The sequence below is a fragment of the Gluconacetobacter johannae genome (genome assembly GCF_014174305.1).
Lineage (GTDB): Bacteria > Pseudomonadota > Alphaproteobacteria > Acetobacterales > Acetobacteraceae > Gluconacetobacter > Gluconacetobacter johannae.
Map to the genome: position 1 here is coordinate 1 of NZ_JABEQH010000014.1, position 57,671 is coordinate 57,671.

Here is a 57,671-nt window from a genome sequence, read left to right on the forward strand (position 1 = left end):
GGCGGGCGCCGGAAGGCGGCGGCCCTGCCGCCCGACCCCCGTGGGGCGGTGGCGCGCGTGCGCGCGCTGGCCGATGGCGGGGCGGTCGAGGCCGCCCTGGCGCTCTGCCGTGCCGAAATCCAGGATCGCCCGCTGGACGCCGACCTGCATTTCATGTCGGGCGTGCTGTCCGCCGGGCTGAACGACCGGGTCGGGGCGGAGGAGGGATTTCGTCGCGCGGTGTATCTCTGCCGCGACCATGTGATGGCGCATGTCCATCTGGCCCATCTGCTGCACGACGGCGGGCGCGCGGACGAGGCGTGCCGGGTCATGCGCCAGGCGCGCGTGCTGGCCGGCCGCCTGCCGCCCGACCTGCTGCTGCCCGAGGGCGGGGGGCTGACCGCGGGCGGGCTGCTGCGCCTGATCGGCGACGAGGGAACGGACGATATTTCCGACCTGCCGCCCGCAGGCGAGTCGGACCGCGCGTGCCCTGACGATCGCGGCCCGCTGCTGCGGGGTGTGTCCTGAGCCCGGAAGACGGCCCCGCGACCCGCGCCGGCGATTTTGCGCGGCGGGTGCTGGAGGAACGGGCCCGCCTGCTGGCGCGGCGCGGCCAGGCGGGGGGCAGCCAGGCGCAGGGACAGCGCGACGCCGGCCCGGCCAGCCGGCCGGCGGTGACGCTGGAGGTCGGCGGACAGGGCTATGCCGTCGATCTGCGGCATGTGCTGCGGATCACCGATCCGCTTTGGAGCGCCATTCCGCGTCGCCCCGACTGCCCTGCCGCGGTGCGGGGCGTCTATGGCTATGTCGGCAACCTGTATACAGTGTTCGACCTGTCGATCCTGCTGGGCGGGGTGGCCCAGGCGGATGCCCGGGCCATGCTGCTGCTGCGTCCCGTGCCGGGCCTGCCGGTCGCGCGCGTGGCGCTGCTGGCGGGCATGACGACGGGGGTGATGGATGTCGTGGACATCGATTCGTCCGGCCCGCCCGCCGCCCATCCGCTGGCGGGCCTGCCGGACGGGCGCGTGGTCGCGGCGCTGGATCCCGTTCGCCTGTTTTCCGCGCATCATTTCGGAGTCTGAACCGTCGTGACAATCGCCAATCGTCTTCTGTTCGGGTTCATGGTCGGCGTCATGCTGATGGTGTCGATCGGCGTCTACGCGCTGGGCCAGATCCGCAACGTCCGTGACGAGATGACGGTGATCGTGACGCGGGACCTGTCGGTCTACCGGCAACTGAACCATCTGCGGGCGATCGAGAGCGACCTGGTCGCGCAGCGGCTGTCGATCCTGTCGCACTATTATGCCCACGACTACGACAAGGACGCCGCCGGGCTGGATGCCGCGATCTCGGACTGGGGCAGCGAGGCGCGGCAGGCGGAGGAGACGCTGGCGCAGGCGCTGTCGGCCGCGAGCCAGGCGAATGACGAGGCCTCGGGCGCTGCGCGGCGGACCATGTTCGCCTCGATTGCCTCGCTGCTGCACGACACGCTGGACCAGGTGCGGCAGAACGGCCGGGCGACGTCCGACCTGTTCGGCGCGATCCGGCGCGGGGACGAGGCGGCGGTGCGGTTGCAGTCGGCGCAGCTCGATACCCGCGACCAGGCGATCGACCGCCTGGTGACCGAGGCGACGACGACGCTGGACGGCGGGGTGCAGGCCGGCGAGAGCCAGAGCGGGGCGCTGTACGAATTCAGCCGCCGCTCGCTGACGATGGGCCTGGCGGTGGCGGTCATCGTCGCCCTGATCGTGACGTTCTGGACCCGGCGGTCGATCCTGGCCCCGCTGGCCTCGCTGATGCGGGTGATGGAGCTGATCGGCCAGGGCGACCTGTCGACCCGCGCCGCCGTCGGCGGGTCCGGCGTGGGGCGCGACGAGTTCGAGCGCCTGGCGACCGGGCTGAACCGCATGATCGACGGCCTGCGCGAGATCGCGCAGCAGAGCCGCGAGGCGACCCGCAACCTCGATGCCGCCGTCGCCGACATCCGGGCCTCGGCCCAGCAGCAGGCGGCCAGCGTCGAGGAACAGTTCGCCGCCGTGCAGGAAACGGCGGCCACCGTGGACCAGATCACCCATTCGGGCGCGCAGATCAGCAAGCGCGCGCGTGAGGTCATTTCGTCGGCCGAGGTGATTGTCCACAGTTCGGCCAGCGGGCTGGAGGCGGTCGAGGAAACCGCCCGCGCCATGGACCGCACGCAGGAGGGCGCCGAGGCCGTGGCCTCCAACATCGTGGCGCTGTCCGAACGCACCGACGCCATCAGCGAAATCATCACGGCGGTCAACGACCTGTCCGAACGGTCGCACCTGCTGGCGCTGAACGCGGCGATCGAGGCCGCCGCCGCCGGCGAGCACGGCCGGTCGTTCGCCGTGGTGGCGGCCGAGATGAAGATCCTGGCCGACCAGTCGCGCGACGCCACGCAGCATGTGCGCTCGATCCTGGGCGACATCCAGCGCGGCATCAACACGTCGGTGATGCTGACCGAGGAGTCGGTCAAGCGCGTGTCGGCCGGCAAGGAACGGACCGACATCGCCTACCGCACCATCGAGCGGATGACCGGCGGCATCGAGGAGGGCGTGCACGCCTTCCAGCAGATCGTGGCCTCGACCAACCAGCAGCAGATCGGGATCGAGCAGGTGATGACCGCCTTGCAGAGCATCCGCCAGGCCAGCCAGCAGACGGCGGCGGGCACCCGCAACCTGGAGGCCTCGGCCAGCAACCTGGGCAGCCTGTCGCATCAGCTTCTGGCCATTTCCGCCCGCTACCGCACCTGACGCCGCCCGCCGTGGACACGCTGCGACAGGAATTGCTGGCGGTCTTCGAGGCCGAATATCGCGATCATCTTCGCGTCATCCGCGACATCCTGGCCGCCGGGCCGATGGACGGCCGCGCGCTGGGCGAGGTGTTCCGGCGCGTCCATTCCCTGAAGGGGGCGGCGCGCGTCGTCGAACTGTCCGACGTCGAGGGCGTGGCCCATGTGCTGGAAGGCCGGCTGTTCCGCCTGCTGGACGGCCACCAGCCGGTCGGCGCGGACGATGTCGCGGCCATCGGCCAGGCCATGGACCGGATCGACGCCTACATGCAGGACATGCCCGGCCCCGAGGGACCGGGGCCGGACGCGGCGCCCGAGCCGGGCGCCGCCCCGCCGCGCGACGAGGGCGGCGGGTCCTATGTCCAGGTGCCGGTCGCGCGCCTCGACGCGCTGGTGGGCGTGATGCACGACCTGCTGGGCGCGGCCGAGCGGCAGGAGCGCCTGTGGGCCGACCTGGAGGACCTGGTGGCGGCGGCCCGGTCGGCCAGTGCGACCGCCGACCCCGCGGCGGCGCTGGCGCGCCTGACGCGCGGCCTGACGGCCCTGGGGCGCGAGCGCGGACGCATCGCCGGCCAGTTCGATCGCGGCATGCTGCGCCTGGGCGAGGAAATGCGGGCGGTGACCCTGGTGCCCGCGGGCACGGTCTTCGGGTCGCTGGCCGGCATGGTGCGCCAGATCGCGCGCGAACATGGCGGCGGCGAGGTCACGGTCCGTCTGGTGGGCATGGATGTGCGGGCGGATCGCCGCGTCATCCAGGCCTTGCGCGACCCGGTGATCCATCTGCTGCGGAACGCCATCGTCCATGGGCAGGAAAGTGCCCAGCGGCGGCAGGAGGCCGGCAAGCCGCCGGTGCCGGTCCTGACGCTGTCGGTGCGGATGGTGGGCGTGCGGCTGCTGGTGTCGGTCGCCGACGACGGGCGCGGCCCGGACCTGGAGGCCATTGCCGCCCGGGCGGTGCAGCAGGGGCTGGTGCAGCGGGATGATTCCCCGGCGCCCGAGACGCTGCTGGCCCGGGTGTTCGACCCCGGGTTCTCCACCCGGGGCGAGGCCGACCGCCTGGCGGGGCGGGGGATGGGCCTGTCGGTGGTGGCCGAGGCCGCGCGGACCCTGCAGGGGTCGGTCCGGATGGAGGCCGGCAACCCGTGGGGTACCGTCGTGACGATGACCGTCCCGGTGTCGCAGCGCCAGCGCACCGTCCTGGTGACCCAGGTGGGGGAACTGACGATCGGCCTGCCGGGGCGGGCCATCGAACGTCTGGTCCGGGTGCCGCAGGCCGATATCCGCGTGGTGGACGGCCGGAGCTATTTCCCGCTGGAGGATCGGCGCGATCCGGCGGCGGGCGACCGGGCCGAGGCGTCGCTGGTGCCGCTGGCGGCCCTTGCGACCTTCCTGGGCGCGCCGGATGCGGGCCTGCCGGTCCATGACGGGGCGGTGTCGGTGGTGCTGGTCGCCGCCGAGGGCGTGCATTGCGGCTTTGCCGTCGACCGGATGCACGAGGTCCGGATCCTGCAGATTTCGGATGCCGAGGCCGTGGGGCTGGACAGCGAGCTGGTGCCGGGGGTCGGCTGGCCGCGCGGCGACCGGCCGGTCTTCGTCATCAGCCCCGACACTCTGCTGGCCCGCTGGCAGACGGGGGGCGGCGCGGGTGGGTCTTTTGCCGGCGCGGCGGCGTCCGCCGGCCCCGTGGCGGCGCAGCCGCGGTCGCCGACCATCCTGGTCGTTGACGATTCGATTACCACACGGACTCTCCAGAAGACGATCCTTCAGGCCCACGGCTATGATGTTCTGCTGGCGACCGACGGGATGGAGGCGCTGTCGATGCTCCGTCGCTCGTCGCGGCGGGTCGATGTGATCGTGACCGATGTGGAGATGCCCCGGATGGATGGTTTCGGTCTTCTCGATGCGGTCAGGTCCGACCCGCGCCTGTCGTCGATCCCGGTCGTGCTGATGACCTCGCGCAACGAGGAGGCCGATATCCGGCGCGGGCTGGACGGGGGCGCGCGCGCCTACATAACCAAGCAGGGGTTCGAGCAGGGCGACCTGCTGGACACGATCCGGGGCGTGCTGTGAGCGGATCGTTTCCGCCGCCCCGCCGGGCCAGGGTGCTGGTGGTCGAGGATTCGGCCGTCGTCCGGCAGGTGCTGGTCCGCCTGGTCCGCGACGATCCGCGCCTGGAACTGGCCGAGGCGGTGGAAACCGCCGAGGAAGCCCTGCGCCTGGTGCCCCTGTTGCGGCCGGATGTGATTTCGATGGATGTGCGCCTGCCCGGCATGGACGGGCTGGAGGCGACGCGGCGGATCATGTCGGCGTGCCCGACGCCCATCGTCATCGTCAGCGACGCCTCGACCGATCCGGCGTTGCAGGTGTCCATGAACGCGCTGCGGTCGGGCGCGCTGTCGGTGGTGGAAAAGCCGGCGGGCTGGCTGTCCGGCCCGCAGGGCGGGGCCGCGATCGCGACCCAGCTTTATATCATGAGCCAGGTTCCGGTGATCCGCCGGCGGCTGTCGGCCGAATGGTCCGTCACCCCGGCCCCCGTCCCGGTGCCGCGGGGCCTGCGGCCCAGGGTGCTGGCGATGGCGGCCTCGACCGGCGGGCCGCCGGCCTTTTCGCACATCCTGGGGGCGCTGCCGGCCACCTTTCCCTGGCCGATCGTGCTGGTCCAGCACATGGGGGCGGCGTTCATGGAGGGGTTCGCGGCCTGGCTGGGCGCCCAGACCAGCCTGTCCGTCGCGCTGGCCCGGCAGGGGGAACGCCTGCGCCCGGGCCATGTCCATGTCGCCCCCGGCGACACGCACCTGCTGGTCGGGCCGGGGGACGAGATCCGGCTGTCGCACGCGCCGGCGATGGGCGGCCAGCGTCCCTCGGCCAGCATGCTGTTCTCGTCGCTGGCGCGCGAGGCGGGGGCCGACGCAGTCGGCGTGCTGCTGACCGGCATGGGGGAAGACGGGGCGTCGGGCCTGGCCGACCTGCGTGGCGCGGGGGGATACACCATCGCCGAGGATCGCAGCACGTCGGTGGTCCATGGCATGCCCGGCGCCGCCGAACGGATGGGCGCCGTGTGCGTCAGCCTGCCGCAGGGCGCGATCGCCTCGCACCTGCTGGGGATCGCGGGGGCCTTGCACCCCACGACCGAATGGGCCGGCATGCTGGAAGGGCCGATGTCGTGACCGGGGAGGCCCCGGCGACCCTTCTGCTGGTCGAGGATTCCGATACCCAGGCCCTGAGAATCCGCCGGATGCTGGAAAGCCACGGCTTTGTCGTCATGCGGGTGGCCAGCGGCGAGGCCGCGCTGGACAGCCTGGACGGCCGCATTCCCGACCTGGTGGTGGCCGATTATCACCTGCCGGGCATGAACGGCGGGCAGATGGCCCGCCAGCTGCGTATGAGCGCCGTGACGCGGATGATCCCGGTGCTGATGCTGACCGAAGGCGGCGAGCCGGGGCTGGAGCGTGAGGGGCTGGAAAGCGGCGCCGACGCCTATGTGCCGAAATCCGCCGACCCGGACCTGATCGTCTTTCGCATCCGCGCGCTGCTGCGCGAGGGCGCCAGCGCGCGGCAGCGGGACAGCACCAGCGCGCGGCAAGGCGACGGCAGCCGCCTGTTCCGCCGGGCCCGTATCCTGATCGTCGGCGGCGGGGGGCCGCATGACCGCGACGTGGCGTCGCTGGCCGGCCTGATGCGGCGCGACGGGCACGAGGTGACGGTGGCGCGGCAACCCGGGGTGGTGGACCGGCAGGACTGGTTCGACCCGGCGCGGGAGCCCGATTGCGTCGTGGTGGATCTGGCGTCCGGCGCCTTCGACGGCATCGCCTTCTGCCGCGAACTGGACGATCTGCGCCAGCAGGTGGTGGTCGCGGGCGGGGTGCCCCCGCGCATCATGGGCCTGGGCGGCGGGCAGGCGTCGCAGGGCGCGTTTTCGGCCCGGGTGTTCGAGGCCGGGGTGGACGATCTGGTGTCGGACGCGGTCGAACCCGACGTGCTGGCGCTGCGTATCCGCGCCCTGGTCCGCCGCAAGCTGTTGCAGGACGAGGCGCGGCGCGTCGACCTGGAGCGCCAGGCGCGCGAGATCGCGGTCGAAAGCGCGCGGGCCGAAGCCGCGGCCATCGCGTCCAAGGCCTCGCTGGCCGAGGCGCTGGAACAGGCGAACGCCGAACTGGCCGACGCCAACCGCAAGCTGATCGAGACGCAGGGCAAGCTGGTCCAGACGGCCAAGATGGCGTCGCTGGGCGAACTGGTGGCCGGCATCGCGCACGAGATCAACAATCCGCTGGCCTTCATCCTGGCGCACAAGGACACGGTCGCGCGGGCGCTGGCGCGCGTGATCGACCTGGAGGATGCCGGGGACGCGGCCGGGATCGCGCAGCGCCACGCGGCGCTGATGAAATGCCGCGACCGGGTCGAGTCGATGAACCTGGGCCTGCGGCGGATCCAGAACCTGGTGCTGAACCTGCGTAAATTCTCGCGCCTGGACGAAGGACAGTTCCAGGTGATCGACGTGCCCGAGGCGCTGGAGACGGTACTGGCCCTGCTGACGCAGAAATTCGGCGGCGGTATCGTCGTGGAACGCAACTATCGCGCGCCCGACCGGCTCTATTGCCAGTCCGCCCTTCTGAACCAGGTCATCATGAACATCATCAGCAATGCCGCTGACGCCATCCAGTCTTCCGCCCAGACGTCCGTCCTCGGGACGGACAATGACGCCCCCGGCCGTGGCGTGATCCGCATCGGGACCGAACTGCGCCCGATGGATGCCGATGGCGGGCAGGCCTATGTCTTCACCATCGCGGACAACGGGCCGGGCATCCCCGCCGCGCTGAAGGAGCGCATCTTCGAGCCCTTCTTCACCACCAAGCCGGTCGGGGCGGGCACGGGGCTGGGCCTTGCGATCGCCTACGGGGTGGTGCAGGCCCACCATGGCACGATCACCGCCGCCGATGCGCCCGGCGGCGGCGCGGTCTTCACCATATCGGTGCCGTGGCAGCCCCACATGGTGACGATGAACGACCTGGCGGCCGATGCGGCCGCCGTCCCGGCACGAGGCGCCGCATGACCGATCGTCCCGTCGTTCTGCTGGTCGATGACGAGCCCGAGATCCTGGTCGCGCTGACCGACCTGCTGGAAGAGTCGTTCACCATCCTCTCCACCACCTCGCCGGTCGAGGCGCTGGATATCCTGGCCCGGCGACGGGATGTGGATGTCATCGTCTCGGACCAGCGGATGCCGGAGATGGGCGGCGACGTCATGCTGGCGCGGGCCCGCGCCTTCTGCGACGCGCAGGCCATCCTGCTGACCGGCTATGCCGATATCGGGGCGGTGGCGGCGGCGCTGAACCAGGGCCGGATCTCGTTCTATTCGCACAAGCCCTGGGATGCCGACGCGCTGCGCGCCATGATCGTGCAGGCGGCGCAGCATCACCGGCTGGAAGCCGAGCTGGGAACGGAACGCATGCTGCTGCGCGGGTTGTTGCAGAACCTGCGTTCGGGCCTGGGCTTCAAGGACCCCGAGGGGCGGTTTATCCGCATCAACCGCCGGGCCGCCGCCTTCTTCGGCCGGGACGAGGCCGCCTGCCTTGGCCGGCGGGAGGAGGAGTTGTGCGACCCCGCCCAACTGCCCGGCCTGCGCGCGGCCGAGGCCCGGCTGGCGGCCGAGGGGCGGGACGAGGAGGTCATCGCCTTTCCCGACCCCGGCGGCGCGGGCGTGACCTGGCGCGAATTCACCCGCGCGCAACTGGGCGGCGGCGACCCGCGCCAGGGTGGCTATTCCGTCGTCATCAATCGCGACATCACGCGGCAGCGGGAAATGGAAGCCCGGCTGCGGCAGGCGGAAAAGATGCAGGCGCTGGGCACCATGGCCGGGGGCATCGCCCATGATTTCAACAACCTGCTGACGGCGGTGATGGGTTCGCTGGAGCTGGCCAGCGACATGGGGCCGGAACTGGACCCCGGAACGGCGCGGTTGCTGGACAACGCCATGGCGGCGGCGCGGCGGGGCGCGGACCTGACACGGCGGCTGCTGAATTTCAGCCGCCCGCGCGACCTGAGCCTGCAGCCGGTCGATGTGAACGCGCTGCTGCGCGGCCTGCGCGACCTGCTGATGCAGGGCGTGACGTCGCGCCGGGGCCACGACGGCGGGCGCGTGCCCTTCGACATCCGGATGGACGGGCTGGCCCCGGACGGCGACCTGCCGCCGGTGCGGACCGATGCGGGGCAACTGGAACTGGCGTTGCTCAACCTGTGCATCAACGCCAGCGACGCGATGCCCGAAGGGGGAGTCATCATGCTGTCGACGGCGCGGGTCCATATGGACGACGCGGCCGCCGGCGGTGATCTGGCGCCGGGCGATTATGTCGTGGTGTCGGTGGCCGACCAGGGGACGGGCATGACGCCCGAAACGCTGGCCCGGATCTTCGAACCGTTTTTCACCACCAAGGACGTGGGGCGCGGCACCGGGCTGGGCCTGTCGATGATCTACGGTTTCGTGCGCCATGCGGGGGGCGACGTGCGCGTGACCAGCGCGCCGGGGCAGGGCACGCGGGTGGATCTGTACCTGCCCGTCCACCATTGTCCGGTCGCCGGCCTGGCGGTGGAGGAGCGGACGGCCCCCGTGACGCCGTCGCACGCCATGCGGGTGCTGGTGGTGGATGACGAGGCGAGCGTGCGCGCGGTCACCGCGGGTTTCCTGCGGACCATGGGGCATGAGGTGACCGAGGCCCAGGGCGGAGCCGAGGCCCTGGCCCGGATGGAGGCGTCGGCGGAAGGGCCGGACCTGGCCGTGATGGACGTCATGATGCCGGAGATGGGCGGCGAGGAAGCCGCGCGCCGGCTCCGGGCGATCCGGCCCGATCTGCGCGTGCTGTTCCTGACCGGCTATGCCGATGACGGCAGCCTGCCGGGCGACGCGCTGGTGCTGCGCAAGCCCTTCACCCAGGCCGAACTGGCCGAACACGTCAATCGCGCCATGGCGGGCTGACGCGCGGGCGCGTCGGCTCTTGTCCTGCGCCGCGAACAGCCTATCTGTTTCAGTCATGCAGAATATTCACGCGACCCCCCAAGACCCCATCGGCTGGCACGGAACGACCATCCTGTGCGTACGCCGGGGCGCGCAGGTGGCGATGGCCGGCGACGGCCAGGTCACGCTGGGCGCCACCGTCATCAAGGGCAATGCCCGCAAGGTCCGGCGCATCGGCCCGGCCGGTTCGATCCTGGCGGGCTTCGCCGGCGCCACCGCCGATGCCTTTACCCTGCTGGAGCGGCTGGAAGCCAAGCTGGAGCGCTATCCGAACCAGTTGGAGCGCGCCTGCGTCGAACTGGCCAAGGACTGGCGGACCGACCGCTATCTGCGGCGGCTGGAGGCGATGATGGCGGTGGCTGACGCCGAACGCTCGTTCACGCTGACCGGCAACGGCGACGTGCTGGAGCCCGAGGACGGCATCATCGCCATCGGGTCGGGCGGCAATTACGCCCTGTCGGCCGCGCGGGCGCTGGCGGACATCGACGGGCTGTCGGCCGCCGAGATCGCGCGGCGCGCCATGCGTATCGCCGGTGATATCTGTGTTTACACCAATTATTCCGTCATCCTGGAAACCCTGGGCCAGGAGACGGACGAGGCCGCATCGTGATGGACGCCCCCAACCATTCCCCCCGCGAGATCGTCTCCGAACTCGACCGCTTCATCATCGGCCAGGCCGATGCGAAGCGCGCGGTCGCCATCGCGCTGCGTAATCGCTGGCGCCGTGCCCAGCTGGCCGAGGGCCTGCGCGACGAGGTCGTGCCCAAGAATATCCTGATGATCGGGCCGACCGGCTGCGGCAAGACCGAGATCGCGCGCCGGCTGGCGCGGCTGGCGCAGGCGCCGTTCCTGAAGGTCGAGGCTACCAAGTTCACCGAAGTCGGCTATGTCGGCCGCGATGTCGAAAGCATCGTGCGCGATCTGGTCGAGGTGTCGCTGAACATGCTGCGCGAGCTGCGCCGGCGCGACGTGCAGGCCCGCGCCGAACTGGCGGCCGAAAACCGGCTGGTCGACGCCCTGGTGGGCGAGGGCGCGTCCGCCGACACCAAGGGCAAGTTCCGCCGCATGCTTCGCAATGGCGAGCTGGAGGAAAAGGACGTCGAAATTTCGGTCGCCGACGCCCAGGGGGGCGGCGGCATGGGCGAGATGCCGAACATGGCGCCGGGCACCGTCATCAATTTCTCGGACATGATGAAGGGGCTGATGAACCGGGTGCCGCAGCGCCGCCGCATGAGCGTCGCCGCCGCGCGCGAGGCCCTGACGCGCGAGGAAGCCGACAAGATGCTGGACAATGACGCCCTGACCAGCGAGGCGGTGGCCCACGCGCAGGATCACGGCATCGTCTTCCTCGACGAGATCGACAAGGTCTGCGCCCGCTCGTCCGAAAGCGGCTTCAGGGGCGGCGACGTCTCGCGCGAGGGCGTGCAGCGCGACCTGCTGCCGCTGATCGAAGGCACGACGGTCTCGACCAAGTACGGCCCGGTCAAGACCGATCATATCCTGTTCATCGCCTCGGGCGCGTTCCATATCGCCAAGCCGTCCGACCTGCTGCCCGAATTGCAGGGACGCCTGCCGATCCGCGTGGAACTGTCGCCGCTGACGCGCGACGATCTGCGGCGCATCCTGACGGAACCCGAGCATTCGCTGCTGAAGCAGTACACCGCCCTGATGGGCACCGAGGGTGTGGAGCTGGAATTCTCGGACGATGCGGTGGATGCGCTGGCGGAACTGGCGGCCGACATCAACGAGCGGATCGAGAATATCGGCGCCCGCCGTCTGGCGACGGTGCTGGAACGGATGCTGGAGGAGGTGTCGTTCACCGCGTCCGACCGGTCGGGCCAGTCGGTGCGGATCACTGCGGCCGACGTGCAGGAACGGGTGGCGCCGCTGGCCCGCAAGGGTGACCTCAGCCGGTTCATTCTCTGAGATCGAGCGGCCAGGGTCGGGCGTTGCCCGACCCCGACCATGGATAACGACTGGTTTCCAAAGGCGACTGCCTTTGGCGGGTTTCAGGGCGGCGCCCCGAGGCCTGATGCAGGAAATATGATGACCGATCCGTTTGTCAGGCCCGAGGATGACACGGCCTCCGGGGCCGTAGCCGCCATTGGCGAAGAACTGGAACTGTTCGACGACTGGATGCAGCGCTACCAGTACATCATTGAATTGGGCCGCAAGCTGCCGCCGTTTCCGAAGGAATGGATGGACGACGCCCATCGTGTCCCTGGCTGCCAGAGCCAGGTGTGGCTGGAGGTGCGCGAACAGGACGGCGCCCTGTTCTTCGCCGGGGCATCGGACGCGGCGATCGTCTCGGGCCTGGTGGCGTTGCTGCTGCGGGTCTATTCGGGGCGCGGCGCCGCCGAGATTTTGGCGACCGATCCCGGATTCCTGCGCGACCTGGGGCTGGTGCAGGCGCTGTCGACCAACCGGGGCAACGGGGTCGAGGCCATGGCGCGGGCGATCCGCCAGGCGGCGTCGGCCTACGCCTGACGGGGGCGGGAACGGCCTAGAAGCCGGCCTCGCCCATCAGGACGGACACCGCCCTGCGATAGACCCGCAGCATGATGCTGGTGGGCGGGCAGTCGATGGCGACACTGCCGCGCAGGCGCGCCGTCACCGGCCTGTCCGGCGCATCCACGCGCAGGGTGACGCGATAGAACGCGCCGTCGGGGACCATATGCCCGGCCGCGTCCTTGTGCACCTGCACCGCGCCGCCGTAGAGCGAGGCCTGCTCGGGCACGTCCAGTTCCTTCAGCGAGGTCGGCGCCACCGAAATGACGTGCGCCGCAAGGGTCCGGCGGCCGTGGATATCCGACCGGAAGCGCGCCCGGGCCCCCGGCTGCACGCGCGCGATGTCGGCTTCATCGACATAGGCCTCGATCACCATGTCATCGGGGGTGATGAGGGTGCCGATCTGTTCATGACGATGCAGCATGTCGCCGATCCGGATGTCCGGCGTCATATCGACCAGCCGGCCGGCGAACGGGGCCCGCAGGGTCAGCAGTTGCAGCGCCGCCTGCACATGCGTGCGTTCGGCGGTTTCCTTTGCGATCTGCCCGATCGTGTCGTCCAGTCCGGCGGTCTGCTCGGGGTCGAACGTGCGGCTGGCCAGTGTGGCATGCAGCGTGTCCAGCCGCGCCTGCGTCGTCTGTGCCTGATGCTCCAGTTCCGGCGAACGCAGGACCGCCACCGTCTGGCCCTGCGCCAGCCTGTCGCCCGAGGCATGCAGGCTGACCACGATGCCCGACTCGTCGGTATACAGGGTCGTCTGCCGCGCCGCCCGCAGGGTTGCCGGCGCGACGAGATGGGCGCGCCAGGGGACGAGCAGCAGCAGTACGAGCCCGAGCCCCGCGAGGGCGGTCAGGCGCGCGCGGCGCGTGTGGCGTGCCAGCCTCATCTGTCGTCCCCATGCGCCGATCTCCCGCAGCACGGGGCGCGCCAGGAAAAACCAGAGTTCGATTGCCATGAGCACGAGGCCCAGCGTCCTGAAGACGGCATGATAGACGACCAGGGCGATGCCGGTGAACAGGAAGAAGCGATAGACCCAGGTGGCGATTCTGTCGGCGCGCGGGTCGATTTCGTGCCGGTGGCGAATTTCAACGGCCAGCCGCCGGGGCTGACGACGCAGGTGATCGAGAATTCCGCGGTGGCGCCGCTGTATGGCACGGAAACCGGGCTGGATCTGGCGAACGCGGCGACGCCGGTGGCGCAGGCGGGCGTGGATGTGACGGGCGCCGGCGGGACGTCGTCGATCAGCGCGACCAGCGAACCGCTCGACATTGCGGTGACGGCGGTGAATGACGCGCCGGTGGCGACGGGCACGGCGACGCTGGCGCCGGCCGACATCGGGAACGGGCAGACGGTGACGAACCTGTTCGGGGGCAATTTCTCGGATCGTGCGGACCAGCAGCGTACCCCCGTCAATCCTTCCGGATCGGTCGCCGATACGCTGGCCGGCATCGCGATCGTCGGCGACAACGCCAACCCGACGACGCAGGGTGTGTGGCGGTATTCCACGGACGGCGGCAAGTCGTGGCAGACGATCAATCCCGAGACGATATCGCCCGGGAGCGCCCTGGTGCTGCCCGGAAGCGCGCTGGTCGGTTTCTGGGGTGTTTCGGGCTATGTCGGTGTGCCGGGCACCCTGAATGTGGCGCTGGTCGAAACCGGCAATACGTTACTGTCCGGGCCGACCGCAATCGTGGCCGATGTCAGGACGCTGCTCAACGACCCGAGCAGTTCGGTGTCCAACACGACCGTGGCGCTGGGCACCACGATCGTGACGTTGCCGCAGCGAGGCATGCCGGTCCTCTCGGGCTCCACCGGCGCGGACGGGCTCAGTTCCTTGGCGACGGTGATGTCGTCGGTGGACGATACATTCACCAGCAGCATGGATCGCGGAGTTGCGGCCGCCCATCAGACATGGATCGTAGGCTCGTCGCTGAGCAGCTTCGTCATTACCGAACAGTCGTCCGACGTCGAGGTGCCGCCTGGCGCTTTCATCACTCCCGGTGGGACCGAGCGCAACCTGACCTTGCAGGCGGAGCAGGCGACTGGGGCTCCATTGCCGGCATGGCTGTCGTTCGATCCGCAGTCCTCCCGCTTCGATGGTGAGGCGCCGGAAGACACGTTCGGCTCGCTGGATGTCCGGGTTGTCGGTCATGATGCCTTCGGGCATGAGGCCAGCGTCGATGTTCACATCGTGATCGGCCATGATCGCCTGGTGTCGGCAACCATGGATCCGCAGCCGGTCACCCAGGCGGTCCAGCAGGGGCTGGGGCAGGTTCAGACGAACGTCAACGCCCTGCTGTTCGATACCAGGCTGGAGATGCCGCAGTCACCCGGTCTGCCGGCGCAGGGCAGGGCCGGGTTCGGCGAGCAACTGCGCCAGGTTGGCCCGATGATGCGGCATCACCAGGCGCGCGCGCTGCTGGACCGGCGTTCCATCCACGCTCCGGCCTGAGCTTCGCCCCTGACCCATCACAGGGCATAGCCCTAACGAATGGGATGCAAGGGCCGAGGCCCTTGCCGGGTTCGGGCAGAGCCCGACCTTCCTGTCCCGATCAAGGTCCCGGGCCGTGCGGAAGGCTGCTGGTCAGGACGCCGTACGCAGGGCGTTTCCGGCCGCGCGGTCCATACGCAGATAGCGCGGGATCGACAGGGCGAGCGGGAGGGCGACCACCAGGAAGGCCCAGTGGAAATCAGTCGCGACGAAGGCGTCGGTGGCGGGATGTTCGCCCCGCAGGGTCGCGACCGCGCGCAGGGCCAGCGCGCCGAATGCGATTCCCAGGCCGATGCACATCTGCTGATTGACGCTGAGCAACGTGGAGGCCGCGCCCTTTTCGCTGTCGTTGATGTCGGCATAGCCCAATGTCGCCAGCAACGTGTACTGCATCGACCGCGTGACCCCGCAGCCCAGCAGGATCAGCAGCAGAACCGCAAGCGGCGTCGCCGGCACCATGGTCGCGGCCAGCAGGATGAACGCCACGCCCAGGGCCGCATTCACGCAGGCGGTGGCGCGGAACCCATAGGTCGCCAGGATGCGGGTGGTGAACATCTTCATGCCCAGATTGCCCAATGCGAAGGCCAGCAGCAGCGTGCCCGCGTGGAACGCCGTGAGGCCGAAGCCGACCTGCAGCAGCAGCGGCATCAGATAGGGAATGGCGTCGATGCTGAAGCGGCTGAGCGTGCCGGCCAGCACGGTGACCGAGAATGTCGGGTGCCGCATCAGGCGGAAATCCAGCAGGGGATGGTCCTGCCCCGCCGCGTGCCGCAGGGTCGCCGCCCCCAGCACCAGCCCCGCCGCGAACAGCAGGCCGGCCAGCACCAGGCTGGCATGGGTGTTGCTGGCCAGTTCGGTGCCCAGCAGGAGCGCGGTCAGCGACGCGCCGCCCAGGACGAATCCGCCCCAGTCCATGGGGCGCCGGGGCCCGTACTGTTCCGGCACGATGGCGAAGATCACGGCCAGCACGGCCAGGCCCAGCGGCACGTTGATGAAGAAGATCCAGTGCCAGGTGGCGAAGGTCACGATCATGCCGCCGACTGTCGGGCCGACGACGGGGGCCACCACCGCCGGCCAGGTGATGGTCGAGATGGCCTGGATCATCCGGCTGGTTTCGGTATTGCGTACCACGATGAAGCGCCCGACCGGCACCATCATCGCGCCGCCCGCGCCTTGCAGCACCCGCGCGGCGATGAACGTGCCGACGCTGGTCGAGAAGCCGCACAGCACCGATGCGACGGTGAAGATCGTGACCGCGCAGGCGAAGACCGTGCGCGATCCGAACCGGTCGGCGGCCCAGCCGCTGACGGGGATGAACACCGCCAGCGTCAGCATGTAGGCGGTCATGCCCAGGCTGAGCTCGTTCGGGCCGACATGGAACGACCGCGCCATGGCCGGCAGCGCCGTCGCGATGATCGTGGAATCGAGATATTCCATGAAGAACGTGGCGGCGACGATGTAGGGCAGCAGGGACATCGACACGGGCTTTGCGGCGGCTGTGGCGTCAGGGATGGGACCTGTGTGCCCCATCCCGTCCGTCATGTCGATTCCGCGTCGTCGTGCCGCGTCAACGCCCGCAGGACGTCCGCCGGCCGCACCGGCAGATGGCGCATCCGCACCCCCACGGCGTTGAAGATGGCATTGCCGATGGCCGGTGCGATCGGCGTCGTGCCGGGTTCGCCCAGGCCGGTCGGCTTTTCGGTGCTGGCGATGAATTCGATGTCCATTTCGGGCACGTCGGCGATACGCAGCGGCGTGTACGTGTCCAGGTTCCGGTCGCGGGGCAGGCCGTTGACGATTTCCGACCCCTCGAACAGCGCCATGCTCAGGCCCCACAGGGCCGCGCCCTCGGTCTGGGCGCGGGCGCCGTCGGGGTCGACGATGGTGCCGGCATCGACCACGATCGTCAGCTTGCGGCAGTGCACGATGCCGGTCGCCCGATCGACATGTACCAGGGCGCAGCAGGCGATCCAGGTCGGCATGCCGCGTTCCTGGCCGAAGGTGGTGGCGATGCCCAGCCCGGTATCCTTCGGCAGGGGCTGGCCCCAGCCGGCCTTCTCGGCGGCGCGGCGGACCACGGCGGCCTGACGCCGCGCGCCGCCGACCGAATCGGGGGCCTGGCCGGCGTTTCGGCCCTTGCCGGTCAGATGGTCCAGGCGGAACTGGACGGCGTCCTTGCCGTGCAGATGCGCGATCTCGTCCCAGACGGACTCGACGCCCCAACTGGTCCAGCCCGGACTGACCGACCGCAGCCAGCCCGGCCGGAAGGTCCGGTTGGCCAGGTCGTTGGACAGGGCACGGACGCGGAAGGCGCCGACATCGTACCAATGGTCGCCGCCCGCGATGGCGAACTGGTCGTACGGCTTGCCGTCCACGCCCTTGGACATGAAGGCCGCGGCCATGACCTGCGTCGGCCAGCCGGCGGCGGCCTGGTAGTCCATGGCGGTGATGGCCTGCGCCTTGTCGAAGGCCACCCGCACCCGCTGCACCGAAGGCGAGCGGAAGGAATCGAACTGCATGTCGTCCGACCGGGTCAGGATCAGCTTCACCGGCTTGCCGCCCAGCGCCTGCGAGGCCAGGGCCGCGGGGATCATGTAGTCGCCGTTCAGGCGGCGGCCGAACCCGCCGCCCAGCAGGTAGGTACGCAGGACGATCCTGTCTTCCGGCCGGCCCAGCGCCTTGGCGAGCGTCGGCAGGATCAGCGACTGCCACTGGTTGCCGGCATGGATCTCGAAAATGCCGTCCTTCTCGAAGGCCAGGGCATTGGTGGGTTCGAGCTGATAATGCATGACCGAGGCGCAGGTATATTCGCGCTCGATGGTCGATGCGGCGGCGGTGAAGGCCGCGTCCACGCCGTCATCGTTGAACACGTACACCCCGCCGTCCTGCCGGCCGATCTGCGCGCGGCCGTGGTCCAGCACCTCCTTTTCCGAGACGTGCGCCGTCTCGCCGGGGGTCCATTCGACCTTCAGCAGGTCGGCGGCGCGGATCGCGGCGGTGTAGGACGTGGCGATGGCGACGACCCAGCCCTGGACCGTGCCCGACGGATCGTCGATCTCGATATGGCGCAGGTAGCCCTTCACCGTCCGGGCGGCGCTGTCATCGACCGAGCGGATCTTCGCGCCATAGCGCGTCGGCGGCATTTTCGGACGGGCGTAGACCATGCCCTCGACCTTGGCGTCGATGCCGTAGATCGCCGTCCCGTCGGTCTTGGCGGGAATGTCCAGCGCCTTGAGGGCCCCGTTGCCGACCAGCCGCCGCTCGGTCGCCGGTTTCAGCGGCAGCTTCGCCATTTCGTCGGGGGTGAAGCTGCGGGTGGGGCGGCCGCGCGAGACGATGTCGCCGTAGGTGATGTTTTTCGCGCCGGCGACGACGGCCCCGTCGCGGGTCGTGCACTGGTCGGGGCGGACGCCCAGCAGGTGGGCCCCGGCCTCGGTCAGGGCGACGCGGGCGGCGGCGCCGGCCTGGCGGAAGACGTCCCACGTCATCCAGACCGACCAGCTGCCGCCGGTGACCATCAGGCCCCATTTCGGGTCGCTGTCGACATAGTTGATCTTCACGCGGGTCCAGTCCGCGTCCATCTCGTCGGCGATGATGCGGGCCAGGGCGGTGCCGATATGCTGCCCCATCTCGGCGCGGATGATGTTGACGGAGATGGCGCCGTCGGGGGCGATGGCGCACCAGATCGTCGGTTCGAACGCGCCGTCGCCCGGCAGGCCGGCTGTGGGAAACTGTTCGGCCGCGCGGGCGGCGGGGAAGCCGAACATGACCCCGGCACCCACCGCGGTCATCAGGAAGCCGCGTCGCGACAGGCGGTCGGGCGAGGCCTGCATCCGGCCGAGCTTACCCATTGGACGGTTCCCCCCGCATGGCCGAGGCGGCCTTCTTGATGGCGTCGCGAATGCGGATATAGGTCATGCACCGGCACAGGCTGCCGGCCATCACCGCGTCGATATCCTCGTCGGTCGGCGCCGGGTAGTCCTTCAGCAGGCTTGCGGCCTGCATGATCTGCCCCGACTGGCAATAGCCGCATTGCGGAACCTGAAGATCCTTCCAGGCTTCCTGCACGGGATGCGCGCCGGCGGGGTCCAGCCCCTCGATGGTGGTGATGTCGGCCCCCTGGATGGCCGAGACCGGCGTGATGCAGGACCGCGTGGCGCGGCCGCCGACATGGACGGTGCAGGCCCCGCACATGCCGATGCCGCAGCCGAACTTGGTGCCGGTCAGCCCGATCTCGTCGCGGATGACCCACAGCAGGGGGGTATCGTCGGGAACGTCGACGGAAACCTCGTGGCCGTTGAGGCGAAAACTCGTCATGACTGGGCTCCGTCTTTCATCTCGATGGCCATCTCAATGGGACGCGGCGACCGGGGGCGCGGGCAGCGTCGCCCGGACGGCGGCGGCCTTGCGCTCCAGGTCGGTCCAGGGGGGCAGCGTGGTGCGCGTGCGGCGCAGATAGGCGGCCAGGCGCGCCAGGTCGGCATCGGTCAGGGCGTGGTAGAAGCTGGGCATCGCTATGCCGGCCTGGCCTTCGCCCGCGTTGATCCCGCGCAGCACGACCTGGTACAGGTTGGTCGGTTCCGACAGCCACAGCGCGTTGTTCAGCGCCAGTTCGGGGCGGCCCGGCACCGGCGTCGCCCCGGTATTGGCATGGCACGCGGCGCAGGCGCCGGCGTAAAGCCGGGCGTCGGGGTCGGTCTGCGGGCCGGTCAGGTCACGGGTCGAGGTCCGCATCGCCGCGGCAAGACGCGCGGCGTCTCCGCCCTGGCGGCCGGTGGCCTGGTCCAGGCTGGCCAGGTAGGCCGCGATCGCCCGGACGTCGGATTCGGGCAGTTCGCTCAGCCCGCCATGGATGACCGGCGACATCGGCCCGGCGGCGCTGCCGTGCAGCGGGGCCACGCCGTAGCGCAGGTACTGGAAGAACTCGTCCTCGGTCCACACCGCGGGGGTGGGGTTCGTGCCGTTCAGCGGCGGGGCGATCCAGTTATCGACCGGCGCGCCGTCATAGGCGGCGCCGGCCTTTTCGGCGCCCATGGCGTTGCGCGGGGTGTGGCAGGCGCCGCAATGGCTCAGCCCCTCGGCCAGGTAGGCGCCGCGATTCCACTGGGCGTCATGGGCCGGGTCGGGACGGTAGGCGCCCGGATGCAGGAACAGGAGTTTCCACCCGCCCTGCAGCAGGCGGACATTCAGCGGGAACGGCACCGTGTTCGCGCGCTTGACCGAATGGACCGGCGGACGGGTCATCAGGAACGCATAGACGTCGGCGATGTCGCCATCGGTCATATGGGTGAAATGATCGAACGGAAAGGCGGGGAACAGGTTCGACCCGTCGCGCGACACGCCCTGGCGCATGGCGCGGACGAAGGCGGCCTGGGACCAGCGCCCGATGCCGGTTTCGGGGTCGGGGGTGATGTTGCTGGAATAGATCGCGCCGAATGGCGTCGCCATGAGGTAGTCGCCGGCCAGCGGCGCGCCCTCGTGCCCGTCGCGGCGGGTGTGGCATTCCGCGCAGTAGCCGCCGGCGGCAAGGACGCGGCCGTGTTCGACGCTGGCGGTGGAAAAAGCCGTGGAGGCGGGTGGCGCGATCGGGGCGATGGCCGGATGCCAGGCATAGGCCAGGACGCCCAGGCCCCCGGCGACCCCGATGCCGGCGACGGCGGCGACGATGCGTCCGATCACGACCAGACCCTGCGGAACGGGAAATTCATGTCGTCACCCCCTCTTTTGTCCGCTGCCGCCACATCGCGTCCGGGTTCGGAAGGGATGCGCGCGCGGGGTGGTCCGGCACCGGCAGGATGCCAGCCGTGTCATGTTATGACGGCCGGGCAGGGGCGCGCGCAACCGGCTGAATAGAAAAAGGGCCGGAAGTCCGGCCCTTATCCTGTTCAAATTCCTGGTAGTTCCGGCCCGGTGGTTGCCGGGCCGGGGGGAGAGGGTCAGTGCCCCTCGGGCAGGGCGTAGGCGACGACGTAGTCGCCCAGCTTGCTGCCGAACGAGCCGTGGCCGCCGTCGGCCGTGACGATGAACTGGCGCCCGTTCACGGCGTAGGTCATCGGCGTGGACTGGCCGCCGGCGGGCAGGCGATCCTGCCAGAGCTGCTGGCCGGTCGTGACGTCGTAGGCGCGGATGTAGTAATCCGCCGTCGAGGTCAGGAACGCGACGCCGCCTGCCGTGGTCAGCGGTCCGCCCAGGCTCGGGATGCCGACCTTGAAGGGGATCGGCACCGGGGCGCTGTCGCGGGTCGTGCCGTTGCGGTGCATCCAGGTGATCTTGTTGGTCTTCAGGTCGATCCCGGCCATGAAGCCCCAGCCCGGCTCCTTGCACGGCAGGCCGAGCGGCGACAGGAACGGGCTGAGCGTCACGCCGAAGGGCACGCCGAACTGCGGCTGGACGCCGCTTTCCGACCCCGAGGGCTGCGAGGCGTCGGGATTGGCCGGATTGTTCGGCCCGCGCGGGATCAGGCGCGACACGAACGGGATCGCGATCGGATTGGCGATAGCGATCTGCCGCACCGGATCGACGGCCAGGCCGCCCCATTCGAACATGCCCAGATTGCCCGGGAACACCAGCGTGCCCTGCACCGACGGCGGGGTGAACGGCCCCTCGTAGCGGAGCTGATGGAACATGATGCGGCACATCAACTGGTCGAACATCGTGCCGCCCCACATGTCGGCGTCCGTCAGATTCTTCTTCGGCCGGAAGGTCAGCTCCGAGAACGGCTGGGTGGGCGAGGTGTGATCGCCCGGGGCTGCGCCCTGCGGCACCGGGGTTTCCGGCGCGGGCACGACCGGGGTGCCGGTGCGGCGGTCCAGGACGAAGATGTTGCCCGTCTTGGCCGGGGCATACAGCGTGGGCACGATGTCGCCGCTGGCGGTGCGGATGTCCACCAGGCTGGGCTGGGCCGGGATGTCCATGTCCCACAGGTCATGGTGCACGGTCTGGTACGACCAGGCCATCTTCCCGGTGTCGGCGTTCAGCGCCAGGATCGCGCTGGCGAAGCGTTCGGCGTCCGCGCCGCGGTTGCCGCCCCAGATGTCGGGCGTCTGCACGCCCATGGGGATGAAGATCAGGTTCAGCTTGGGATCGTAGGACGACACGATCCAGGAATTGGGCGAGTTGCCGACGAAATGGTGCGTGTCGGACGGCATTTCGTTGGGGTCGGGGTTGCCGGCGTCGAACACCCAGACCAGCCGGCCGGTATAGACGTCAAAGCCGCGCGTGACGCCCGAGGGCTCGTGGGTCGAGTAGTTGTCCATCACCGCGCCCGAGATGATGACCAGCTTGTCGGTGACGACCGGGGGCGACGTCGCCTCGAAGAAACCGGGGGTCTGGACGGCTTCGCCGGCCTTCAGGTCGACCGCGCCGTCATCGCCGAAACTGTGGCAGCGCTCGCCGGTTTCCGCGTTCACGGCGAACAGGCGCCCGTCATTGGTGGGCAGGAAGATGCGGCGCGGGCACTCGGCGGGGGCCTGGGCGCCGTCGATCGTCTGGGCGTCGGCCGCGGTCTCGTGGTACGAGACGCCGCGGCAGGTCATGTGCTGGAAGGTCGGGTTGTAGGCGATCTTGGGATCGAATTTCCATTTCTGCTTGCCGGTGGCGGCATCCAGCGCGAACAGGATCTGGTGCGGCGAGCACAGGTAGACGGTGTCGCGGATCTTGATCGGCGTCACCTCGTCGGTGAATTCGCCCGGATCGTGCGGCCCCTTCATGTCGCCGGTGCGGAACACCCACGCGACCTTCAGGTCATGCACATTGGCCGGCGTGATCTGCTTGAGCGGGCTGAACCGGTCGCCGAACTGGGTGCGGCCATAGGCCTGCCAGTCCTCGTCGGGAATCTGGCCCGCGTCGCCCGGCGTGGGCGCGTTCTGCGCGACCTGCGGCAGGCTGCCTGCGATGTCCTGCGGGTCCTGCACCAGGGCCGCCCCGACCACGACGACCGCCGCGCCGACGCTCGCGGCCAGCGGCAGCAGGCCCGCCCGGCTTGCCGGGCCCAGCCCACGGGTGACGGGGGGCAGCAGCAGCCAGACCCCCAGCGGGACCAGGATGTCGCCACGCGGAGCCAGGGCCCAGAAATCGAACCCGACCTCGGCCACGGCCCAGATCATGGTGCCGATCAGCAGGGCGGCATAGACCCACAGGGCCTCCTGCCGGCGCCGGAACAGCAGTCCGGCCGTCACCAGCAGCATGAGGCCGGCGACGACGTAATAGGCCGACCCGCCCAGCGCGGTCAGCCAGACGCCGCCGGCCAGCAGGTAGAGCCCGATCAGGGCGCAGACCCCTGCGGTGATCGCGACGATCGGCCGCAATCCTTGTGAACTGTTCATTGAAAACCCAACTCGCTGTGGAAATTCGATCCGAACTGCGTGACAAGCCCATAAGTTTTTGAACGGTCAAGTTAACGTGTGGTGGCGGCGTCCGTTCCCCGTCCGCCGGGGGCCGGCGGCGAGGCGGCGGGGGTTTCCGTTTTTCCCCGGACATGACTTTCGGGTTGCGGAATGGGTTGCCGTGCGGGGCGCAATGTTTCTGCCCGATGACAACCGGTTCACAATTTCGCGATCTTTTCGGTTCCGGGCGTCAGCCGGGCTGGGCGATGATCGCGCGCAGCGTCGGGCGGACGCCGTCGGCGCGGATGGCGCGGCGCAGGCGGACGAACAGCGCGACGAAGGCGGGATGATCCTCCAGCCCCCATCCGGCGAACACCGACATGCCCAGCGCCCGGCCCGGATCGGCATCGCCGGCCAGCGCCAGATCGTCGGGCGTCAGATGGGGTTCCGCCACGGTGTAGGCGGCCCCGCTGTCGTCGGTTCCGCGCAGATATTCGGCAAAGCAGGCCAGCAGGAAGGCGATCCGCACCGGATTGCCCCCGCGCGCCAGCGTGCCGGTGGCGGTGTCCTTGACGAAGACCGGCAGTTTCGACGCGCTGTCGGAGGCGATACGCAGCAGCTGGTCGCTGATCGCCTGGTTGCGGAAGCGGCGCAGCAGCAGGGCGCCATACTCATGCAGCTCCATGCCCGGCGGCGCCGTGAGCAGCGGTTCGGCATCGAAGCCGAGATAGCGTTCGAGCAGTTCGATGACGTCGGGGTCGCGCATGATGTCGCTGACGACGCGATAGCCCATCAGCACGCCGGGCAGGCCGAGCATGGAATGCGAGGCGTTGAGCATCCTCAGCTTGACCTGCTCGTAGGGCGCCACGTCCTTGGTGAACAGGACGCCCGCGGCTTCGAGCGGCGGACGGCCGGCGCAGAACGAATCCTCGACCACCCACTGGATGAAATCCTCGCAGAACACCGGGGCGCGGTCGTCCACGCCGCTGGCGGCGTCCAGCCGGGCGATGTCGGCGTCGCGGACCGCGGGGGTGATGCGGTCCACCATCGTGCACGGGAAGGTGACGTGGGCGGCGATCCAGTCGGCAAGGGCCGCGTCGCGGGCGCGGGCCCAACTGAGGAAGGCGGTGCGGGCGACGTGGCCGTTATGGGGCAGGTTGTCGCAGGACAGGATGGTGAAGGGGCCGACGCCGCCGTCGCGCCGCAGGCGCAGGGCCTCGGTCAGCAGGCCGAAGACGGTGTGGGGCACGTCGCGGGCCAGGTCCTCGGCGATGGTGGGGTGGTCCAGTTGGAACTGCCCGGCTTCGTCCACATAATAGCCGCCCTCGGTGACCGTCATGCTGACGATGCGGATCGCCGGGTCGGCCAGGCGGCGGATCGTCGCCGCCCGGTCGTCCGGGGCGTGGAGATAGTCCACGATCGAGCCGATGACGCGAACGGTGTCGGGGGCGTCGGCCGGGCATTCGGTCAGTGTATAGAGCCCGTCCTGCGCGTGCAGGGCGTCGGCCTTCGCGCGTTCGCGCGCGTCGTCCATGATGCCGATGCCCAGGATGCCCCATTCGGCGTTCCCTGGCATGGCCAGCACGCGGTCCAGATAGACGGCCTGATGCGCGCGGTGGAAATTCCCCACGCTCATATGCGCGATGCCGGGGCGGATCGCGGCCCTGTCATAGGTCGGGACGATGATCGGGGCGGGAAGCTGGCCGAGGGTCGAATTGGCGAGAGCCGGCATGGAAGGACTGTCCTGACAGGGAAGGATGGGTACGCTCTATCGCGTTCTCCCCGGCGGCTTCGAGAGGGTTTTTGCACAACGCTGCCGTCCGCCGCATCGTCGGCGGTCAAATCCCGGGGAGGGCCTCCAGATCCGCCAGATAACGGCGGATCAGCGTGTCGCGTTCCCTGTCCAGCGGTTCGCGGCAGGGGGATTCCCCCGCGCGGCGGTACCAGTAGGCCGCGTTGGCCTCGTCGCCCTCGCGCCGGTGCAGGTAGGCGTGCACGCGGCAGGCCGGGCGTGTCGCGCCGTCCTCCACGAGGTCGTGCGCGCGGCCCCACTCGCCGCGTGCGTCGTGCCACAGGGCGCGCAGGTGCGGCGGCAGGGCTGGGGGCGGCGTGTCGCCGGCGAGCGAGAAATGGAACGCGCGGGCGTCGAAGGGTCGGGTCATGGGGCACAGATGGGGCGGTTCGGCGCGATTTTCCACCTTGTGGCGCGGCGGGGTGCGATTCGGGCCGCGAGGGGCTTGATCGCGCCGCGCGCCTTGTCTATAGCCAGCCCCCTGTTCGCGCGTCCGGGCCTGGAATGGGCATGCCCGGCCGTGACCGCTGCCTGAGTGCCGCGATGCGGCCGCAGCCTGTAGATGAAGGAGACGAAAATGCCCAAGATGAAGACCAAGTCGTCGGTCAAGAAGCGGTTCAAGATCACCGCGACCGGCAAGGTGCTGGCGGGGCCGGGCAACAAGCGCCACGGCCTTATCAACCGTTCGCAGAAGATGAAGCGCACGAACCGCGGTTCGCAGACGTTGACCGAAATGGATGGCCGCACTGTGAAGCAGTGGGCCCCCTACGGGCTGGCATAAGGAGCACCTGAGACATGGCACGTGTAAAGCGGGGTGTGACCACCCACGCCCGTCACAAGAAGGTTCTCGATCAGTCCAAGGGCTATCGCGGCCGGTCCTCGACCAACTATCGCATCGCGCTGGAGCGCCTGGAAAAGGCCCTGCGCTATGCCTATCGCGACCGTCGGAACAAGAAGCGCGATTTCCGCGCCCTGTGGATCCAGCGCATCAACGCGGCCGTCCGCGAGCATGGGCTGACCTACAGCAAGTTCATCTATGGCCTCGACAAGGCCGGGATCGAGATCGACCGCAAGGTGCTGGCCGCCATCGCGTTCGACGATGCCGCCACCTTCGCCGAGATCGTCAAGAAGGCCCAGGCGGCGCTGGCCGCCGCCTGAGCGACGCCCCACGCGATCTGCGCTTTACGGAACGGGCCACCCCACAAGGGTGGCCCGTTTCGCATTTGGGGGCTTTATTCGGCGCGGCGGAGCCTGTATCTGCCGCGTGCGTAAAATCACCCCGGCGAGGGGATTTGCGCCTGTCGTCACGCCGCGCGACGGACGATCTGCGACGAACCGATTATGCGGCATGACCGGCCCCGGCCGGTCCCGAAGCCCGAGCGAGGTGCCATGAGCGACGATCTCGAGACCCTGCGGCAGGAGACGCTGGCCGCCCTGGCCGTGGCCGCCGACCGGCGGGAATGGGACGCCGTCCGCGTGGGAACGCTGGGCAAGTCCGGACGCCTGACCGCGCTGCTGAAGGAACTGGGGCGGATGACGCCCGACGCGCGCAAGCTGCGCGGCGCCGCGGTGAACCGCCTGCGCGACGAACTGTCGCGCGCGATCGAGGAGCGTGGCGCGGCGATCGAGGCCGAGATCCTGAACGCCCGCCTGGCGGCGGAGCGCGTCGATGTCACCCTGCCGGCGCCGGCCGAGCGCGCGGGCATGATTCACCCGATCAGCCGCACGATGGAGGAAATGGCCGCCATCTTCGGCGCGATGGGCTTCCGCGTGGCCGAAGGGCCGGACATCGAGACCGACTGGCACAATTTCTCGGCGCTGAACACGCCCGACCATCATCCGGCCCGTACCGACCAGGATACGTTCTACCTACCCGCTGAGGACCAAGGGCGCGAGCGCGTACTCCGCACCCAGACGTCGGGCGTGCAGATCCGCACCATGCTGGGCGAGGCGCCGCCGATCCGCATCATCGCGCCGGGCCGCACCTATCGCGCCGACCATGACGCCACCCATTCGCCGATGTTCCATCAGTGCGAGGGGCTGGTGATCGACCGGGGCATCACGCTGGCGCACCTCAAGGGCTGCCTGACCGATTTCCTGCGCGCCTTCTTCGGCAAGCCCGACCTGCCGGTGCGGTTCCGCGCCTCGTATTTCCCGTTCACCGAACCGTCGATGGAGGTCGATATCGGCTGGTCGCGCAAGAGCGGCGAGATCGGCGGCGGCGGCGACTGGCTGGAGGTCCTGGGCTCGGGCATGGTGCATCCGCGCGTGCTGGCGAACTGCGGCCTGGACCCGCGCGAATGGCAGGGGTTCGCCTTCGGGATGGGCATCGAACGGCTGACGATGCTGCGCCATGGCATTCCGGACCTGCGCTCGTTCTATGAGAGCGACGTGCGCTGGCTGCGCCATTACGGCACCAGCCCGCTGTCACCGGCCCTGTTGCATGAAGGTCTCTGAGCGATGAAGTTCACCCTGTCCTGGCTGCGCGATCACCTCGACACGACGGCGACGCTCGATGAGATCTGCGCGAAGCTGAACACGATCGGGCTGGAGGTCGAAGGTCTGGAAGACCCGGGCGCTGTGCTGGCGCCTTTCCGCACCGCCCGCATCGTCGAGGCCGTGCAGCACCCCAACGCCGACCGCCTGCGCGTCTGCCGCGTCGATGCCGGGCCGGGGTTCGAGGCGGTGCAGGTGGTGTGCGGCGCGCCGAACGCCCGCACCGGCCTGGCCGTGATCTTCGCCCCGCCGGGGACGTGGATTCCGGGGCTGGAGATCACCATCAAGGCCGGGGCGATCCGGGGCGAGACCAGCGGCGGCATGCTGTGCTCGCTGCGCGAGCTGGGCCTGGGCGAGGCGCATGACGGCATCGCCGAACTGCCCGCCGACACCGTTCCCGGCCAGTCCTATGCCGATTTCGCCGGGCTGAACGACCCGGTGATCGAAATTGCCGTCACGCCCAACCGGGGCGACGCGCTGGCGGTGCGGGGCATCGCCCGCGACCTGGCCGCCGCCGGAGTCGGCCACCTGCGGCCCTGGCTGGCGGAAACGGTCGAGGGCACGTTCGATTCGCCGATCGGCTGGGCCAACCTGTTTCCCGAAGCCTGCCCGTGGGTGCTGGGGCGGACGATTCGCGGCCTGCGTAACGGGCCCAGCCCGGAGTGGCTGCAGAACCGCCTGCGGGCGGTGGGGCTGCGGCCGATTTCCGCCCTGGTCGATATCACCAATTTCTTCGCCTACGACCTCGGGCGGCCGCTGCATGTCTTCGACGCCGACCGCGTGACCGGCGACCTGCTGACGGTCTGCCGTGGCGCGGGCGAGGCGTTCCAGGCGCTGGACGGGCGGGAGATCGTCGTCTCGCCCGAGGATTGCGTGATCGCCGACGTGGCCGGGGTGCAGTCCCTGGCCGGCATCATGGGCGGGGAGGCGACCGGCGTCACCGCGGATACGACCAGCGTGTTCGTGGAATGCGCGCTGTTCGACCCGGTGCGGATCGCGCTCAGCGGCCGTCGTCACAGCCTGCATTCCGACGCCCGCCACCGGTTCGAGCGCGGGGTGGACCAGGCCCTGCCGGTCGCGGCGCTGGAGGCGGCGAGCCGCATGATTATCGAACTGTGCGGCGGCGAGGCCAGCGAGGTGGTGTCGGCCGGCGAGGCCCCGGCGTGGCAGCGCGAGGCCCGGCTGCGCTTCGCGCGGGTCGCCGGCCTGGGCGGGGTGGATGTTCCGGCCGACGAGGCCGTCACGGCGCTGGAGGCCCTGGGCTTCGCCGTGCGCCAGCGCGACGCGGACGAGGTGCTGCTGGACGTGCCGTCCTGGCGCAACGACATCGCCATGCCCATGGTCCTGGACCAGGCGCCGGGGCTGGATCCGGCGCGGGCGCGCAAGGCCGAGGACGGCGCGCGGGCCGTCGATGCGGAATGCGACCTGATCGAGGAAATCCTGCGCCTGCGGGGGCTGGATTCCATTCCGCCGGTCTCGCTGCCCGCGCTGTCGGCGGTGCCGCTGCCCGCCCTGGCCCCGCGCCAGGTGCGTGCGGCCACCGCGCGGCGGGTCCTGGCGTCGCGCGGCCTGATGGAGACGGTGGGCTATTCCTTCGTGGCGCAGGCCGCCGCCGCCCGGTTCGGCGAGGTGCCCGAGGCGCTGCGCCTGCTGAACCCGATCGCGGCGGACCTGGACCAGATGCGGCCGACGCCGATGGTCAACCTGCTGTCGGCGGTCGAGCGCAACGCGGCGCGCGGCTATCCCGACCTGGGGCTGTTCGAGGTCGGGCCGGGCTTTTCCGCCGACGGGCAGACGCAGGTGGCGACCGCGCTGTACAGCGGCCATACCCCGCGCCTGCCCGGACGCACGGCCGAACCGGTCAGCCTGTGGGACGCCAAGGCCGACGCCTTCGCCGTGCTGGCGGCGCTGGGCGCGCCGATCGAGGGCGTGCAGGTCACGGCGGATGCGCCGGGCCATTATCATCCGGGCCGGTCGGGCGTGATCCGGCAGGGGCCGCGGATCGTGCTGGGCTATTTCGGGCAGATGCATCCGGCCTTGCTGGCCGGGCGCGGGCTGGACCGGCCGGTGGTCGGGTTTGAACTGTTCCTGGACGCGATCGCCGAGCCCAAGCGTCGCCGCCGCGCGGCGCCCGACCTGTCGCCCTTCCAGCCGGTGCATCGTGACTTCGCCTTCGTCGTCGCCCGTGACGTGGCGGCGGATGCGGTGCTGCGCGCGGCCCGGGGGGCGGAACGGACCCTGATTTCCGGCGTGCGCCTGTTCGATGTGTACGAAGGCGACAAGGTGCCGGAAGGCCATAAATCGCTGGGTGTCGAAATCGTCCTGCAGCCCGTCGAGCGCAGCCTGACCGATGCCGAGATCGAGGCGGTGTCCGACAGGATCGTGGCGGCGGTGTCGCGCGCCTGCGGCGCGGTGCTGCGCGGCTGATCCGGCCGGGCCGGGAGAAAGGGGACGGGGATGACCGGGACGTTCAGGCGGGCGGTCCGCGTGGCGGCGATCTGTGTGGCGGCGACGTGCGGCGTGGTGGGCGCCGGGCGGGCGCGGGCGGCGGACATCGTCGGCGCGGGGTCCAGCTTCGGCGCGCCGATCTATGGCGCGTGGGCCAGGGATGCGAAGCAGGCGACCGGCATCGCCCTGAACTACCAGTCCATCGGCTCCGGCGCCGGGCAGAACCAGGTGCTGGCGCGGACGGTCGATTTCGGGGCGTCGGATGCGCCGATGAATGCCGAGCGCCTGCGTGCCGGCCGCCTGATGCAGTTTCCCACCGTGATGGGCGCGGTGGTGCCGGTGGTGAACCTGCCGGGGCTTGGTGCCGGACAGGTGCGCCTGACGGGGCCGTTGCTGGCGGCGCTGTATGCCGGCGACATCACCGAATGGAACGATCCGCGCATCGCCGCCGTCAATCCGGGCCTGACGCTGCCCGACATTCCGGTGGCCCCGGTGCGCCGGGCCGACGGGTCGGGCACGACCTTCGTGTTCACCTCGTACCTGTCGCGGATGTCGCCGGCCTGGAAGCGGGACCAGGGGGCCGCGACCTCGGTCGCCTGGCCGACGGGCGAGGGCGCGCGCGGCAATGACGGCGTCGCCGCCGCCGTGCGTAATACCGAAGGGGCGATCGGCTATGTCGAATATGCCTTCGCCGCGCGGAACGGGATGAGCATGGTGCTGCTGCGTGACCGCAACGGCGATTTCGTCGCCGCCGGCGCCGATGGCTTCGCGGCGGCCGCGCGGTCGGCGGACTGGTCCGACACGGCGACCTTCACGGTGGATCTGCTGGATGCGCCGGGGGCCGGGGCCTGGCCCATCATGTCCGCGACCTACGTGCTGGTGCCGGTCGACCCGGCCGATCCGGCGCGGGCGGGCGCGGTGCTGCGCTTCTTCGACTGGGCCTTCCGCAACGGCGACGCGGCCGCGCGGGCCTTGCAGTACGTGCCGCTGCCGGATGCGGTGAAGGCCGACATCCGGCACGGCTGGTCCGTCATTCGCGGTGTCGCGCCCCCGACATGACGGGGGCGGGTTTGCGCCGGCGGTGGAAGAACGTTAGGCCCATCCCATGACCCAAGATGATACCGGCGCCGCGCCGCGCACGATCTGGATCCTGGCGGGCGAGGCCAGCGGCGACGTGCTGGGCGCGCGCCTGATGGCGGCGTTGCGCGCCCGCGATCCGGCCCTGCGGTTTGCCGGCGTGGGCGGCACGCGCATGGAAGGCGAGGGGCTGGCCAGCCTGTTCCCCCTGCGCGATCTGGCGGTCATGGGGCTGGTCGAAATCCTGCCGCGCCTGCGCCATCTGTCGCGCCGCCTGGACCAGGCGGTGGAGCATATCCGCCGCACCATGCCGGACGCGGTGGTCACCATCGACAGTCCGGGCTTTGCCCTGCGGCTGCTGCGCCGGATCGCGGGGTTGGACATTCCACGCATCCATTACGTGGCCCCGCAGGTGTGGGCCTGGCGCGAGCACCGGGTGCGGGAATTCCCCGGCCTGTGGGACCGGCTGCTGTGCCTGCTGCCGTTCGAACCCGAATTTTTCGGCCGCCATGGGCTGGAGGCGCGCTTCGTCGGCCATCCGGTGCTGCAATCCGGCGCCGATCGCGGGGACGGTGCGGCGTTTCGCGCGCGGCATGGCATCGCGCCCGACGCGCCTGTGCTGATCCTGATGCCCGGCAGCCGCCGGTCGGAGGCGCCTCGTCTGCTGCCGGTGTTCGGCGCGACGATGCGGATTCTGCGCGACACCTGTCCGGGGATCGTCCCCGTCGTCCCGGTGTCTCCGGTCGTGGCCGACACCGTGCGGCGCGGGGTGGCCGGCTGGCCGGTCCAGCCGGTGATCGTGACCGAGGCGGACGACAAGCACGACGCCTTCGCGGCGGCCGGGGCGGCGCTGACCAAATCGGGGACATCGACCCTGGAACTGGCGCTGGCCGGGGTGCCCATGGCGGTGACCTACCGGGTCAACCCGCTGACGGCGGCGATGGCGCGGCGGCTGATCCGCGTGCCCTATGTGGCGATGGTCAATCTGCTGGCCGGCCATCGGCTGGTGCCCGAACTGCTGCAGGAACGCTGCCGCCCGGACCTGCTGGCCGCGACGGTGCGCCGCCTGCTGACCGACGGGCGCGCCGCCGCCCTGCAACGGGCGGGCTTTCACGCCGTGGTCGCGGCGCTGGCCGCCCCGGCGGGCGACCCGGCCGCCGCCGCGGCGGCGGACATCCTGGCCATGCTGGATCAGCGGACACCACCGCCGACGGCTGGCTAGGGCGTCGGGGACCCGGTCGCGGGCGCCGCCGCCGGGGCATTCCGGAGGGCGCGGATCGAATCGAATTCGCTCTTGATGGCATAGACGCCAACGCCGATCGTCATGACCACGGTCAGGACAATCCAGACGATCTTGCCGGCGGACGGGGTGTCGGGGGTGGACATGATGGCTCCTCGGCGGCGGGCGGGTCAGCCCTGCCCGTACAGACTGTCGGGGGACACCAGGGGGGCGCTGGTCTCGACCAGGCCCTCGGGGCGCATGGCGTTGAAGAAGCACGAGCGGCGTCCGGTGTGGCAGGCGACGCCCTGCTGGTCGACCAGCAGCACCACCGCGTCGCGGTCGCAGTCCAGGCGGGCGTCAACCAGGCTCTGCACCTGTCCGGACGTCTCGCCCTTGCGCCACAGGGCGTCGCGGCTGCGCGAGAAATAGCAGACGCGCCCGGTACGCAGCGTTTCGTCCAGGGCCGCGCGATTCATCCACGCCAGCATCAGGATTTCGCCCGTGTCGTGCTGCTGCGCCACGGCGGCGATCAGTCCGGCCGCGTCGAAGCGAACGGTGTCGAGCATGCGGGCGCGGGTGGCCTCGTCGGGCGGAAGATAGGTCATGGCGGCCGGCGGTCCTGCATCGGGCGGTGACGGATGGGCGGGACAAGAAACCATGAGGCGATGAATGTCCAGTCGTCGCCGTTTCGCCGGCACGCCTCGGGGGGATCAGGCCGACCGGCAAAGGCCAGAGCCCGACCTTCCCACCGGCTGTGTCAGGATTCCGGCAGGGTCAGCCAGGACGGGACGTGGACGTGGATGGGGTGGCCCTCGACCTGCAGGTCCGCGTGGATCTGGTCCAGCCGCAGCATCGCCAGCCCCCGCCCGTCGCGGGACGAGGCCATGGTGCCGGCCTCGCGTCCCTCGTGCAGGATGGGAGTCCCCGGCGCCGGCAGGGCCGCCGACGTGACGGGCAGCAGCTTGCGCTTGACCAGCCCGCGATAGCGCGTCCGCGCCGTCAGCTCCTGGCCCATGTAGCAGCCCTTGGTCCAGGAAATGCCGTTCAGGGCTTCGAAATTCGCTTCCAGCAGCAGAGTCTTGCCGGACTCGCAATCGCGCGATCCGTCGGGCAGGCCCAGGGACAGCCGGTGGGCGTCGTAGGCCGCGGGGTCCGCCGCGCCAGGCGCCCGGTGCGGCAGCAGCAGCCGCCATCCGGCCTCGGCCAGGCGGGGATCGGGGGCGCCGATCGCGGAATCGATCATCGACGGGACGGCGTCCCAGGCGGCATGGACGGCGAAGCCGGTCTCGGCGATCGTGACGTCCGACCGCAGGCGATAGCGCGACAGGCGCTGGCGCAGCATGTCGGCCTGCGCGGCCTCGCATTCCAGCAGCAGCCGCTCGCCGCCCGGATCGGCGAAGATGAAGAAATCGGCCAGCCAGCGGCCCTGCGGCGTCAGGAAGGCGGCCCAGACCGCCCGGCCGGCGGCGACGGCGGTCACGTCGTTCGACACCAGCCCCTGAAGGAAGGAAACCCGGTCGGCGCCGGAGACGGCCAGCACGGTCCGGTCCGGCAGGGATGTGAGATGTGTCATGGCAATTTCCGATTCTGAGCGCGCGCGTCCCTGGTGACAAGGGGGAAAACCACGGCAAGGGTCGCGGGGCGATCATGGCGGGTCGGCGATTCCACCCGGCCGCGCGATGGGCTAGCTTCACGGGGCATGCGTATTCTGTTCATTACCTCCACGCGGCTGGGTGACGCGGTCCTGTCCACCGGATTGCTGGATGTCCTGCTGGCGCGCTATCCGCAGGCCCGCTTCACCATTGCCTGCGGGCCGGTGGCGGCGGCGCTGTTCGACGCCATGCCCCGGCGCGAGCGGACGATCGTCGTGACCAAGCGCCGGTATGACCTGCACTGGCTGTCCCTGTGGCGCGACTGCGTGGGCACGCGGTGGGACCTGTGCGTGGACCTGCGGGGTTCGGCGGTCACGCTGTTCCTGCCCGCGCGGCGGCGGGCGATCATGCGGGGGGGGCGGCGGCAGGGCGCGCGCATCACGCATCTGGGCGGGGTGCTGGGCCTGTCGCCGCCACCCCTGCCGGTGATGTGGACCGCGCCGGCCGATCGCGCGCAGGCGCGGGCGATCCTGCCCGACGGCATACGCTGGCTGGCATTGGCGCCGACGGCGAACTGGGCGGGAAAGATCTGGCCGGCCGACCGTTTCGTGGCGCTGGCCCGGATGATGCAGGCCCAGCGCGGCCCGTTGCGCCCGGTCATCCTGTATGGCCCCGGCGAGGCCGAGCGCGCGATGGCGTCCGCCGTGCTGGCCGCCCTGCCGGACGCCGTGGACGCGGGGGGGCATTTCACCTTGCCGCAGGTGGCGGCGCTGCTGGCGCGCTGCCAGGGATTTATCGGCAATGATTCGGGCCTGATGCACCTGTCGGCGGCGGTCGGGACGCCGACGCTGGGGCTGTTCGGGCCCAGCCGGATATCCGAATACGGCCCGGTCGGCCGCTGTGCCCGTGGGGTCGCGGCGCCGGGGCCGGAGGGAGAGGCCCCCATCGCGGGGCTGGAGGTCGCGGCGGTGGTGGATGCGGCGATCGGGTTGCTGGACGATGCCGGGGCGGTTCCGGATGGCGGGCTGTCGGTGGTCGCATGAAAACCGTCCTGGTCTATCGCGACCGTCTGCTGCCGCCCTCGGAACACGCCTTCATGCGGCGGCAGTATATGGGGTTCCGGACGTTGCGGCCCTGCTGGGTCGGATGCCGGCGGGACGCTCCGGCGCCCGACCTGCCGGGCGAGATGCGGTTTCTGGGCGGCAGCGGGATCGGGCGGCCGCTGCGTCAGGCGGCGTTCAAGCAATTCGGCTGGGGCGCGACCCGGGACATCGCCGACCTGTCGCCCGTGCTGGTGCATGCCCAGTTCGGGCGGGGCGGCGCGCTGGCCTTGCCGATTGCCCGTGCGTTGGGCGTGCCGCTGGTGGTGACCTTCCATGGGGGCGACGCGTTCAAGGACCGCCATTACGCGCGCGGCTTTCCGCCGTCGGTGTTCCGCAGGCGCTGGCGTGCGTTGCAATCCTATGCCGCGCTGTTCGTCTGCGTGTCCGAGGGCGTGCGTGAGCGGTTGCTGGAACGTGGGGTGCCGGCCGGCCTGCTGGAGGTCATTCCCATCGGGGCGGAGCCCGCCGCCCGTGCTGCCGGCCCGGCCGACCGCTTTGTCTTCGCCGGACGCTTCGTGGACAAGAAGGGGGTGCGGGTCCTGATCGACGCGCTGCGGGTGCTGGCGGATCGCGGGATCACCCCCCACGTGGTGCTGGCGGGGGACGGGCCCCTGTTGCCGGCGATGCGCGACCATGCGGCGGGGCTGGCGAATGTGCGCTTTGCCGGCTGGCTGGGGGCGGCGGAGCTGGGGGCGCAGATGGATCGGGCGATCGCGCTGCTGGTCCCCAGCGTGGTGCCGCCCGGTGGCGACCGCGAGGGCCTGCCCAGCGTCGCGATCGAGGCCATGGCGCGCGGGGTGCCGGTCATTGCCTCGGACCAGTCGGGGCTGGAGGGCGCGGTGGGGCGCGCGGGGGCGGGACTCGTGGTTCCGGCCGGGGCGCCCGCCGCGCTGGCGGATGCGATGCTGGCCATGCTGGCGCCCGGTGCGCGCGACGCCATGGCGCGGGCCGCCGAGACGACGGCGCGGGGGTCATTCTGCGCGCCTGTCCAGTCATGCCGGCTGGAGGCGCGGTTGCTGTCGCTGCTGTAAGGCGGGGGATCGGGCCTTGCCGTAGGCCTGCCTGCGGGAGTACGTCGCTGGGGAACGACAGGCTGCGAGGGACTGATGCATTACGACCTGATTATCCGCAACGGCACCTGCGTCCTGCCGTGGGGCGAGGCCCGGACCGACATCGGCGTCCGCGATGGCCGCATCGCCAGCCTGACCGCCGGCGTCGCCGACGACGCGGACGAGGTTGTGGACGCGGCCGGCCTGCATGTTCTGCCGGGCCTGATCGATCCGCATGTGCATCTGCGCGATCCGGGTGACGCCAGCGTCGAAAGCATTCCGACCGGCACCCGCGCCGCCGCCCTGGGCGGGGTGACGACGGTGTTCGACATGCCCAACACCGCGCCCGCCATCACCGACGCCGAGATGCTGCGCTGGAAGCAGGAATACGCCTCGCGCGAAAGCTGGGTCGATCTTGCGATGTATGTGGGCGCCACGCGGGCGAACACGCCGCATCTGGGTGAGTACGAACGCTTTGACGGCGTCTGCGCGATCAAGGTCTTCGCCGGTTCATCGACCGGCGACCTGATGATCGAGGATGACGAGGGCATTCGCCGCGTGCTGGAGCATGGCCACCGCCGCGTCGCCTTCCACTCGGAGGACGAATATCGCCTGCAGGCGCGCAAGGCGATGTTCACGCCGGGCATGCCCTATGACATGCACCGCGTCTGGCGCGACGAGGAATGCGCCTTCCTGGGCACCCGGCGGATCGTGGCGCTGGCCCGGCGGACCGGCCGGCCGATCCATATCCTGCACACCTCGACAGCCGAGGAACTGGCCTGGCTGCCCGATTGCCGCGACATCGCGACGGTCGAGGTGCTGGTCAACCACCTGACGCAGGTGGCCCCCGAGTGTTACGAGACCCTGGGCGCGCTTGCGGTCATGAACCCGCCCATCCGCGACCGCCGCCACTACGAGGCGAGCTGGGAGGCCGTACGCAACGGCACGGTGGACACCATCGGCTCGGATCACGCGCCCCATTCGCTGGAGGCCAAGGCCCGGCCGTGGCCCGCCACTCCGGCGGGCCTGACCGGCGTGCAGACGCTGGTCCCGGTCATGCTGGACCATGTCAATGCCGGCCGGCTGTCGCTGGGCCGGATGGTGGACCTGATGGCCGCGGGGCCGGCCCGGGTCTATGGCCTGCAGGCCAAGGGGCGGATCGCGATGGGGTACGACGCCGATTTCACCCTGGTGGACATGAAGGCGCGGCGGCGCATCACCAACGACTGGATCGCGACGCCGGCGGGCTGGACGCCGTTCGACGGCATGGCGGTCACGGGCTGGCCGATGGCGACGATCGTGCGGGGCCGCGCGGTGATGCGCGAGGATACGATCCTGGGCACGCCGTCGGGCCGCTTGGCCCGCTTTGCGCCTTGACGGGCCGGCTGGCCCGCTTCGCGCCCTGATTTCGTCATGTTCGGCCTGTAAGCGGTTGGGATTGGTCAAATCGTCCCGCCCATGACGCGGGAGCAGGAAGGAAGACGTCCCTTGCGTGCATGTGTATCGGGCCTGCTGGTCGTCTGTGCGGTGTCCTTGTGCGGAGTGGGCGCGGCCCGGGCGGCCGAGGCCGGGTGGTCCGCCCCCGCCTGCGGGCGGGAGCCCGTGGCGCCCACGGTCGATTCGTCGACCGTGGCGCGGTACAACGCCAGCATCGACAGCGTGACGGCCTATGAAAAGGCGGCCCGCACCTACAATGGCTGCGTCGCCGCCGCCGCCAGCCGCGAGGAAAGCGCCATCAGCGCCGAGGCGCGGACCCGCATCGGCCGCGTCCATGACGCCAGCGTGGGGGTGCATCGGCGCATCGCCGACAATTTCTCCCGCCTGACGGCGCAGTTGAAGGCCGGGGCCGCGCGCTACAGCCATTGATGGATCACGCGGGTTTGTTGCCCGCGTGCGCCGACGCGGCTATGGTCCCGCCTTGGACGGACGGGCGGCGGCCCGTGCGCGACGTATGCGGGGAACGGGTTGGACGTGGCTGACGACATCTTCAGGGAAGTCGACGAGGATTTGCGCGCGGAGCGGCTGCGGGCGCTGGCGCGGCGATACGTGGTGGCGGCGGTGGCCGTGGTGGCGGTGATCTGCGCGGGTGTCGGCGGCTGGCAATACCATGCGTGGCGGGCGCGGCAGGCCGACCGGGCATGGGCGGCGACCTATTTCGCGGCCCTGCGCGCCGCCGGCAGCAGCAGCATCACGCCGGGCGAGACAGCCCCCCTGACCCCGCAGCAGAAGGACGCGCTGACGCGCCTGGCGACGCTGGACCAGGGCTCGGCCCCGGTAGGGCTGCGGACGATGGCGCGGCTGGAACGGGCGTCGCTGCTGGCGTCCAGCGGCGACGTCAAGGCGGCGCTGGGCCTGTGGGACCAGGTGCAGGCCGACGACGGCGCCGATCCGCTGTTGCGCGGGCTGGCCGACCTGCTGTGGGTCCAGCACCAGATCGACGCCGGCGACCCCGCCACCCTGCGCTCGCGCCTGGCGACGCTGGACGGCGCGGGCAAGCCGTGGCGGGCCCTGGCGGTGGAATGCGAGGCCCTGCTGGACCTGCGCCAGGGCCATGATGCCGACGCGCGACGCCGTTTTGCCCAGATCAGTGCCTCGTCCGATGCGCCCGAGGGGCTGCGCGCTCGCGCCGGCGGCCTGCTGCAGACAATGAATGGCGCCGGCCTGTAAGGCCCCAACCCGTGAAGATCAGGATAGACATGAACAAAGTTCTGACCCGCCGGCATGCGCTGCTCGGGGCCGCGACGCTGCCGATGCTGGCCGGATGCAGCCTGTTCGAGGATGACGAGAAGCCGATCCTGGCCGGCAAGCGCGTCAACGTGCTGAGCACCGGCGCGGGCCTGATGGTCGATCCCGAGGACCATACCCCGATTTCCATTCCGCCCGCCACCGCCATTACCGCGTGGCCGCAGCCGGGACGCGTGCCCAGCCACGAGGGCGTCAACATGGCGTGGGGCGGGGCGATGCGGCGCGAGTGGTCGCACAGCATCGGCGCGGGCATTTCCGAGCCCGATTTCCTGGCCTTCGCGGCGCTGGGCTCGAACGGGCGCGGCGTGTTGCAGGCGACGCCGATCGTGGCCGACGGTCGGATCTTCGTCAGCGACGCCCAGGGCGTGATCCGGGCCTTCTCGTGGCCCGGCATGCGCCGGCTGTGGCAGTTCGTCCCCAAGCCGAAGAAGATGAAGTCCAGCAATCTGGGCGGCGGCTTCAGCGTTGCGGGCGACACGCTTTATGTCGTCGATGGCGTGGCGCAGACCCTGGCCGTGGACGTGGCGACCGGCCAGGTGAAATGGCGGATCGATACCGGCACCCCCGGCCGGTCGGCGCCGACGATCGTCGAGGGACGGCTGTTCTTCGGCACCATCGACGAACGGCTGTTCGCGGTGGAGGCGGCGACCGGCAAGGTATTATGGACCTACACCGCCACGCCGGCGGATACCGTCATCTTCGGCCAGCCCGCCCCTGCGGTGGTGGATGGCGTGGTGGTGGCCGGCTTCGGGTCGGGCGACCTTGTGGCGCTGCGCGCCGAAAGCGGCGAGGTGGTCTGGAGCGACACGCTGGGCAGCACGAACGGCCAGGAATCGACCGTCGATTTTTCCTGCGTGCGGGGCATGCCGGTGGTCGTCGACGGCACCGTCTATGCGGTCAGCGCCGGCGCGATTTTGGTGGCGATGGACCTGCGGTCCGGGCGGCGCCTGTGGGAACGGGCGATCGCGGGGCAGAATACGCTGCTCGTGATCGGCACCTGGCTGTTCGTCCTGTCGCTGGACCAGCAACTGGCCTGCATCGACCGGTTGAGCGGGCATGTGCGCTGGATCACGCAGCTTCGCCGCTTCCGCCGGGTGGATGCCCAGAAGGACGCGGTGACATGGACCGGGCCCATCCTGGCGGACGGCAAGCTGGTGTGCATCAGCACCCTGCCGGAGAACGGGGTCGTGACCGTGGACCCGATCAAGGGCGAGATCCTGTCGATCGGCAAGCTGCCGGGTGTCGCGACAGTGGCGCCGATCGTGGTCGATGGCCGCATGTTGATCGTGACCGATGACGGTCAGATGATAGCATATAGCTAGCGACTGCTTTAAAGGGGGCGCCCGACCAGCTTTACCCCGTCGTGCGCCCCTGTCGCGGCTTATCAAGGATTCAGTCTCAAATTGGCCAAGCTTCCCCCCGCCCTGACCGGAGGCGCGTTGCCGGTGGTCGTCATCGCCGGACGCCCCAATGTCGGCAAATCGACGCTGTTCAACCGCCTTGTCGGGCGACGGCAGGCGCTGGTTGCCGACACGCCCGGCGTCACCCGCGACCGCAAGGAGGCCGAAGCCCAGTTGCGCGGCCGTACTGTCCGCCTGGTCGATACGGCGGGGCTGGAGGAAGCCGCGCCGGACACGTTGTACGGCCGGATGCGCGCGTCGTCGGAATCGGCGGTGGCGCAGGCGGACCTGGTGCTGTTCTGCATCGACGCGCGCGCCGGCATCACCCCGGCTGATTCGCATTTCGCGGTCTGGCTGCGCCGTCAGGGGCGGCCGGTGCTGCTGATCGCCAATAAGTCGGAAGGGCGGCAGGGCGCCGCCGCGGCGATGGAGGCCTATGCGCTGGGCCTGGGCACGCCGCTGGCGATCTCGGCCGAGCATGGCGAGGGCCTGTCCGACCTGATGGGCGAAATCGCCGACCGCCTGCCGCCGGAGGCCGAGGCGGCCCCGTCGGGGGACGAGGCCGGCGACGTGGAGGGCGAGGAGGACGAGCGTCCGGCCGGCCCGCTGCGCCTGGCCATCGTCGGCCGGCCGAACGCCGGCAAATCGACCCTGCTGAACCGTCTGCTGGGCGAGGAGCGGATGATTACCGGCCCCGAACCCGGCCTGACCCGCGATTCCGTCACCGTCATGCTGCATGACGCCCAGGGGCCGATCCAACTGGTCGATACCGCGGGCCTGCGCCGCAAGGCGCGCATCGACGATGCCTCGCTGGAGAAGATGTCGGTGTCCGCCTCGATCGAGGCGCTGAAGATGGCGGAAGTCGTCGTGCTGACGCTGGACGCGACGCTGGGCGTGCATGAACAGGATCTGCAGATCGCCCGCCTGATCGAGCGCGAGGGGCGGTGCTGCGTGCTGGCCCTGAACAAATGGGACGCGGTCGAGGACCGGATCGCGACGCGGCAGGCGATTTCCGACCGGATCGAGACGTCGCTGGCGCAGATGCGGGGCATTCCCGTCGTCTCGTTCTCGGCCCTGACCGGGGCGGGGGTGCAGAAGCTGCTGCCGGTGGTGCGCCGCGCCCATGACGTGTGGAACCGGCGCGTGCCGACCGGCGCGCTGAACCGCTGGTTCGAGACGATGCTGGAACGGCACAGCCCGCCGCTGGTCGGCGGACGGCGGCTGAAGCTGCGCTACATGACGCAGGCCAAGGCCAGGCCGCCGACCTTCATCCTGTTCGGCACCCGTGCCGAGTTGCTGCCCGAGGATTACCAGCGCTATCTGGTCAACGGCCTGCGCGAGACCTTCGACCTGCCGGGAACGCCGATCCGTCTGTTGCTGCGCGGCACGCGCAACCCGTTCGCCGAGAAGGAATGACCCTGGGGCGGGCTGCCTCAGGGCGCTGCCCTGAAACCCGCCAAAGGGCATAGCCCTTTGGAAACCCGGTCGTTTTTGTCCATGTCTTCGTGTCCGGGCCGCCACGCCCGGACACGGCGCGCGTCAGTGGACGAAGATCGAGAGCAGCAGGCAGAACGCCAGGCCCAGCACGGCGATCAGGGTTTCGATCACCGACCAGGTCTTGATCGTCTGCCCGACGGTGAGGCCCAGATATTCCTTGATCTGCCAGAAGCCGGCGTCGTTCATCGGGCCCAGGGCGACCGAGCCCGCGCCCGTCACCAGCACCATCAGTTCCGGCGACGTGCCGTGGCTTTGCAGCAGGATGGGGCCGACGATGCCCGAAGCCGTGCTCATCGCCACCGTGGCCGACCCGGCGGCGACGCGCACCACCACCGCCAGCAGCCAGGCCAGCACCAGCAGCGGCACATGCGCGCCCAGCGCCAGGTCGGTGATCGCCTTGGACACGCCGCTGTCGACCAGTTCGCGGCCGAAGCCGCCGCCCGCGCCGACCAGCAGCATAATCAGCGCCGTCGGACCCAGGCATTCGGTGGTGTAGCGCAGGATCGTCTCGCGCGAGAAGCCGCGCGCCAGGCCCAGCACGTAGAAGGACATGATCGTCGCCAGCAGCAGGGCGATATCGGTATTGCCGATGAAATGCAGGGTGGTGTTCAGTGTGCCGCCGGGGGACGATACCATGTCGGCGACCGAACCGATCAGCATCAGGATCACCGGCGACAGGATCGTCAGCACGGTGATGCTGAAGGGCGGCATGCTGGTGGGAACGTCCTTGTTCGAAAATTGTTCGGCCAGGCTGGCGGCGCCTTCCAGATGCACGTGCGGGGTGATGAATTTCGCATAGACCGGGCCGGCCAGGGCCGCGATCGGCGTGCCGATGATGACGCCCCAGAAGATCGTCCGGCCGGTATCGGCGTGATAGGCTGACAGCGCCAGCAGGGTGGCGGGATGCGGCGGGATCATCCCATGGGTGACCGACAGGGCGGCGCCCATCGGCAGGGCCAGCAGTAGCATCGGCGTGGAGGTCCGGCGCGCCAGCGTGAAGACCAGCGGGATCAGCAGGACGAACCCGACTTCGAAGAACACGGGCAGGCCGACCAGCAGCCCGATGACCATCATGGCCCAGCTTATCCGGCCCTTGCCCGCCAGGCGGGTGATTGTCAGGGCGATCTGGTCCGCACCGCCGGATTCGGCCAGCATCTTGCCCAGCATGGTGCCCAGCGCGATCACGGTGGCGATGTGGCCCAGCACATGCCCGGCCCCGGCCTCGAAGGACGCGACGGCTTTCTGGGGCGGCATGCCGGCACACAGCGCCAGCAGCAGCGACACGGTGAACAGGACGATGAAGGGATTGAGCTTGTAGCGCCCGATCAGAAGCACGACGGCCACGATGGACGCCGTCGCGAGAGAAACGGCAAAGAGTGAGGACATGGAACCACAGTCTGCAGAAATGTGAACGTGCATCACTGCGGGGACGAAATCGGTTGTCAATGCCTCGCCCAGTCACATCCACGCCATGCGCCATGGTTCCCGGCCCGGCCATTATTTTCCGCCCGTCCCGTTGTCCGGGGCAGGATGCGTCTGGTCAGATGGTGGAATTTCGTTTCATAAGGGCCGCTGGTGTCCGTGGTTCCGGTGCCACAACGCAAGAAGAAATCAGGGGGAGGAACCCGTCACATGTCACCAGACCAGATATCGGCACAGGCAGCGCCCGACGTCGGCGGATCGCCGGCGGCGGCGCGGGCCGTCGTCGTTGGACTGCTCGCGGCCATGGCGGGGCTGATGTTCGGGCTGGATACCGGCGTCATCGCCGGCGCGCTGGGCTTCATCGGCGACGAATTCCATGCCTCGGCACGCACGCAGGAATGGATCGTGTCGTCCATGATGGCCGCCGCCGCGCTGGGGTCGGTGGGTGCGGGCCGCATCTCGTTCCGGTTCGGCCGCCGCCGCGCGCTGCTGGGGGCGTCGCTGCTGTTCCTGGCCGGCGCGCTGGTCTGTGCGCTGGCGCAGTCCATCGGCATGCTGATCGCTGGCCGGATCATGCTGGGGCTTGCGGTGGGCATCGCGGCCTTCGCGGCCCCGCTGTATATTTCCGAAGTGACGCTGGAGGCGGTGCGCGGGGCGATGGTCTCGTTCTACCAGCTGATGGTCACGCTGGGCATTTTCCTGGCCTACATGACCGACAGCCTGCTGTCCTATGGGGGGCACTGGCGCTGGATGCTGGGCCTGATGGCGGTTCCGGCGGCGTTGTTCTGCGCCGGCTGCCTGTTCCTGCCGGACAGCCCGCGCTGGCTGATGATGCGGGGCGAGAGAAGCCGCGCCAGCCAGGTGATGCGCCACCTGCGCGCCGACCCCGCCGAGGCGGACGCCGAAATCCGCGACATCGCCCAGGAACTGCGTAAGCCGGGCGGGGAGGGCTTCGCGCTGTTCCGCACGGATGCGAATTTCCGCCGGTCGGTGCTGCTGGGCGTGGTGTTGCAGGTCATGCAGCAGCTGACGGGCATCAACGTGCTGATGTATTACGCGCCCAAGATCTTCCAGGCGGCGCAGTTCGGCGTGTCGGCGGCGACGTGGGCGACGGCGCTGATCGGCCTCATCAACATGGCGGCGACGGGCTTCGCCATCGCGTTCATCGACCGGTGGGGCCGCCGTCCGCTGCTGATCCTCAGTTGCGCGATCATGACCTTCGCCATGCTGGCGGCCGGCGGGCTGGTGGCGGTCGGCGGCGAATCCACGTCGCACGAGATGGGGATGGTGGGTGCGCTGCTGCTGTTCGTGGCGGGCTTCGCGATCGGCGCCGGGCCGCTGGTGTGGACGCTGTGTTCGGAAATCCAGCCCCTGCGCGGCCGCGATTTCGGCATCGCGTGCTCCACCTTCACCAACTGGGCGGCCAACTGGCTCATCAGCAACGTGTTCCTGTCGGTCCTGGCAACGTTGGGCGAGGCCAGGACGTTCTGGGTGTTCGCCGCGATGAACGGCCTGTTCATCGTGATTACCCTTGCCTACGTTCCCGAGACGCGCGGCGTCTCCCTGGAGGAGATCGAGAGCCGTCTGATGGCCGGGCGCCGGCTGCGCGACCTGGGCCGCTGACCCCGGCACGGGACAAAGGAGACTGAACCCATGATTATCCGCGGCGACGAGACCGCCGACATCCCGACGGCGGGCGGACCGATGCGGATGCACCTGCTGCGCCCGGCGGTGGAGGGGCGCTTTGCCGGCGTGGTCCTGTTTTCCGAAATCTACCAGGTCACCGCGCCGATCCGCCGGCTGGCCGCGATGGTGGCCGGGATGGGTCATGTCGTCGCGGTGCCCGAGGTGTACCATGAGTACGAACCCGCGGGCACGGTCCTGGCCTATGACCAGGCCGGGACCGACCGGGGCAACGACCTGAAATTCGCCAAGCCGGTCGCCGCCTATGACGACGATGCGCGTGCGGCGGTGGCGTGGCTGGCGTCCCATCCGTCCTGCACCGGGCGGATCGGGACGATGGGGGTGTGCCTGGGCGGGCATCTGGCCTTCCGCGCCGCGATGAACCCGGCGGTGTCGGCGGCGGCCTGCTTCTATGCCACCGACATCCATTCGGCCACGCTGGGGCAGGGGCGGCATGATGATTCCCTGGACCGGATGGGCGATATCCCCGGCGAGGTGATGATGGTCTGGGGCCGGCAGGACCCGCATGTGCCCTTCGCCGGCCGCCAGGCGATCCGCGCGGGGCTGGAACAGGCCGGCGTCCGCTACGAATGGCACGAGGTCAACGCCCAGCACGCCTTCCTGCGCGACGAGGGGCCGCGCTACGACCCGGCGTTGTTCCTGCAGGCGATGGGCTGGACCGCGGCCCTGTTCGGCCGCACCCTGCGGGCGGGCTGAACGGCATGGCGGCGCGGGTCCTGGTCGAGGGCGAAGGGCTGCATGGCGGGGCGCGGGCGATGGCGATGTTCGCCGTGGCGCTGTCGGTGCTGCTGTCGGTCCTGGATTACGCCATCGCCAACGTCGCGCTGCCGACGATCGCGCGCGACATCCATGCAACCCCGTCCGCATCCATCTGGGTCATCAACGCCTATCAGCTGGCCAGCCTTTCCACCCTGTTGCCGCTGGCGTCGCTGGGGGCGCGGGTGGGGTTCGCGCGGCTGTGCCGCATCGGGCTGGCGGCCTTCGTCGTGGCCTCGGTGCTGTGCGCGATGTCGCACACGCTGCTGGAACTGGCGCTGGCGCGGGCGTTGCAGGGTGTCGGCGGCGCCTGCATCATGAGCGTCAATATCGCGCTGGTCCGCTTCATCTATCCGCATGCCGAGATCGGCAAGGGGATCTCGCTGAACGGGGTCGTCGTCGCCACCGGCGTCGCGCTGGGGCCGACCATTGCCTCGGCCGTGCTGTCGGTGGCGAACTGGCCGTGGATCTTCCTGATTAACCTGCCGCTGGGCGGGGCGGCGATGGTGGCCGCGCTGTTCTACCTTCCGCGCACGCCGCGCAGCGAACAGCCCTTTGACCTGACCAGCGCGGTGCTGAATATCGTGGCCTTCGGGGGGCTGATCGTCGGGCTGGACAGCCTTGTCCACCGGACCGGGCCGGCACTGGCGGTATGGCTGCTGCTGGCGGGGGTGGGGGCCTTCGTGCAACTGGCCCGCCGCCAGGCGGGACGGCCGGACCCGATGCTGCCGATCGACCTGCTGGCGGTGCCGGATTTCCTGGTCGCATTCGGGGTCGGGTTCGGGGCGTTCGTCGCCTCCAACTTCTTCATCATCTCGATGCCCTTCACGCTCGAATCCGTGCTGCATCGCTCGGCCGTCGCGACCGGGCTGCTGATTACGCCCTGGCCGGTCGGGATCGTGCTGATCGCGCCCTTCGTGGGCCGGGTGGCGGACCGGATTCCGGCGGGCGTGCTGTCGTCGATCGGGCTGTGCCTGACCGGGACGGGGTTCGTCCTGCTGTGCCTCCTGACGCCGGACGCCAGCAATCTGGACATTGCCTGGCGGATCGGCATCGCCGGGATGGGGTTTGGAATCTTCCAGCCGCCCAACAACCGCGCGATGATGGTTTCCGCCCCGCGCGGCCGGTCGGGCAGCGCCAGCGGCATGGTGTCGGTGGCGCGGCTGTCCGGCCAGACCATGGGGGCGATGTTCGTGGCCCTGACCTTCGGCTTCGTCGTCCACGACCCCACGCTGCGCTGCCTTGAACTGGCGGCCGTGTCCGCCTACCTGTCCGCGCTGCTCAGCGCCAGCCGGTTGCTGAGGTGGCGCGTGCCCGTAACATGAGCGGAATATAATGATCTGATTTGACACGGATCATTGAGGCCAGCCTTGGGCCGCGCAGTTGTCCGGGCTGCCCCGCCGGGTTTGTTACACAGTTTTCAGTAACGAAAATCTGATCGCGGGCTATCTTGTCCGCGTGAAGGGGCTGATCCGGCAGGACGGATCTGGCGCGGGGGCGGCGAGCCATCCGGCGATCCTGCTCCGGCTGGTCAGGCGGTGTCATGTCGCCGGTGTGGATGGCCGGGTCTCCCTTGCAATCGCGGAGGGATCGGTCATGCGAAACGGCGCCGTGCTGTCTGTCACCAGGCGGGAAACATCTCTGCTTGGGGCCTGCATCCTGGCGGCGGGGCTTTCGGGCTGCGTCGGGCCGACCGGTCCGGTGTACGGGCAATGGTGCGGCTACCAGCCGGATGGCGTCAGCGGGTTCGAGCGCAATGTACAGCTTGTCCTCGACGGCAAGCCCAACGCGCGTGGGGGCATATACCATCTGCGGGTGACGCAGATGAATCCGATGGCGCAGCTTGAGGGGGCGCCCGGCGGGTATGTCGACAATCGCTGGGTGCTCAGCACCGTGACCGCCCATGGCCGGACGTGGAAGCGCATTCACCTTCTGGGCATGCCCGCCACGCAGTACGCGACCTATGACATGCTGCCCGACCGCACGCTGGTGCCCCATATGGGTGGCGAGAGCCTTGATGCGTCGGCACAGGCGGCGATGGCCTATCGGCTGAGCGTCCGGCCCCGCGACAGCTACGCCTACGGGCGGATCTGATCCGTCACGGCGCCGGCCGGACGCGATAGAGCGTCGTCCGGCGCACCGTCCGGTCTTCCAGTTCCATGGTGGTGGGGATCTCCCGGATCAGCAGCGCATCCAGCCCGTCGCGTGGCAGGTAGGCGCGGCCGGGGTCGGCGATCCAGACCTCGGCCGTGCGGGCGCAGCGCCGCAGCCAGGGCAGGATGTGCTGCGTCATCGGGCTTTCGTAACAGACATCCCCGCACAGGATGAGGTCCCAGCAGGGGGCTGCCCCCACGAGGTCCGCCCCGGTGGCGGTGACGTTCACGCCGTTGGCGTCGGCGTTCAGCGCGATGGCCGCCACCGCCAGCGGGTCGATTTCCGCCGCTTCGACCGAGGCCGCGCCGGCCTGCGCGCAGGCGATGGCCGCGATGCCGCACCCCGCCGCGAAATCGAGGACCCGCCGTCCCGCGACCAGTCCGGGGTTGTCCAGGATGTGGCGGGCCAGCAACTGCCCGCCCGGCCAGGCGAAGGCCCAGAAGGGCGGTTCGATGCCGTTCTGCGCCAGCCAGTCCTCGCTGGCCTGCCAGACCGGCGTGATCTCGGTGGCCAGGTGCAGTGCGATTTCCGGCACCAGCGGGGCATGGGCCAGGGTGGTATGCGCCGTGACGAAGGCCCGCGCCTCCGCCGGCGCGCGCGGGTTCATCGGCCGAGCAGCCCGGCCAGCAGCGCCAGCGCGACGGCCAGCCCGGTTTCGCGGTTGAAGCGGAACAGGCCCAGGCACCCCCGGGGATCGGCGACGTCCAGCCGCGCGACCTGCCAGGCCATCGCCGCCGCCGGCAGCAGCATCGCCGGCCAGAAGCCCGGCCCCATTCCCCCCAGGCCACCCGCCGCCAGCAGTGCCGCCAGCGACAGGGCGTAGCACGCGCCGACGAAGCCGCGCGCCTGCCCGGCCCAGAGGCGGGATGTCGATTTCACCCCGATCCGCGCGTCGTCCTCCATGTCCTGGAAGCCGTAGATCGTATCGAAGCCGAGCTGCCACAGGATGGTGGCGGCATACAGCGCCACCCAGGCGGCGTCGATCCGGCCGGCGGCGGCGGCGTAGCCCAGCGGCGCGCCGAAACCGAAGGTGAACCCCATGACCAGTTGCGGCCACCACGTCACCCGCTTGGCCAGCGGATACAGCGCGACCAGCAGCAGCGACGACGCGCCCAGCAGGCGCGACAGCGGATTCAGGCATAGCAGGATCGCCAGCCCGATCGTCAGCAGGACCAGCAGGAAGACCGCGGCCTGGCGCATCCGCAGAGCGCCCGAGGCCAGCGGCCGCCCCGCCGTCCGGGCGACGCGCTGGTCGATGTCGCGGTCCCACATGTCGTTCACCACGCATCCCGCGGCCCGCATCACCAGGCTGCCGACGCCGAACAGCACGATCAGCCGGACGCGCCCGCGCGCGTCGATGCCGTTCGCCAGCAGGATGCCCCACACGCCCGGCAGGAACAGAAGCCAGGTGCCGATCGGCCGGTCCAGCCGCGCAAGCAGAGCGTAGGGACGGATCGCCGGCGGCAGTCGGCCGATCCACCCTTCGGCACGGATATCGGTGTGGGGCAGGGAACCGCTCAACGTCTATGTCTCCGGCCGGGAATATCCGGCCATGATGACGCCGGACTGCGAGGCTGCTAAGGCCCCGGTGTGATGGGCCGGATGGTTCGTCATGGTCAAGAGGGATCGGGCCGCCGCCGGCCGGCGGTGGGGTGCAGGAGTTTGGATTGGCATGAAGGATTGTCCCCGCCTGTTCGTGGACCCCGCGACGCGGCCGCCGATGCAGGACGGCGCGGTCGTGGAACTGGCGCCGGGGCACGCGCATTACCTGGGCACGGTCCTGCGGATGGGGACGGGGGACGAGGTCGCGCTGTTCAACGCGCGTGACGGCGAATGGCGGGCCGGGATCGAGGCGCTGCGCCGCGATCGCGGGCAGGTGCGCGTGCGGCGCCGGACCCGGCCGGCGGAACCCGTCGCCGGCCCGGTGCTGCTGTTCGCGCCGCTGAAGCGCGATGCCACCGACCTGGTCATCCGCATGGGCACCGAACTGGGGGTCAGGCGCTTCCTGCCCGTGCTGACCGAGCGGACCAACACCCACAGGGTGAACGGCGCGCGCCTTGCCGGCATTGCCGTCGAAGCCGCCGAGCAATGCGAGCGCCTGGACGTGCCGGAGGTCGAGGAGCCACTGCTTCTGGCCGATCGCCTGGGGGCCTGGCCGCAGGATCGCCGCCTGTTCGTCGCCGCCGAGCGGCCCGCGCAGCGGGACGGGACGGCGGAAGTCGGGGCGGCCTCCGTCGAGGGGGTCCGTGACGGCGACGGGCTGCTGGTCGGGCCGGAGGGCGGATTTTCCGCCGCCGAGGTGGCTCTGTTGCGTTCGCGGCCGTTTGTTACGATGATATCGCTCGGTCCGCGCATCCTGCGCGCAGACACGGCCGTGGCATGTGGCCTGTCCCTGATGGGGGCTGGTTTCCGTCGCGCGTCTGGTGCAGGGTCGCGCTGATCGTCTGTCCGGTCCTGGCGCGGCCAGTATTCGTCCGGTCGGCCGATCGGTTACTTTTCTGTTTCTGAGGACTATTCCGAAACCCATGTCGAATCCCGGCGAGCAAGATATCACCCCCATCGAATCGGTGAGCCAACTGGCCGCCCTGCTGGCGGAGGGGGGCAAGCCGCGCGATCGCTGGCGGATCGGGACCGAGCATGAGAAATTCGGCTTTGTCCGCCCCGAGGCCGCCGGCCCCGGCCGTCCGGCCTGGATGCCGCCCGCCTACAGCCCCGACGGGATCGCCGAGATCCTGGCCGACCTGCACCGCCAGGGCGACGGCGGAGAATGGGAGGGGATCTATGACAAGGGGAACCTGATCGGGCTGAAGGGCATCGGGCCGGAGCGCGGCAATTCGGTGTCGCTGGAACCGGCCGGCCAGTTCGAACTGTCGGGTGCGCCGCTGGCCAGCCTGCACGACACGGCGCATGAGATGGCCCGGCATTTCGAGGCGATCCGCCCGATTTCCCGGTCGCTGGGCATCGGGTTCGCGCCGCTGGGCTTCCATCCGACGGCGCGCCGGGCGGACATGCCCTGGATGCCCAAGAGCCGCTACGCCATCATGCGGGCCTACATGCCCAAGGTCGGGTCGCTGGGCCTGGACATGATGCAGCGGACCTGCACCGTGCAGGTCAATCTGGATTTCGCGTCCGAGGCCGACATGCTCCGCAAATTGCGGGTGTCCCTGGCGTTGCAGCCGGTGGCGACGGCGCTGTTCGCCAATTCGCCGTTCTACGAGGGCCGGCCCAACGGTTTCCAGTCCAATCGCGCGCAGGTCTGGACCGATACTGACAATGCGCGCTCGGGCATGCCGGCGGCGTTCTTCCGCCCGGATTTCGGGTTTGAGCCCTATGTCGAATGGCTGCTGGACGTGCCGATGTATTTCATCGTGCGCGACGGCGTCATTCTGGACGTGGCGGGCCGGTCGCTCCGGGCCTGGATGAATGGCGAGCGCCAGGACGGGCTGGACGGCCTGACGCCGACATTGGGTGATTTCGAGGATCATCTGACGACTGCCTTCACCGACGTCCGCCTGAAGCGCTTCCTGGAGATGCGCGGCGCGGATGCCGGATCGCCCGAGATGATGATGGCGCAGTCGGCCCTGTGGGTCGGGCTGCTGTATGACGAGGCAGCCCTGGCCGCCGCCGACGCGCTGGTCCGCGAACAGCCGTGGGAGGCGTATGCCGAACTGCGCGCCGCCGTGCCCCGCCTGGGGCTGGACGCCCCGTGGGCGGGGGGCAGTGCGCGCGACCTGGCCCGCCGCATGGTCGATATCGCCGCGCAGGGGCTGCGCGCGCGCGCGCTGACCGACGCGGCCGAACGGGACGAACGCCATTTCCTGGACCCGCTGCACGAGATCGCGGCCGGCGGCCCGACACAGGCCGGACGGTGGCTGGAACGCTATCACGGACGGTGGAACGGCGACGTGAACCGGATCTTCGACGAAGCGGCGATCTGAGGGGGCGTCCGCGCGGTAAGGCGGGGATTTCGATCTTCTGCTGCTGATAACGCGAACAATTCTCACGGTATCGAAATGTCTTGAGTCGCTGGGGTGATTTCGGCATACAGGCGCCATGCGGAAATTCACGACCCTGAGCGATCAGGACATCCTCGCGCTCGCGATTTCGAACGAGGAGGAGGATGGGCGGATCTATGCCGATTTCGCGTATGCCCTTCGTGAGAACTATCCCGATACCGCCAACATCTTCACCGACATGGCGCAGGAGGAGGACGAGCACAGGCGCGCCCTGATCGACCTCTATGTCCGGCGGTTCGGCACCCATATTCCGCTGGTCCGGCGGCAGGACATCGCCGGTTTCATGGTGCGCCGCCCCGCCTGGCAGGTGCAACGGCTGGGGATCGACGCCGTGCGCGGCCATGCCCGGCAGATGGAAGCGGATGCCGCGCGGTTCTATCGCCAGGCGGCGCTGCGTACCACCGACGCGGCGACGCGCAAATTGCTGGGTGACCTGGCGGTGGCCGAGGACCGGCACGAACAGGCCGCGGGCGTCATCGAACGCAACCGCCTGCCGGCCAGCAAGCGCGAGGACGAGGACGAAGGCGCGCGCCGCCGCTTCATCCTGCAGGTGATCCAGCCCGGCCTGGTCGGGTTGATGGATGGGTCGGTTTCGACCCTGGCCCCGGTCTTCGCCGCCGCGTTCGCGACGCATCAGGCGTGGCAGGCCTTCCTGGTCGGGATTGCGGCATCGGTCGGCGCCGGGATTTCCATGGGCTTTGCCGAGGCCCTGTCGGATGACGGCAAGCTGTCCGGCCGGGGCGCGCCGCTGCTGCGCGGGCTGGTCTGCGGGCTGATGACCACGGCGGGCGGAATCGGCCATACCATCCCGTTCCTGATCGGCAGTTTTTCGGTTGCCATGCTGATCGCCATGCTGGTGGTGGTGGTGGAATTGTTCGTGATCTCGTGGGTGCGATGGCGCTACCAGGAGACGCCGTTCGGCTCGGCGATCGTGCAGATCGTCGTGGGTGGCGCGCTGGTCTTCGCCGCCGGCATCCTGATCGGGTCGGCGGGGTAGGGCACCCCGAACCGCGTTTTCAGGGCGGCGGCGCCCCGAGGCGTGCCGCCGCGCGGATCTGCCGTGCCGCGCGGTCGGCGTCGTCGGCCGTTGCGCGTGCGATGCCCAGCAGCAGCCCTGGGCGCGCGGGGCCCAGATGGAATTCCGACAGGGGGAGGATCGCCAGCCCGCGTGCATTGAGCGCGCGGACGACGGCGCGGTCGTCCATCGCCGGGTCGGTGAACCATGCCGCAAGCTGAAGGCCGCCTTCGCCGGCGCCGGGGGTCAGGATGTCGCCGCAATGCCGGCGCAGCGCGGCGACGGTGGCGGCCATCCGTTGGGCATACATTGCGCCCATCCGGCGCACATGCGCCCGCAGGTGCCCGTCAGTCACGAAATCCGCCAGCGCGACCTGGACATGGACCGGGACCGACGCGCCGCGCATCCGCAGCGCATCGGCGACCCGTGGCGCCAGCCAGGCCGGCAGGATGGCGTAGGCGACGTGCAGCCCCGGCGCCAGGGTTTTTGAAAACGTGCCCAGATAGGCCACGGATTCCGTCCGGTCGATGCCCTGCAAGGCGGCGATGGGGCGTGATCCGTACTGGAATTCGCTGTCGTAATCGTCCTCGAGGATCACCGCCCCGCTGGCCTGCGCCGCGGCCAGCACCGCCAGCCGGCGTTGCAGGGTCATGGTGGCGCCGGTCGGATAATGATGCGATGGCGTTACGGAAATCAGGCGCGGCGGCGGGCCGTCCGCCCTGGCGACATCCATGCCGTGCGCGTCGCACGCGACCGGGACCAGCCGCGCGCCCGCCGCGCGCAGCAGGGCGTGGGATGCGGGATAGCCGGGGTCCTCGACCCAGGCGACGTCGCCGCCCGGCTGGTCGGGGGTCAGGACGACGCGGGCGATCACGTCGATGGCCATGCGGGTCGAGGGCACGATGACAACCCGGTCCGCCGTCGCGACGACGCCGCGCGTGGCCGCGACGTGGGACAGGATGGCGGCGCGCAGTTCGGCCGCCCCGGCCGCGGGGCCGTAGCCCAGATCGACCGTCCGGCCCGACCGGGCCCGCGCGCCCAGGCAGCGCGCCCAGGCGGCATGGGGGAAGGACGTCAGGTCCGGCAGGCCGGGCTGGAACGCGCCCGACGCCGAGCTGTTCGGCAGGGAAGATGGAGCCGGCGGGGGGATTGCGGCCGTGGGCGCGCGCCCGTGCGGCGGCGGGGACGGCAGGGCGGCGATGCGTGTGGCCGACCCGCCGCGTGCCGCGAGGAAGCCTTCGGCGCGCAAACGTTCGTAGGCCTGCACGACGGTCGATCGCGCGACGCCCAGCGCCACGGCCAGCGCCCGGCTGGACGGCAGGCGGTCGCCCGCCGCGAACTGGCCGCCCAGGATCCGGTCGCGGATCGTGCGATGGATCTGCGCCTCCAGCGCGCCGGCCTGCCGGTCCAGCACCAGCCATGCGGCGGGTGTGCGGATCGTGTCGCGTGCCACGGAGAACGGGCCTTTCCTTTAAACTGGTCTGGTCGAAATCGCCCAGGCGGTCGTTACCGGCAGACCGTTTTACATGGCAGCATGACGATGCAACAGGCAGGAGCCCCCACGATGTCCGATCCCGCTTCCCCGCAGCCGGATCTCTATCCCGTCACCGAACGCAACCGGGTCCGCCGGGCGCATGAGCGGGGCAGCTACGCCCACGCCGACGTCCATGCCATCCTGGATGCGACGCCGGTGTGCCATGTGGGCTACGTCATCGACGGCGCGCCCTATGTGACGCCGACCCTGCATTGGCGGGTGGGGAATCGCGTCTACTGGCACGGGTCGGCGGCCAGCCGTTTCCTGCGCGCGGCCGAGGGCGCGCGGGTCTGCCTGACCTGCACGCTGATGGATGGCTATGTGATGGCGCGGTCGGCGTTCAGCCATTCGGTCAATTACCGCTCGGCGATGGTCTTCGGCACCGCCCGGCGGCTGGAGGGCGACGAGGCGGTTGCCGGCGCCCTGCGCGACATGGTCGAGGATCTGTTCCCCGGCCGGTGGGACACGCTGCGTCCGATGACGGCGCAGGAGCTGAAGGCGACCGCCGTGCTGTGGATGGACATCGAGGAGGCCAGCGCCAAGACGCGCGGTGGCCCGCCCGGCGACGCCGCCGAGGCCGAGGTGCCGGTCTGGGCCGGGGTGCTGCCGATGCATACGGTGCTGGACGCGCCGCAGGGGGCGCCGGAACTGCCGCCGGGGATCGACCTGCCGCCGGGGCTGGCGGCGCTGGTGGCGTCGGGCAGGCTGCGCTGAAACGTCGCGGGGGGCGTCGGGTCCGGAACGCCTTGATCTTGCCGGAATGATCGGGCAACGAAGACAGGCCCGGCGCCCGCCGGCGGCCCGCCTGTGCCCGATCGGATCCCATGACGCGACCCTCTCGTCTTTCAGAACGGTTTCCCTTGCCCGCGCGGCTTGCGGCCTGCCTGCTGGCCGGGGCCGCGGCGGTGGCCTGTCCGGTATCCATGCCCGCCGCCCGGGCGCAGACGGCGGCCGCGCTGTCCCTGTCGCCGGCGGATCGGGCCTGGGTGCAGAGGGTCCAGGCCTATCTGAACGGCATCACGACGCTGGAGGCCCAGTTCCAGCAACTGGCCCCCGACGGGAAGCGGACGACGGGCACCGCGTGGCTCAACCGGCCGGGGCGGATGCGCTTCGAATACGACAAGCCGAGCCCGCTGCTGCTGGTGGCCAACCATGGCCAGGTGGTCTTCAACGACAGCCAGCTTGGCCAGACCACGACGATACCGCTGGACAAGACCCCGCTGGGGCTGCTGCTGCGGCCCGACCTGCAACTCTCAGGCGATGTGACCGTTACCGGTTTCACGCACGCCAACGGGCTGGTGCAGGTCACGCTGGCGCGGACCGCGTCGCCAGGGGACGGGAGCCTGACACTGGTGTTTCATGACAATCCGCTGGCCCTGCGCTCCTGGAGCGTCGTCGATGCCCAGGGACAGGAAACCCGCGTGGACCTGTTCAATGTCCGTCTGGGCGGGGGGCCGCAGCCCGACAGCCTGTTCGATACGGATATCGGCGATCAGTAACCGTGCGGGTCCCCGGGCTGCCCTTCCTCGCGGGCCAGTTCCAGCGCGCGGGCATAGACCGTGCGCTTGGGCAGGTTGACCGCCCCGGCCACCAGCGCCGCCGCGTCCTTGACCGACAATGTGGCCAGGGCCGCGCGCAGGCGGCTGTCCAGGTCATCCGCCCCGCGATCGTCGGCGCCGGGCGGCCCCAGCAGCACCGTGATTTCGCCCCGCGCGCGCGTCTGGTCGTACCAGGCCGCCAGCGTGCCGACGGGGCCGCGCCGCACTTCCTCGAACCGTTTGGTCAGTTCCCGCGCCACGGCGGCGGGACGGTCGGCGCCGAAGATGTCGGCCAGGTCGGCCAACATCCCCGCCAGCCGGTGTGGGGCCTCGTGCCAGATCAGGGTCGCGGACAGGCCGGCCTGTTCGGCGGCGCGCAGTGTAATCAGATTTTCGCGCCGCGCGGCCTCGCGCGGGGGAAGGAAGCCCGAGAACAGGAACGGGTGCGGCGGCAGGCCCGACAGGGTCAGGGCGGTGACGGCGGCATTGGGGCCCGGCACGGCGGTGACGGGGATGTTCGCCGCGATAGCCGCCCGCACCAGCCGGAAGCCGGGGTCGGACAGCAGGGGCGTGCCGGCGTCGGACACGATGGCGATGCGCCGCCCGCGTTCCAGCATGTCGATCAGCGCCGGAATCCGCTGCTGCTCGTTATGGTCGTGCAGCGGTTCGGTCCGGGCCGCGATCGCGCGCGACGCCAGCAGCCGGGCGGTCACGCGCGTGTCTTCGCACAGGACCAGGTCGGCGGCCGACAGGGTCGCGACGGCCCGGTCGCTCAGGTCACCCAGGTTGCCGATGGGCGTGGACACCAGGGACAGGCCGCCGCCGGCAGGGGCGGGCGCGTCTGCGGCGTCGAAATCGTCAGGGGCATGACTGTCCTGTCCCGCGTCGCTGTGGGAAGAGGGCATCGCGGACGGGTCTCCGTCCGGCATGGAGCGGAAAGGCAGGGACGAGGAAGATGAATCGGACATGTGGACTCCGGTCGCAGAAACGCGGGGCAGATGCAACCGTTCGCGGCATGTCCGGCAGGGCCGGCCTGCTGATGGCGGCCTCGCTGGCGGGGCTTGCGGCCTGTGCCGGTCCGTCGCCGTCGGGGCCCGCGATCGTCGGGCCGGTCGCCCCGCCCCCCATCGGCGCACCGGTGCCGCCGGGGCGCACGGTGGGCGTGCTGCTGCCGCTGGGCGGCCCGAACGCCCGTCTGGGACAGGAAATGCTGGCCGCCACGCGCCTGGCGCTGGACAGCCCCGCCGCGCCGCCGCTGGATGTGCGCGACACGGCGGCGCCGGGCGGGGCGGGCGCTGCCGCGCAGGCGGCGGTGGCGGCCGGTGACGGCGTGATACTGGGGCCGCTGACCGCCGGCGACACCGCCCAGGCGGCCACGGTGGCGGCGTCGGCTTCGGTGCCGCTGCTGGCCTATACCAGCGATGTCTCGCTGGGGCGGCCGGGTGTGTGGGTGCTGGGGATTGCGCCGGAACAGCAGGTGACGCGTCTGGTCGCCGCCGCCCGTGCCGAGGGACGGCAGCATTTCGCGGCGTTCCTGCCCGACAATGCGCTGGGCCGGGCGATGGGCACGGCTTTGACGCAGGTCTGCGCGGCCCAGGGATTGCCGACGCCCGTGGTCATCTATCACACCACCAGCCAGGCCAGCATCACGCAGGGGCTGAAGACCCTGTCGGATTATGACAGCCGGCTTGCCGCCGTCCAGGACGCCGCGCAGGCCGCGACGGCGCCCGACGCGGCGGCGGTCGATCCGTTGGCGGGCGCGGTACCGGCCGTGCCCGCCGGCACGGCGGCCCCGGCCGCCGCCCCGCCGCCGCCCCGGTTGGGCCCGCCGCCGTTCGACGCCCTGTTGCTGGCCGATACCGGGCTGCAACTGGGGATGGTGATCGACGCGCTGAATACGGTGCAGGTGACCGGGGCCCCGGCGGGGGCGGCACCGGCTGCGGGGTCGCCGGCCGGCCCGCCGCAGGTTCGGCTGCTGGGATCGGAATTGTG

49 protein-coding genes and 1 pseudogene (1 of these 50 running past the window's edge) are annotated in these 57,671 nt (G+C 70.3%); 34 read left to right on the top strand and 16 right to left on the bottom strand.

What is annotated here, in order from left to right; genetic code table 11:
- The 10 genes and pseudogenes from HLH21_RS10965 to HLH21_RS11010 form a co-directional block, all read left to right on the top strand.
- Positions 1 to 507 (top strand): annotated as a pseudogene (locus tag HLH21_RS10965) (hypothetical protein); the annotation flags it as partial.
- A gap of 47 nt (positions 508 to 554) precedes the next feature.
- Positions 555 to 1,061, top strand: a complete 507-nt coding sequence (locus tag HLH21_RS10970; protein WP_264811964.1) for a chemotaxis protein CheW — start codon at positions 555 to 557, stop codon at positions 1,059 to 1,061.
- A 6-nt stretch (positions 1,062 to 1,067) separates the two neighbouring features.
- Complete coding sequence (locus tag HLH21_RS10975) at positions 1,068 to 2,750, top strand: methyl-accepting chemotaxis protein (RefSeq protein ID WP_182943806.1); 1,683 nt, start codon at positions 1,068 to 1,070, stop codon at positions 2,748 to 2,750.
- Positions 2,751 to 2,761: 11 nt separating this feature from the next.
- Positions 2,762 to 4,858 (top strand): hybrid sensor histidine kinase/response regulator, encoded by a 2,097-nt coding sequence (locus HLH21_RS10980; RefSeq protein ID WP_182943807.1) that lies wholly within the window; start codon positions 2,762 to 2,764, stop codon positions 4,856 to 4,858.
- Positions 4,855 to 5,955, top strand: coding sequence for a chemotaxis protein CheB (locus HLH21_RS10985; protein WP_264811962.1), 1,101 nt, complete (start codon positions 4,855 to 4,857; stop codon positions 5,953 to 5,955). Before HLH21_RS10980 ends, HLH21_RS10985 begins: the two co-directional genes overlap by 4 nt.
- Positions 5,922 to 7,838: a response regulator gene (locus tag HLH21_RS10990; RefSeq protein WP_182943808.1), complete on the top strand. Its 1,917-nt coding sequence runs from the start codon at positions 5,922 to 5,924 to the stop codon at positions 7,836 to 7,838. The genes HLH21_RS10985 and HLH21_RS10990 overlap by 34 nt, the downstream gene beginning before the upstream one ends.
- Positions 7,835 to 9,757, top strand: coding sequence for a response regulator (locus tag HLH21_RS10995; protein WP_182943809.1), 1,923 nt, complete (start codon positions 7,835 to 7,837; stop codon positions 9,755 to 9,757). Before HLH21_RS10990 ends, HLH21_RS10995 begins: the two co-directional genes overlap by 4 nt.
- A gap of 55 nt (positions 9,758 to 9,812) precedes the next feature.
- Positions 9,813 to 10,406 carry an ATP-dependent protease subunit HslV gene (gene hslV / locus HLH21_RS11000; protein WP_182943810.1) on the top strand — a complete coding sequence of 198 codons (594 nt, stop codon included), beginning with the start codon at positions 9,813 to 9,815 and terminating at the stop codon, positions 10,404 to 10,406.
- Positions 10,406 to 11,722: an ATP-dependent protease ATPase subunit HslU gene (gene hslU / locus HLH21_RS11005; protein ID WP_182943889.1), complete on the top strand. Its 1,317-nt coding sequence runs from the start codon at positions 10,406 to 10,408 to the stop codon at positions 11,720 to 11,722. Before hslV ends, hslU begins: the two co-directional genes overlap by 1 nt.
- Before the next feature lie 120 nt (positions 11,723 to 11,842).
- Entirely contained in the window at positions 11,843 to 12,283 is a 441-nt protein-coding gene (locus HLH21_RS11010; protein WP_182943811.1) for a SufE family protein, read from the top strand.
- Positions 12,284 to 12,299: 16 nt separating this feature from the next.
- Here HLH21_RS11010 and HLH21_RS11015 read toward each other — a convergent pair whose 3' ends face one another.
- Positions 12,300 to 13,259: an efflux RND transporter periplasmic adaptor subunit gene (locus HLH21_RS11015; RefSeq protein ID WP_246379626.1), complete on the bottom strand. Its 960-nt coding sequence runs from the start codon at positions 13,257 to 13,259 to the stop codon at positions 12,300 to 12,302.
- A gap of 30 nt (positions 13,260 to 13,289) precedes the next feature.
- Between HLH21_RS11015 and HLH21_RS11020 the strand changes: the two genes are divergently transcribed.
- On the top strand, positions 13,290 to 14,756 hold the full coding sequence (locus HLH21_RS11020) for a putative Ig domain-containing protein (protein WP_182943813.1): 1,467 nt from the start codon (positions 13,290 to 13,292) through the stop codon (positions 14,754 to 14,756).
- A gap of 132 nt (positions 14,757 to 14,888) precedes the next feature.
- Here HLH21_RS11020 and HLH21_RS11025 read toward each other — a convergent pair whose 3' ends face one another.
- The 7 genes from HLH21_RS11025 to HLH21_RS11055 form a co-directional block, all read right to left on the bottom strand.
- Positions 14,889 to 16,271 (bottom strand): MFS transporter, encoded by a 1,383-nt coding sequence (locus tag HLH21_RS11025; protein WP_182943890.1) that lies wholly within the window; start codon positions 16,269 to 16,271, stop codon positions 14,889 to 14,891.
- Positions 16,272 to 16,333: 62 nt separating this feature from the next.
- A complete protein-coding gene (locus HLH21_RS11030) occupies positions 16,334 to 18,646 on the bottom strand; it encodes a xanthine dehydrogenase family protein molybdopterin-binding subunit (protein ID WP_182943814.1) in 2,313 nt (770 codons plus the stop codon).
- A complete protein-coding gene (locus HLH21_RS11035) occupies positions 18,639 to 19,112 on the bottom strand; it encodes a (2Fe-2S)-binding protein (protein ID WP_182943815.1) in 474 nt (157 codons plus the stop codon). The genes HLH21_RS11030 and HLH21_RS11035 overlap by 8 nt, the downstream gene beginning before the upstream one ends.
- 33 nt (positions 19,113 to 19,145) lie before the next feature.
- Positions 19,146 to 20,474, bottom strand: a complete 1,329-nt coding sequence (locus HLH21_RS11040; protein WP_182943816.1) for a cytochrome c — start codon at positions 20,472 to 20,474, stop codon at positions 19,146 to 19,148.
- Positions 20,475 to 20,731: 257 nt separating this feature from the next.
- Complete coding sequence (locus tag HLH21_RS11045; RefSeq protein WP_182943817.1) at positions 20,732 to 23,119, bottom strand: glucose/quinate/shikimate family membrane-bound PQQ-dependent dehydrogenase; 2,388 nt, start codon at positions 23,117 to 23,119, stop codon at positions 20,732 to 20,734.
- A gap of 250 nt (positions 23,120 to 23,369) precedes the next feature.
- A complete protein-coding gene (locus tag HLH21_RS11050; protein ID WP_182943818.1) occupies positions 23,370 to 24,851 on the bottom strand; it encodes a mannitol dehydrogenase family protein in 1,482 nt (493 codons plus the stop codon).
- A gap of 106 nt (positions 24,852 to 24,957) precedes the next feature.
- Positions 24,958 to 25,281 (bottom strand): hypothetical protein, encoded by a 324-nt coding sequence (locus tag HLH21_RS11055; RefSeq protein WP_182943819.1) that lies wholly within the window; start codon positions 25,279 to 25,281, stop codon positions 24,958 to 24,960.
- Positions 25,282 to 25,488: 207 nt separating this feature from the next.
- Between HLH21_RS11055 and rpmI the strand changes: the two genes are divergently transcribed.
- The 6 genes from rpmI (at position 25,489) to lpxB (ending at position 32,154) form a co-directional block, all read left to right on the top strand.
- Positions 25,489 to 25,692 (top strand): 50S ribosomal protein L35, encoded by a 204-nt coding sequence (rpmI, locus tag HLH21_RS11060; protein WP_012554749.1) that lies wholly within the window; start codon positions 25,489 to 25,491, stop codon positions 25,690 to 25,692.
- Positions 25,693 to 25,706: 14 nt separating this feature from the next.
- Positions 25,707 to 26,069, top strand: a complete 363-nt coding sequence (gene rplT / locus HLH21_RS11065; protein ID WP_182943820.1) for a 50S ribosomal protein L20 — start codon at positions 25,707 to 25,709, stop codon at positions 26,067 to 26,069.
- Positions 26,070 to 26,300: 231 nt separating this feature from the next.
- Positions 26,301 to 27,368 (top strand): phenylalanine--tRNA ligase subunit alpha, encoded by a 1,068-nt coding sequence (gene pheS / locus HLH21_RS11070; protein ID WP_182943821.1) that lies wholly within the window; start codon positions 26,301 to 26,303, stop codon positions 27,366 to 27,368.
- A 3-nt stretch (positions 27,369 to 27,371) separates the two neighbouring features.
- Positions 27,372 to 29,834 (top strand): phenylalanine--tRNA ligase subunit beta, encoded by a 2,463-nt coding sequence (gene pheT, locus HLH21_RS11075; protein ID WP_182943822.1) that lies wholly within the window; start codon positions 27,372 to 27,374, stop codon positions 29,832 to 29,834.
- Positions 29,835 to 29,864: 30 nt separating this feature from the next.
- Positions 29,865 to 30,914 carry a phosphate ABC transporter substrate-binding protein PstS gene (pstS, locus tag HLH21_RS11080; protein WP_182943823.1) on the top strand — a complete coding sequence of 350 codons (1,050 nt, stop codon included), beginning with the start codon at positions 29,865 to 29,867 and terminating at the stop codon, positions 30,912 to 30,914.
- A 46-nt stretch (positions 30,915 to 30,960) separates the two neighbouring features.
- Positions 30,961 to 32,154 carry a lipid-A-disaccharide synthase gene (lpxB, locus tag HLH21_RS11085; protein WP_182943824.1) on the top strand — a complete coding sequence of 398 codons (1,194 nt, stop codon included), beginning with the start codon at positions 30,961 to 30,963 and terminating at the stop codon, positions 32,152 to 32,154.
- Here the strand turns inward: lpxB and HLH21_RS11090 are convergent.
- The 3 genes from HLH21_RS11090 to ygfZ form a co-directional block, all read right to left on the bottom strand.
- Positions 32,151 to 32,318 carry a hypothetical protein gene (locus HLH21_RS11090; protein WP_182943825.1) on the bottom strand — a complete coding sequence of 56 codons (168 nt, stop codon included), beginning with the start codon at positions 32,316 to 32,318 and terminating at the stop codon, positions 32,151 to 32,153. The genes lpxB and HLH21_RS11090 overlap by 4 nt on opposite strands.
- A gap of 24 nt (positions 32,319 to 32,342) precedes the next feature.
- Positions 32,343 to 32,759, bottom strand: a complete 417-nt coding sequence (gene hisI, locus HLH21_RS11095) for a phosphoribosyl-AMP cyclohydrolase (RefSeq protein ID WP_182943826.1) — start codon at positions 32,757 to 32,759, stop codon at positions 32,343 to 32,345.
- A gap of 152 nt (positions 32,760 to 32,911) precedes the next feature.
- Positions 32,912 to 33,727, bottom strand: a complete 816-nt coding sequence (ygfZ, locus tag HLH21_RS11100; protein WP_182943827.1) for a CAF17-like 4Fe-4S cluster assembly/insertion protein YgfZ — start codon at positions 33,725 to 33,727, stop codon at positions 32,912 to 32,914.
- 126 nt (positions 33,728 to 33,853) lie between these two features.
- On the opposite strand from ygfZ, the gene HLH21_RS11105 reads away from it, so the two are divergent.
- From HLH21_RS11105 to der, 7 genes are all read left to right on the top strand, one after another.
- Positions 33,854 to 34,789: a glycosyltransferase family 9 protein gene (locus tag HLH21_RS11105; protein WP_182943828.1), complete on the top strand. Its 936-nt coding sequence runs from the start codon at positions 33,854 to 33,856 to the stop codon at positions 34,787 to 34,789.
- Positions 34,786 to 35,880, top strand: coding sequence for a glycosyltransferase (locus HLH21_RS11110; protein ID WP_182943829.1), 1,095 nt, complete (start codon positions 34,786 to 34,788; stop codon positions 35,878 to 35,880). The genes HLH21_RS11105 and HLH21_RS11110 overlap by 4 nt, the downstream gene beginning before the upstream one ends.
- 75 nt (positions 35,881 to 35,955) lie before the next feature.
- Positions 35,956 to 37,275: a dihydroorotase gene (locus HLH21_RS11115; protein ID WP_182943830.1), complete on the top strand. Its 1,320-nt coding sequence runs from the start codon at positions 35,956 to 35,958 to the stop codon at positions 37,273 to 37,275.
- Between the two features lie 111 nt (positions 37,276 to 37,386).
- On the top strand, positions 37,387 to 37,764 hold the full coding sequence (locus HLH21_RS11120) for a hypothetical protein (protein ID WP_246379617.1): 378 nt from the start codon (positions 37,387 to 37,389) through the stop codon (positions 37,762 to 37,764).
- A gap of 105 nt (positions 37,765 to 37,869) precedes the next feature.
- Entirely contained in the window at positions 37,870 to 38,565 is a 696-nt protein-coding gene (locus HLH21_RS11125; protein ID WP_182943832.1) for a tetratricopeptide repeat protein, read from the top strand.
- A gap of 29 nt (positions 38,566 to 38,594) precedes the next feature.
- Positions 38,595 to 39,965, top strand: coding sequence for a PQQ-binding-like beta-propeller repeat protein (locus tag HLH21_RS11130; RefSeq protein ID WP_182943833.1), 1,371 nt, complete (start codon positions 38,595 to 38,597; stop codon positions 39,963 to 39,965).
- Between the two features lie 81 nt (positions 39,966 to 40,046).
- Positions 40,047 to 41,459 (top strand): ribosome biogenesis GTPase Der, encoded by a 1,413-nt coding sequence (gene der, locus HLH21_RS11135; RefSeq protein ID WP_182943834.1) that lies wholly within the window; start codon positions 40,047 to 40,049, stop codon positions 41,457 to 41,459.
- 123 nt (positions 41,460 to 41,582) lie between these two features.
- Here the strand turns inward: der and HLH21_RS11140 are convergent, their stop codons facing one another.
- Positions 41,583 to 42,926: a GntT/GntP/DsdX family permease gene (locus HLH21_RS11140; protein ID WP_182943835.1), complete on the bottom strand. Its 1,344-nt coding sequence runs from the start codon at positions 42,924 to 42,926 to the stop codon at positions 41,583 to 41,585.
- Between the two features lie 246 nt (positions 42,927 to 43,172).
- On the opposite strand from HLH21_RS11140, the gene HLH21_RS11145 reads away from it, so the two are divergent.
- The 4 genes from HLH21_RS11145 (at position 43,173) to HLH21_RS11160 (ending at position 47,516) form a co-directional block, all read left to right on the top strand.
- Positions 43,173 to 44,585: a sugar porter family MFS transporter gene (locus HLH21_RS11145; protein WP_182943836.1), complete on the top strand. Its 1,413-nt coding sequence runs from the start codon at positions 43,173 to 43,175 to the stop codon at positions 44,583 to 44,585.
- A gap of 30 nt (positions 44,586 to 44,615) precedes the next feature.
- Positions 44,616 to 45,362 (top strand): dienelactone hydrolase family protein, encoded by a 747-nt coding sequence (locus HLH21_RS11150; protein ID WP_182943837.1) that lies wholly within the window; start codon positions 44,616 to 44,618, stop codon positions 45,360 to 45,362.
- Between the two features lie 5 nt (positions 45,363 to 45,367).
- On the top strand, positions 45,368 to 46,747 hold the full coding sequence (locus HLH21_RS11155; RefSeq protein ID WP_182943838.1) for an MFS transporter: 1,380 nt from the start codon (positions 45,368 to 45,370) through the stop codon (positions 46,745 to 46,747).
- A 271-nt stretch (positions 46,748 to 47,018) separates the two neighbouring features.
- A complete protein-coding gene (locus HLH21_RS11160) occupies positions 47,019 to 47,516 on the top strand; it encodes a hypothetical protein (protein WP_182943839.1) in 498 nt (165 codons plus the stop codon).
- Between the two features lie 4 nt (positions 47,517 to 47,520).
- On the opposite strand, the gene HLH21_RS11165 is transcribed toward HLH21_RS11160, so the two are convergent.
- Complete coding sequence (locus HLH21_RS11165) at positions 47,521 to 48,183, bottom strand: class I SAM-dependent methyltransferase (protein WP_182943840.1); 663 nt, start codon at positions 48,181 to 48,183, stop codon at positions 47,521 to 47,523.
- Positions 48,180 to 49,097, bottom strand: coding sequence for a 4-hydroxybenzoate octaprenyltransferase (gene ubiA / locus HLH21_RS11170; protein WP_182943841.1), 918 nt, complete (start codon positions 49,095 to 49,097; stop codon positions 48,180 to 48,182). The genes HLH21_RS11165 and ubiA overlap by 4 nt, the downstream gene beginning before the upstream one ends.
- Before the next feature lie 151 nt (positions 49,098 to 49,248).
- Between ubiA and HLH21_RS11175 the strand changes: the two genes are divergently transcribed.
- The 3 genes from HLH21_RS11175 (at position 49,249) to mbfA (ending at position 52,589) form a co-directional block, all read left to right on the top strand.
- Complete coding sequence (locus HLH21_RS11175; protein ID WP_182943842.1) at positions 49,249 to 50,016, top strand: 16S rRNA (uracil(1498)-N(3))-methyltransferase; 768 nt, start codon at positions 49,249 to 49,251, stop codon at positions 50,014 to 50,016.
- An 85-nt stretch (positions 50,017 to 50,101) separates the two neighbouring features.
- Positions 50,102 to 51,514, top strand: a complete 1,413-nt coding sequence (locus HLH21_RS11180; RefSeq protein WP_182943843.1) for a glutamate--cysteine ligase — start codon at positions 50,102 to 50,104, stop codon at positions 51,512 to 51,514.
- A gap of 115 nt (positions 51,515 to 51,629) precedes the next feature.
- A complete protein-coding gene (mbfA, locus tag HLH21_RS11185; RefSeq protein ID WP_182943844.1) occupies positions 51,630 to 52,589 on the top strand; it encodes an iron exporter MbfA in 960 nt (319 codons plus the stop codon).
- A 19-nt stretch (positions 52,590 to 52,608) separates the two neighbouring features.
- Here mbfA and pdxR read toward each other — a convergent pair whose 3' ends face one another.
- Positions 52,609 to 54,060, bottom strand: coding sequence for a MocR-like pyridoxine biosynthesis transcription factor PdxR (pdxR, locus tag HLH21_RS11190; RefSeq protein ID WP_264811957.1), 1,452 nt, complete (start codon positions 54,058 to 54,060; stop codon positions 52,609 to 52,611).
- Between the two features lie 111 nt (positions 54,061 to 54,171).
- On the opposite strand from pdxR, the gene HLH21_RS11195 reads away from it, so the two are divergent.
- On the top strand, positions 54,172 to 54,855 hold the full coding sequence (locus HLH21_RS11195) for a pyridoxamine 5'-phosphate oxidase family protein (protein ID WP_182943845.1): 684 nt from the start codon (positions 54,172 to 54,174) through the stop codon (positions 54,853 to 54,855).
- A 110-nt stretch (positions 54,856 to 54,965) separates the two neighbouring features.
- Entirely contained in the window at positions 54,966 to 55,640 is a 675-nt protein-coding gene (locus tag HLH21_RS11200; RefSeq protein WP_182943846.1) for a LolA family protein, read from the top strand.
- Here the strand turns inward: HLH21_RS11200 and rsmI are convergent.
- Positions 55,634 to 56,647, bottom strand: a complete 1,014-nt coding sequence (gene rsmI / locus HLH21_RS11205; protein WP_182943847.1) for a 16S rRNA (cytidine(1402)-2'-O)-methyltransferase — start codon at positions 56,645 to 56,647, stop codon at positions 55,634 to 55,636. The genes HLH21_RS11200 and rsmI overlap by 7 nt on opposite strands.
- Before the next feature lie 47 nt (positions 56,648 to 56,694).
- Between rsmI and HLH21_RS11210 the strand changes: the two genes are divergently transcribed.
- Positions 56,695 to 57,671 carry the 5' portion of a penicillin-binding protein activator gene (locus HLH21_RS11210; protein WP_246379618.1) on the top strand. It continues 379 nt past the right edge of the window, so 977 of the gene's 1,356 nt are visible here — the first part of the coding sequence; the start codon lies at positions 56,695 to 56,697; the stop codon falls past the right edge of the window.

Coding starts and splice junctions, on each gene's coding strand:
- hslU (WP_182943889.1), top strand. CDS start 10,406: ATGGACGCCCCCAACCATTCCCCCCGCGAGATCGTCTCCGAACTCGAC.
- pstS (WP_182943823.1), top strand. CDS start 29,865: ATGACCGGGACGTTCAGGCGGGCGGTCCGCGTGGCGGCGATCTGTGTG.
- mbfA (WP_182943844.1), top strand. CDS start 51,630: ATGCGGAAATTCACGACCCTGAGCGATCAGGACATCCTCGCGCTCGCG.
- HLH21_RS11110 (WP_182943829.1), top strand. CDS start 34,786: ATGAAAACCGTCCTGGTCTATCGCGACCGTCTGCTGCCGCCCTCGGAA.
- HLH21_RS11160 (WP_182943839.1), top strand. CDS start 47,019: ATGCGAAACGGCGCCGTGCTGTCTGTCACCAGGCGGGAAACATCTCTG.
- HLH21_RS10990 (WP_182943808.1), top strand. CDS start 5,922: ATGGGCCGGCATGCTGGAAGGGCCGATGTCGTGACCGGGGAGGCCCCG.
- HLH21_RS11020 (WP_182943813.1), top strand. CDS start 13,290: ATGATAGACGACCAGGGCGATGCCGGTGAACAGGAAGAAGCGATAGAC.
- HLH21_RS11200 (WP_182943846.1), top strand. CDS start 54,966: ATGACGCGACCCTCTCGTCTTTCAGAACGGTTTCCCTTGCCCGCGCGG.
- HLH21_RS11140 (WP_182943835.1), bottom strand. CDS start 42,926: ATGTCCTCACTCTTTGCCGTTTCTCTCGCGACGGCGTCCATCGTGGCC.
- pheT (WP_182943822.1), top strand. CDS start 27,372: ATGAAGTTCACCCTGTCCTGGCTGCGCGATCACCTCGACACGACGGCG.
- ygfZ (WP_182943827.1), bottom strand. CDS start 33,727: ATGACACATCTCACATCCCTGCCGGACCGGACCGTGCTGGCCGTCTCC.
- HLH21_RS11025 (WP_182943890.1), bottom strand. CDS start 16,271: ATGTCCCTGCTGCCCTACATCGTCGCCGCCACGTTCTTCATGGAATAT.
- HLH21_RS11165 (WP_182943840.1), bottom strand. CDS start 48,183: ATGAACCCGCGCGCGCCGGCGGAGGCGCGGGCCTTCGTCACGGCGCAT.
- HLH21_RS11030 (WP_182943814.1), bottom strand. CDS start 18,646: ATGGGTAAGCTCGGCCGGATGCAGGCCTCGCCCGACCGCCTGTCGCGA.
- HLH21_RS11050 (WP_182943818.1), bottom strand. CDS start 24,851: ATGCCGGCTCTCGCCAATTCGACCCTCGGCCAGCTTCCCGCCCCGATC.
- HLH21_RS11155 (WP_182943838.1), top strand. CDS start 45,368: ATGGCGGCGCGGGTCCTGGTCGAGGGCGAAGGGCTGCATGGCGGGGCG.
- HLH21_RS11180 (WP_182943843.1), top strand. CDS start 50,102: ATGTCGAATCCCGGCGAGCAAGATATCACCCCCATCGAATCGGTGAGC.
- HLH21_RS11010 (WP_182943811.1), top strand. CDS start 11,843: ATGACCGATCCGTTTGTCAGGCCCGAGGATGACACGGCCTCCGGGGCC.
- HLH21_RS11145 (WP_182943836.1), top strand. CDS start 43,173: ATGTCACCAGACCAGATATCGGCACAGGCAGCGCCCGACGTCGGCGGA.
- HLH21_RS11045 (WP_182943817.1), bottom strand. CDS start 23,119: ATGAACAGTTCACAAGGATTGCGGCCGATCGTCGCGATCACCGCAGGG.
- rsmI (WP_182943847.1), bottom strand. CDS start 56,647: ATGTCCGATTCATCTTCCTCGTCCCTGCCTTTCCGCTCCATGCCGGAC.
- rplT (WP_182943820.1), top strand. CDS start 25,707: ATGGCACGTGTAAAGCGGGGTGTGACCACCCACGCCCGTCACAAGAAG.
- HLH21_RS11105 (WP_182943828.1), top strand. CDS start 33,854: ATGCGTATTCTGTTCATTACCTCCACGCGGCTGGGTGACGCGGTCCTG.
- HLH21_RS11130 (WP_182943833.1), top strand. CDS start 38,595: ATGAACAAAGTTCTGACCCGCCGGCATGCGCTGCTCGGGGCCGCGACG.
- HLH21_RS11055 (WP_182943819.1), bottom strand. CDS start 25,281: ATGACCCGACCCTTCGACGCCCGCGCGTTCCATTTCTCGCTCGCCGGC.
- hslV (WP_182943810.1), top strand. CDS start 9,813: ATGCAGAATATTCACGCGACCCCCCAAGACCCCATCGGCTGGCACGGA.
- rpmI (WP_012554749.1), top strand. CDS start 25,489: ATGCCCAAGATGAAGACCAAGTCGTCGGTCAAGAAGCGGTTCAAGATC.
- HLH21_RS11175 (WP_182943842.1), top strand. CDS start 49,249: ATGAAGGATTGTCCCCGCCTGTTCGTGGACCCCGCGACGCGGCCGCCG.
- HLH21_RS10995 (WP_182943809.1), top strand. CDS start 7,835: ATGACCGATCGTCCCGTCGTTCTGCTGGTCGATGACGAGCCCGAGATC.
- HLH21_RS11115 (WP_182943830.1), top strand. CDS start 35,956: ATGCATTACGACCTGATTATCCGCAACGGCACCTGCGTCCTGCCGTGG.
- lpxB (WP_182943824.1), top strand. CDS start 30,961: ATGACCCAAGATGATACCGGCGCCGCGCCGCGCACGATCTGGATCCTG.
- HLH21_RS11015 (WP_246379626.1), bottom strand. CDS start 13,259: ATGGCAATCGAACTCTGGTTTTTCCTGGCGCGCCCCGTGCTGCGGGAG.
- hisI (WP_182943826.1), bottom strand. CDS start 32,759: ATGACCTATCTTCCGCCCGACGAGGCCACCCGCGCCCGCATGCTCGAC.
- HLH21_RS11090 (WP_182943825.1), bottom strand. CDS start 32,318: ATGTCCACCCCCGACACCCCGTCCGCCGGCAAGATCGTCTGGATTGTC.
- HLH21_RS11195 (WP_182943845.1), top strand. CDS start 54,172: ATGTCCGATCCCGCTTCCCCGCAGCCGGATCTCTATCCCGTCACCGAA.
- HLH21_RS11150 (WP_182943837.1), top strand. CDS start 44,616: ATGATTATCCGCGGCGACGAGACCGCCGACATCCCGACGGCGGGCGGA.
- HLH21_RS11035 (WP_182943815.1), bottom strand. CDS start 19,112: ATGACGAGTTTTCGCCTCAACGGCCACGAGGTTTCCGTCGACGTTCCC.
- pheS (WP_182943821.1), top strand. CDS start 26,301: ATGAGCGACGATCTCGAGACCCTGCGGCAGGAGACGCTGGCCGCCCTG.